At 72.3% G+C, this 54,824-nt stretch carries 54 protein-coding genes, 1 tRNA gene and 1 riboswitch (2 of these 56 running past the window's edge); of the genes, 31 read left to right on the top strand and 24 right to left on the bottom strand.

Annotation, left to right across the window (positions count from 1 at the left end):
* Both ACZ7L0_RS31340 and ACZ7L0_RS31335 read left to right on the top strand, forming a co-directional pair.
* Positions 1-493 carry the end of an LLM class F420-dependent oxidoreductase gene (locus tag ACZ7L0_RS31340; protein WP_471245892.1) on the top strand. 518 nt of this gene lie to the left of the window's left edge, so 493 of the gene's 1,011 nt are visible here — the last part of the coding sequence; its start codon lies beyond the left edge, outside the window; the stop codon is at positions 491-493.
* Between the two features lie 43 nt (positions 494-536).
* Complete coding sequence (locus ACZ7L0_RS31335; protein ID WP_471245891.1) at positions 537-830, top strand: hypothetical protein; 294 nt, start codon at positions 537-539, stop codon at positions 828-830.
* A gap of 94 nt (positions 831-924) precedes the next feature.
* Here ACZ7L0_RS31335 and ACZ7L0_RS31330 read toward each other — a convergent pair whose 3' ends face one another.
* Genes ACZ7L0_RS31330 through ACZ7L0_RS31320 form a run of 3 tightly spaced genes read right to left on the bottom strand, consistent with a single transcriptional unit; the run spans position 925 to position 4,096 of the window.
* Complete coding sequence (locus ACZ7L0_RS31330; protein ID WP_471245890.1) at positions 925-1,995, bottom strand: prenyltransferase/squalene oxidase repeat-containing protein; 1,071 nt, start codon at positions 1,993-1,995, stop codon at positions 925-927.
* Complete coding sequence (locus ACZ7L0_RS31325) at positions 1,992-2,735, bottom strand: class I SAM-dependent methyltransferase (protein ID WP_471245889.1); 744 nt, start codon at positions 2,733-2,735, stop codon at positions 1,992-1,994. The genes ACZ7L0_RS31330 and ACZ7L0_RS31325 overlap by 4 nt, the downstream gene beginning before the upstream one ends.
* Complete coding sequence (locus tag ACZ7L0_RS31320; protein ID WP_471245888.1) at positions 2,729-4,096, bottom strand: glycosyltransferase family 4 protein; 1,368 nt, start codon at positions 4,094-4,096, stop codon at positions 2,729-2,731. The genes ACZ7L0_RS31325 and ACZ7L0_RS31320 overlap by 7 nt, the downstream gene beginning before the upstream one ends.
* A 220-nt stretch (positions 4,097-4,316) precedes the next feature.
* Between ACZ7L0_RS31320 and ACZ7L0_RS31315 the strand changes: the two genes are divergently transcribed.
* Positions 4,317-4,955, top strand: coding sequence for a TetR family transcriptional regulator (locus ACZ7L0_RS31315; protein WP_471245887.1), 639 nt, complete (start codon positions 4,317-4,319; stop codon positions 4,953-4,955).
* Here the strand turns inward: ACZ7L0_RS31315 and ACZ7L0_RS31310 are convergent.
* Entirely contained in the window at positions 4,952-5,125 is a 174-nt protein-coding gene (locus tag ACZ7L0_RS31310; protein ID WP_471245886.1) for a hypothetical protein, read from the bottom strand. The genes ACZ7L0_RS31315 and ACZ7L0_RS31310 overlap by 4 nt on opposite strands.
* 164 nt (positions 5,126-5,289) lie before the next feature.
* On the opposite strand from ACZ7L0_RS31310, the gene ACZ7L0_RS31305 reads away from it, so the two are divergent.
* Complete coding sequence (locus ACZ7L0_RS31305) at positions 5,290-8,943, top strand: NACHT domain-containing protein (protein WP_471245885.1); 3,654 nt, start codon at positions 5,290-5,292, stop codon at positions 8,941-8,943.
* 278 nt (positions 8,944-9,221) lie between these two features.
* On the opposite strand, the gene ACZ7L0_RS31300 is transcribed toward ACZ7L0_RS31305, so the two are convergent.
* Together ACZ7L0_RS31300 and ACZ7L0_RS31295 are read right to left on the bottom strand one after the other, a co-directional pair.
* Positions 9,222-9,455, bottom strand: a complete 234-nt coding sequence (locus tag ACZ7L0_RS31300) for a ferredoxin (RefSeq protein WP_471245884.1) — start codon at positions 9,453-9,455, stop codon at positions 9,222-9,224.
* 6 nt (positions 9,456-9,461) lie between these two features.
* A complete protein-coding gene (locus tag ACZ7L0_RS31295) occupies positions 9,462-10,919 on the bottom strand; it encodes an aldehyde dehydrogenase (RefSeq protein WP_471245883.1) in 1,458 nt (485 codons plus the stop codon).
* A 107-nt stretch (positions 10,920-11,026) separates the two neighbouring features.
* Between ACZ7L0_RS31295 and ACZ7L0_RS31290 the strand changes: the two genes are divergently transcribed.
* Together ACZ7L0_RS31290 and ACZ7L0_RS31285 are read left to right on the top strand one after the other, a co-directional pair.
* Entirely contained in the window at positions 11,027-12,088 is a 1,062-nt protein-coding gene (locus tag ACZ7L0_RS31290; protein ID WP_471245882.1) for an MBL fold metallo-hydrolase, read from the top strand.
* A 40-nt stretch (positions 12,089-12,128) separates the two neighbouring features.
* On the top strand, positions 12,129-12,581 hold the full coding sequence (locus ACZ7L0_RS31285; RefSeq protein ID WP_471245881.1) for a nuclear transport factor 2 family protein: 453 nt from the start codon (positions 12,129-12,131) through the stop codon (positions 12,579-12,581).
* Here the strand turns inward: ACZ7L0_RS31285 and ACZ7L0_RS31280 are convergent.
* From ACZ7L0_RS31280 to ACZ7L0_RS31265, 4 genes are read right to left on the bottom strand one after another with little or no spacing between them, the layout of a single operon-like run.
* Complete coding sequence (locus ACZ7L0_RS31280) at positions 12,574-13,989, bottom strand: FAD-dependent oxidoreductase (protein WP_471245880.1); 1,416 nt, start codon at positions 13,987-13,989, stop codon at positions 12,574-12,576. The genes ACZ7L0_RS31285 and ACZ7L0_RS31280 overlap by 8 nt on opposite strands.
* The gene (locus ACZ7L0_RS31275) at positions 13,982-15,196 is read right to left on the bottom strand and encodes an MAB_1171c family putative transporter (RefSeq protein ID WP_471245879.1); all 1,215 of its coding nucleotides are present in this window, start codon (positions 15,194-15,196) and stop codon (positions 13,982-13,984) included. The genes ACZ7L0_RS31280 and ACZ7L0_RS31275 overlap by 8 nt, the downstream gene beginning before the upstream one ends.
* The gene (locus ACZ7L0_RS31270) at positions 15,196-15,768 is read right to left on the bottom strand and encodes a hypothetical protein (protein ID WP_471245878.1); all 573 of its coding nucleotides are present in this window, start codon (positions 15,766-15,768) and stop codon (positions 15,196-15,198) included. The genes ACZ7L0_RS31275 and ACZ7L0_RS31270 overlap by 1 nt, the downstream gene beginning before the upstream one ends.
* Positions 15,769-15,803: 35 nt before the next feature.
* A complete protein-coding gene (locus tag ACZ7L0_RS31265; protein WP_471245877.1) occupies positions 15,804-16,415 on the bottom strand; it encodes an XRE family transcriptional regulator in 612 nt (203 codons plus the stop codon).
* A 588-nt stretch (positions 16,416-17,003) separates the two neighbouring features.
* Positions 17,004-17,127: riboswitch (cobalamin riboswitch) on the top strand.
* Positions 17,128-17,266: 139 nt separating this feature from the next.
* Here ACZ7L0_RS31265 and ACZ7L0_RS31260 point away from each other — a divergent pair.
* From ACZ7L0_RS31260 to ACZ7L0_RS31230, 7 genes are all read left to right on the top strand, one after another.
* Positions 17,267-18,490, top strand: a complete 1,224-nt coding sequence (locus ACZ7L0_RS31260) for a prenyltransferase/squalene oxidase repeat-containing protein (protein ID WP_471245876.1) — start codon at positions 17,267-17,269, stop codon at positions 18,488-18,490.
* Positions 18,487-19,143, top strand: a complete 657-nt coding sequence (locus ACZ7L0_RS31255) for an SCO2322 family protein (RefSeq protein ID WP_471245875.1) — start codon at positions 18,487-18,489, stop codon at positions 19,141-19,143. The genes ACZ7L0_RS31260 and ACZ7L0_RS31255 overlap by 4 nt, the downstream gene beginning before the upstream one ends.
* Positions 19,136-20,212 carry a CbiQ family ECF transporter T component gene (locus tag ACZ7L0_RS31250; RefSeq protein ID WP_471245874.1) on the top strand — a complete coding sequence of 359 codons (1,077 nt, stop codon included), beginning with the start codon at positions 19,136-19,138 and terminating at the stop codon, positions 20,210-20,212. The genes ACZ7L0_RS31255 and ACZ7L0_RS31250 overlap by 8 nt, the downstream gene beginning before the upstream one ends.
* Complete coding sequence (locus tag ACZ7L0_RS31245; RefSeq protein WP_471245873.1) at positions 20,209-21,864, top strand: ABC transporter ATP-binding protein; 1,656 nt, start codon at positions 20,209-20,211, stop codon at positions 21,862-21,864. The genes ACZ7L0_RS31250 and ACZ7L0_RS31245 overlap by 4 nt, the downstream gene beginning before the upstream one ends.
* Positions 21,861-22,679: an ECF transporter S component gene (locus ACZ7L0_RS31240; protein ID WP_471245872.1), complete on the top strand. Its 819-nt coding sequence runs from the start codon at positions 21,861-21,863 to the stop codon at positions 22,677-22,679. The genes ACZ7L0_RS31245 and ACZ7L0_RS31240 overlap by 4 nt, the downstream gene beginning before the upstream one ends.
* A gap of 305 nt (positions 22,680-22,984) precedes the next feature.
* Positions 22,985-23,401 carry an aggregation-promoting factor C-terminal-like domain-containing protein gene (locus tag ACZ7L0_RS31235; RefSeq protein WP_471245871.1) on the top strand — a complete coding sequence of 139 codons (417 nt, stop codon included), beginning with the start codon at positions 22,985-22,987 and terminating at the stop codon, positions 23,399-23,401.
* Positions 23,402-23,549: 148 nt separating this feature from the next.
* A complete protein-coding gene (locus ACZ7L0_RS31230) occupies positions 23,550-24,233 on the top strand; it encodes a YoaK family protein (RefSeq protein WP_471245870.1) in 684 nt (227 codons plus the stop codon).
* A 12-nt stretch (positions 24,234-24,245) separates the two neighbouring features.
* On the opposite strand, the gene ACZ7L0_RS31225 is transcribed toward ACZ7L0_RS31230, so the two are convergent.
* Positions 24,246-25,439, bottom strand: a complete 1,194-nt coding sequence (locus ACZ7L0_RS31225) for a helix-turn-helix domain-containing protein (protein WP_471245869.1) — start codon at positions 25,437-25,439, stop codon at positions 24,246-24,248.
* A gap of 182 nt (positions 25,440-25,621) precedes the next feature.
* On the opposite strand from ACZ7L0_RS31225, the gene ACZ7L0_RS31220 reads away from it, so the two are divergent.
* Positions 25,622-26,227: a hypothetical protein gene (locus ACZ7L0_RS31220; protein ID WP_471245868.1), complete on the top strand. Its 606-nt coding sequence runs from the start codon at positions 25,622-25,624 to the stop codon at positions 26,225-26,227.
* Between the two features lie 50 nt (positions 26,228-26,277).
* Positions 26,278-26,742, top strand: a complete 465-nt coding sequence (locus ACZ7L0_RS31215; protein ID WP_471245867.1) for a hypothetical protein — start codon at positions 26,278-26,280, stop codon at positions 26,740-26,742.
* Here the strand turns inward: ACZ7L0_RS31215 and ACZ7L0_RS31210 are convergent.
* Positions 26,737-27,177, bottom strand: a complete 441-nt coding sequence (locus tag ACZ7L0_RS31210) for an ATP-binding protein (RefSeq protein WP_471245866.1) — start codon at positions 27,175-27,177, stop codon at positions 26,737-26,739. The genes ACZ7L0_RS31215 and ACZ7L0_RS31210 overlap by 6 nt on opposite strands.
* A 92-nt stretch (positions 27,178-27,269) precedes the next feature.
* On the opposite strand from ACZ7L0_RS31210, the gene ACZ7L0_RS31205 reads away from it, so the two are divergent.
* Complete coding sequence (locus ACZ7L0_RS31205) at positions 27,270-28,097, top strand: helix-turn-helix domain-containing protein (RefSeq protein WP_471245865.1); 828 nt, start codon at positions 27,270-27,272, stop codon at positions 28,095-28,097.
* Entirely contained in the window at positions 28,078-28,260 is a 183-nt protein-coding gene (locus ACZ7L0_RS31200; protein ID WP_471245864.1) for a DUF397 domain-containing protein, read from the top strand. Before ACZ7L0_RS31205 ends, ACZ7L0_RS31200 begins: the two co-directional genes overlap by 20 nt.
* Here the strand turns inward: ACZ7L0_RS31200 and ACZ7L0_RS31195 are convergent.
* Positions 28,244-29,413: a steroid 3-ketoacyl-CoA thiolase gene (locus ACZ7L0_RS31195; protein ID WP_471245863.1), complete on the bottom strand. Its 1,170-nt coding sequence runs from the start codon at positions 29,411-29,413 to the stop codon at positions 28,244-28,246. The genes ACZ7L0_RS31200 and ACZ7L0_RS31195 overlap by 17 nt on opposite strands.
* Positions 29,414-29,675: 262 nt before the next feature.
* On the opposite strand from ACZ7L0_RS31195, the gene ACZ7L0_RS31190 reads away from it, so the two are divergent.
* Entirely contained in the window at positions 29,676-30,911 is a 1,236-nt protein-coding gene (locus tag ACZ7L0_RS31190; RefSeq protein ID WP_471245862.1) for a cytochrome P450, read from the top strand.
* A gap of 100 nt (positions 30,912-31,011) precedes the next feature.
* Here the strand turns inward: ACZ7L0_RS31190 and ACZ7L0_RS31185 are convergent, their stop codons facing one another.
* Complete coding sequence (locus tag ACZ7L0_RS31185) at positions 31,012-33,063, bottom strand: bifunctional glycosyltransferase 87/phosphatase PAP2 family protein (protein WP_471245861.1); 2,052 nt, start codon at positions 33,061-33,063, stop codon at positions 31,012-31,014.
* A gap of 353 nt (positions 33,064-33,416) precedes the next feature.
* On the opposite strand from ACZ7L0_RS31185, the gene proP reads away from it, so the two are divergent.
* Positions 33,417-34,781 (top strand): glycine betaine/L-proline transporter ProP, encoded by a 1,365-nt coding sequence (gene proP, locus ACZ7L0_RS31180; RefSeq protein ID WP_471245860.1) that lies wholly within the window; start codon positions 33,417-33,419, stop codon positions 34,779-34,781.
* Between the two features lie 527 nt (positions 34,782-35,308).
* Positions 35,309-35,980, top strand: coding sequence for an O-methyltransferase (locus ACZ7L0_RS31175; protein ID WP_471245859.1), 672 nt, complete (start codon positions 35,309-35,311; stop codon positions 35,978-35,980).
* Between the two features lie 60 nt (positions 35,981-36,040).
* On the opposite strand, the gene ACZ7L0_RS31170 is transcribed toward ACZ7L0_RS31175, so the two are convergent.
* Positions 36,041-36,433 carry a hypothetical protein gene (locus ACZ7L0_RS31170; RefSeq protein ID WP_471245858.1) on the bottom strand — a complete coding sequence of 131 codons (393 nt, stop codon included), beginning with the start codon at positions 36,431-36,433 and terminating at the stop codon, positions 36,041-36,043.
* A 99-nt stretch (positions 36,434-36,532) separates the two neighbouring features.
* Here ACZ7L0_RS31170 and ACZ7L0_RS31165 point away from each other — a divergent pair, with 99 nt between their 5' ends.
* Positions 36,533-36,982, top strand: a complete 450-nt coding sequence (locus ACZ7L0_RS31165) for a DnaJ family domain-containing protein (RefSeq protein WP_471245857.1) — start codon at positions 36,533-36,535, stop codon at positions 36,980-36,982.
* On the opposite strand, the gene ACZ7L0_RS31160 is transcribed toward ACZ7L0_RS31165, so the two are convergent.
* Both ACZ7L0_RS31160 and ACZ7L0_RS31155 read right to left on the bottom strand, forming a co-directional pair.
* Complete coding sequence (locus ACZ7L0_RS31160; RefSeq protein WP_471245856.1) at positions 36,971-37,471, bottom strand: hypothetical protein; 501 nt, start codon at positions 37,469-37,471, stop codon at positions 36,971-36,973. The two genes, ACZ7L0_RS31165 and ACZ7L0_RS31160, sit on opposite strands and share 12 nt — an antisense overlap.
* Before the next feature lie 5 nt (positions 37,472-37,476).
* Positions 37,477-38,121 (bottom strand): hypothetical protein, encoded by a 645-nt coding sequence (locus ACZ7L0_RS31155; protein ID WP_471245855.1) that lies wholly within the window; start codon positions 38,119-38,121, stop codon positions 37,477-37,479.
* Between the two features lie 149 nt (positions 38,122-38,270).
* On the opposite strand from ACZ7L0_RS31155, the gene ACZ7L0_RS31150 reads away from it, so the two are divergent.
* The gene (locus tag ACZ7L0_RS31150) at positions 38,271-38,786 is read left to right on the top strand and encodes a GNAT family N-acetyltransferase (protein WP_471245854.1); all 516 of its coding nucleotides are present in this window, start codon (positions 38,271-38,273) and stop codon (positions 38,784-38,786) included.
* Here ACZ7L0_RS31150 and ACZ7L0_RS31145 read toward each other — a convergent pair.
* Complete coding sequence (locus tag ACZ7L0_RS31145; RefSeq protein WP_471245927.1) at positions 38,766-40,814, bottom strand: DHA2 family efflux MFS transporter permease subunit; 2,049 nt, start codon at positions 40,812-40,814, stop codon at positions 38,766-38,768. The two genes, ACZ7L0_RS31150 and ACZ7L0_RS31145, sit on opposite strands and share 21 nt — an antisense overlap.
* 146 nt (positions 40,815-40,960) lie before the next feature.
* Between ACZ7L0_RS31145 and ACZ7L0_RS31140 the strand changes: the two genes are divergently transcribed.
* A complete protein-coding gene (locus ACZ7L0_RS31140) occupies positions 40,961-41,857 on the top strand; it encodes a peptidoglycan-binding domain-containing protein (protein WP_471245853.1) in 897 nt (298 codons plus the stop codon).
* A gap of 204 nt (positions 41,858-42,061) precedes the next feature.
* Here the strand turns inward: ACZ7L0_RS31140 and ACZ7L0_RS31135 are convergent, their stop codons facing one another.
* Complete coding sequence (locus ACZ7L0_RS31135) at positions 42,062-42,739, bottom strand: HAD family hydrolase (RefSeq protein ID WP_471245852.1); 678 nt, start codon at positions 42,737-42,739, stop codon at positions 42,062-42,064.
* Between the two features lie 170 nt (positions 42,740-42,909).
* On the bottom strand, positions 42,910-43,491 hold the full coding sequence (locus tag ACZ7L0_RS31130) for a TMEM165/GDT1 family protein (RefSeq protein ID WP_471245851.1): 582 nt from the start codon (positions 43,489-43,491) through the stop codon (positions 42,910-42,912).
* A 411-nt stretch (positions 43,492-43,902) separates the two neighbouring features.
* Between ACZ7L0_RS31130 and ACZ7L0_RS31125 the strand changes: the two genes are divergently transcribed.
* From ACZ7L0_RS31125 to ACZ7L0_RS31105, 5 genes are all read left to right on the top strand, one after another.
* Positions 43,903-44,556 carry an HNH endonuclease family protein gene (locus ACZ7L0_RS31125; RefSeq protein WP_471245850.1) on the top strand — a complete coding sequence of 218 codons (654 nt, stop codon included), beginning with the start codon at positions 43,903-43,905 and terminating at the stop codon, positions 44,554-44,556.
* Between the two features lie 63 nt (positions 44,557-44,619).
* On the top strand, positions 44,620-46,248 hold the full coding sequence (locus ACZ7L0_RS31120) for an alkaline phosphatase D family protein (protein ID WP_471245849.1): 1,629 nt from the start codon (positions 44,620-44,622) through the stop codon (positions 46,246-46,248).
* 146 nt (positions 46,249-46,394) lie between these two features.
* Positions 46,395-48,326 carry an FAD/NAD(P)-binding protein gene (locus tag ACZ7L0_RS31115; RefSeq protein ID WP_471245848.1) on the top strand — a complete coding sequence of 644 codons (1,932 nt, stop codon included), beginning with the start codon at positions 46,395-46,397 and terminating at the stop codon, positions 48,324-48,326.
* A 94-nt stretch (positions 48,327-48,420) separates the two neighbouring features.
* A complete protein-coding gene (locus ACZ7L0_RS31110; RefSeq protein WP_471245847.1) occupies positions 48,421-48,873 on the top strand; it encodes a DoxX family protein in 453 nt (150 codons plus the stop codon).
* A gap of 245 nt (positions 48,874-49,118) precedes the next feature.
* Entirely contained in the window at positions 49,119-49,697 is a 579-nt protein-coding gene (locus ACZ7L0_RS31105) for a DedA family protein (protein WP_471245926.1), read from the top strand.
* A 37-nt stretch (positions 49,698-49,734) separates the two neighbouring features.
* On the opposite strand, the gene ACZ7L0_RS31100 is transcribed toward ACZ7L0_RS31105, so the two are convergent.
* The gene (locus ACZ7L0_RS31100) at positions 49,735-49,977 is read right to left on the bottom strand and encodes a DUF2277 domain-containing protein (protein WP_471245846.1); all 243 of its coding nucleotides are present in this window, start codon (positions 49,975-49,977) and stop codon (positions 49,735-49,737) included.
* 112 nt (positions 49,978-50,089) lie between these two features.
* Here ACZ7L0_RS31100 and ACZ7L0_RS31095 point away from each other — a divergent pair, with 112 nt between their 5' ends.
* On the top strand, positions 50,090-50,431 hold the full coding sequence (locus tag ACZ7L0_RS31095) for a hypothetical protein (protein WP_471245845.1): 342 nt from the start codon (positions 50,090-50,092) through the stop codon (positions 50,429-50,431).
* 64 nt (positions 50,432-50,495) lie between these two features.
* Here the strand turns inward: ACZ7L0_RS31095 and ACZ7L0_RS31090 are convergent, their stop codons facing one another.
* Together ACZ7L0_RS31090 and ACZ7L0_RS31085 are read right to left on the bottom strand one after the other, a co-directional pair.
* Positions 50,496-51,344 carry a hypothetical protein gene (locus ACZ7L0_RS31090; RefSeq protein WP_471245844.1) on the bottom strand — a complete coding sequence of 283 codons (849 nt, stop codon included), beginning with the start codon at positions 51,342-51,344 and terminating at the stop codon, positions 50,496-50,498.
* A 232-nt stretch (positions 51,345-51,576) separates the two neighbouring features.
* Positions 51,577-51,651: transfer RNA gene (locus tag ACZ7L0_RS31085), tRNA-Val, on the bottom strand.
* A 153-nt stretch (positions 51,652-51,804) separates the two neighbouring features.
* Here ACZ7L0_RS31085 and ACZ7L0_RS31080 point away from each other — a divergent pair.
* Positions 51,805-53,073 carry a hypothetical protein gene (locus tag ACZ7L0_RS31080; RefSeq protein WP_471245843.1) on the top strand — a complete coding sequence of 423 codons (1,269 nt, stop codon included), beginning with the start codon at positions 51,805-51,807 and terminating at the stop codon, positions 53,071-53,073.
* 78 nt (positions 53,074-53,151) lie between these two features.
* Entirely contained in the window at positions 53,152-53,739 is a 588-nt protein-coding gene (locus ACZ7L0_RS31075; RefSeq protein ID WP_471245842.1) for a DUF4383 domain-containing protein, read from the top strand.
* Here the strand turns inward: ACZ7L0_RS31075 and ACZ7L0_RS31070 are convergent.
* Positions 53,727-54,824, bottom strand: the 3' portion of a protein-coding gene (locus tag ACZ7L0_RS31070) for an amidase domain-containing protein (RefSeq protein WP_471245841.1). It continues 78 nt past the right edge of the window; the window shows 1,098 of its 1,176 coding nt (coding positions 79-1,176); its start codon lies off the right edge, out of view — the gene reads right to left on this strand; its stop codon occupies positions 53,727-53,729. The two genes, ACZ7L0_RS31075 and ACZ7L0_RS31070, sit on opposite strands and share 13 nt — an antisense overlap.

The following is a 54,824-nucleotide window of genomic DNA, read 5'->3' as shown; positions in this document are numbered from 1 at the left end:
CGCCGAAGGCCCGAAGAACGTCGCCCAGACGACCCGCATCGCCGACGGCTGGCTCCCCCTGTACTGGGCGCCGACCCGCCCCGAGGCGTACGGCCCCTCCCTCACGGACCTCCCGGAGGGCTTCCTCGTCGCCCCCATGGCCCAGGTGCGCGTCTGCGACGACGTGGCCGAAGGCCTGCTCCCGGTGAAGATCATGCTCGGCTTCTACATCGGCGGTATGGGCCACGCGGCCCGCAACTTCCACGCCGACCTGATGGCGCGCATGGGGTACGAGGAGGAGGCCCGCCGCATCCAGCAGCTCTTCCTCTCCGGCCGCCGCCAGGAGGCCGTACAAGCCGTCCCGGACGCCTTCGCCGACGAGATCTCCCTGGTCGGCCCCCGCGAACGCATCGCCGAACGCCTGGAGTTGTGGCGCAAGGGCCCGGTGACGGACCTGCTGGCACTGTCCCCGGATCCACACACCCTGCGGGTCCTGGCGGAGCTCAACTCCTAGGTCTCGCCGGTTTCAACCGGGATTCCGGGGCCAGACGGAAGGTATGTCCCCTCGATATCGCAGTGGTTCCAACTCCGCTGGAACGGTCATCGCGGTGGTCGCGGACGTCATGGCCGTCATCATCGGACTGTGGATCCTGATGTACCTGTTGGACGCCAACCGGGCCAACGACCTGGTCCAGTTCGTCCATGACGCGGCAGCCTGGCTGGCCGGCTGGTCCCGCGACCTGTTCACCTTCGACGAGGCCTGGGCCCGGGTCGTCGCCGGCTACGGCCTGGCCGCCGTGGTCTACCTCTTCGTCGGCCACGCCATCGCCAACCGGATGCACCGGCACTGACCCCGTCCCGGGGGCGGGCCGGTCACACAGGTGGCCCGCCCCGGGGCCCGGAGGACCCACCCGGGCCCGCGTCCCCCGCCCGACCGCCGGACGGCTAGGCGCAGCAGTCCGGGTCCAGGCCCGGTGGCAGGTGTTCGCCTCCGAAGACCGCGCAGGTGGCCTCGTGGCCGCCGAGGGCGGCTACCGCGAGGAGGAGGGAGCCCGCTGTCCAGGTGGTGAGTTCGCGGGGCCAGACGGCGCCGTCGTCGAAGACGTAGCCGGTCCAGTAGAGGCCGGTCTCGGGGTCGCGCAGGTGCTGGATGGACTGGAGGATCTCCAGGGCGCGGTCGGACTCGCCCACCGCCCAGAGGGCCAGGGCCAGTTCGCAGGACTCGCCGCCCGTCACCCAGGGGTTGGGGACGACGCAGCGGACGCCGAGGCCGGGGACGACGAAGCGGTCCCAGTCGGACTCGATGCGCTCCTTCGCCTCCGCGCCGGTCAGGGCGCCGCCCAGGACCGGGTAGTACCAGTCCATGGAGTAGCGGTCCTTGTTGAGGAAGCGCTCGGGGTGACGGCGTATCGCGTGGCGCAGCGCACCCACCGCCAGCTCCCAGTCCGGCTGCGGCTCCTCGCGCTGCTCGGCGATGGCGAGGGCGCAGCGCAGGGCGTGGTGGATGGAGGAGCTGCCGGTGAGCAGCGCGTCCGGCGTGCCGGTGCCGTCGTCGTCGCGCCGCCAGCCGATCTGGCCGCCGGGCTGCTGGGAGCGCAGCACCCATTCCATCGCGGCGTACACGCAGGGCCACATGCGGTCCAGGAACGTGTCGTCGCCGGTGGAGAGGTAGTGGTGCCAGACGCCGACCGCTATGTACGCGACGAAGTTGGTCTCGCGGGCGCGGTCCGTCACGTCGTCGTGCGCCCCGTCGGCGTACGCGGCGTACCAGGAGCCGTCCTCGTTCTGGTGCCGTGCGAGCCAGGTGTACGCCCGCTCGGCGGCCTCGTGCTGGCCGGCCGCGTCCAGGGCCATGGCCGCCTCGGTGTGGTCCCAGGGGTCCAGGTGGTGGCCCCGGAACCAGGGGATCGCGCCGTCCTCCCGCTGTGCGGCGAGGATGCCGTGTACGGTCTCGGCGGCCTGCTCGGCGGTCAGGACCCCGGGCAGGACGAGGTGTTCTGTCCGGGGAGTGGTCACTTGGCGTCCGCCTCGGAGAGCCGGGGGAGGTGGGGCTTGGTCGCGTACGCCACGAAGCTCTTGCCGATCAGCGGGTTCAGCGCCTGCTCGGCGACCCGCGTGGCCAGCGGCTTCTTCATGATGTCCCAGACCAGCAGCTTGTGGTACGCCCGCACGGGCAGCGCCTTGTCGTTGTCGACGCCGAACGCGCACTTCAGCCACCAGTACGGGGAGTGCAGGGCGTGGGCGTGGTGGGTGCCGTACGGACGCAGGCCCGCCTCGCGGATCTTGGCCAGCAGTTCGTCGGCCTTGTAGATGCGGATGTGGCCGCCCTCGACCTCGTGGTAGGCGTCGGACAGGGCCCAGCAGACCTTCTCGGGGCCGTAGCGCGGGACCGTGATGGCGATCCGGCCGCCGGGCTTCAACACCCGCACCATCTCGGCGAGTACGCCCTTGTCGTCGGGGATGTGCTCCATCACCTCGGAGATGATGACGACGTCGAAGGACTCGTCCGGGAAGGGCAGCGCGAGGGCGTCGCCCTCCATCGCCGTCGCGGTGGCGCCCGCCGGGGCCTCACCGGCCTCCTTCATCGCCGCGAACCACTTGGCGACCTCGCGGATCTCCTCGGCGTTCTGGTCGAGGGCCACGACCTGCGCGCCGCGCCGGTAGCACTCGAAGGCGTGCCGGCCCGCCCCGCAGCCGAGGTCCAGGACGCGGTCGCCCGGGGCGAGCGGGAACCGGGAGAAGTCGACGGTCAGCACGTGGCCCTGCTTTCGGAATAGACGCCTGTTGCGGCCGCGGGGCGGCCTGGATTCCCGACCTTGGAGCGGGCGATGGCTTCGCGGTACCGGGCGACCGTGCCCTCGGCGGCCCGCGCCCAGGTGAACCGCTCCAGCACGCGCTCGCGCCCGGCGGCCCCGAGCCGTGCCCGCAGTTCCGCGTCCCCCAGCAACCGGCTCAGCCCCGCGGCCAGCGCCCCCGCGTCGCCGGGCGGCACCGCCAGGCAGGTCTCCCCGTCGGGCCCGGCGACCTCGGGGATCGCGCCGCCGGTCGTGGCGACCAGCGGGGTGCCCGTGGCCATCGCCTCGGCGGCCGGCAGGGAGAAGCCCTCGTACAGCGACGGCACGCAGGCGACCTCGGCCGAGCGGACCAGGTCGACCAGTTCGGCGTCGGAGATGCCCTTCACGAACTCGACGGCGCCTTCCAGGCCGTACCGCTCGATGGCCTGGGCGACGGGGCCGTCCTCGGCGCGCTTGCCGACGACGACGAGGTGGGCGTCGGGGTGTTCGGTGCGCACCTTGGCCAGCGCCTCGACGAGGAAGACCAGGCCCTTGAGCGGCACGTCGGCGCTGGAGGTGGTGACGATCCGGCCGGGGACCACGGGCACCGCCGCATTCGGCGAGAAGAGGTCGGTGTCGGCGCCGATGTGGACCACGTGGATGCGGTCCTCGCGAACGCCGAGGTGGTCCACGATCTCCTGGCGGGAGGTGCCGGAGACGGTGAGCACGGAGGGCAGGCGGCGGGCGACGCGCTTCTGCATGCGGGTGAAGGCGTACCAGCGGCGTACGGAGTAGCGGCGCTGCCAGCCGTCGGCGGCGTCCAGTTCCAACTGGCGGTCCACCGTGATGGGGTGGTGGATGGTGGTGACCAGCGGTGCCCCGATGTCGCCCAGCAGGCCGTACCCGAGGGTCTGGTTGTCGTGCACGACGTCGAACTCGCCGCGCCGGGCGCGCAACCGGCGGCGGGCGCGGAGCGAGAAGGTCAGCGGTTCCGGGAAGCCGCCGGTCCACATCGTCGCGACCTCGAGCGCGTCGATCCAGTCGCGGTACTCGTCGCGGTGGGGGGTGCGAAAGGGATCCGGCTGGCGGTACAGGTCGAGGCTGGGCAGCTCGGTGAGGCTCAGTCCCTCGTAGCCCTCGTCGAGGACCGGATACGGCTGCGAGCCGATGACCTCGACCCGGTGGCCGAGGCGGGCCAGTTCTCGCGACAGGTGCCGTACGTAGACGCCCTGGCCGCCGCAGAACGGGTTCCCTTTATAGGTGAGAAGCCCGATGCGGAGCGGTCGCTCGCCGTCGGCGGCGGGGCCTTCCTCGGTACCCGCCTCCCTGGCCTCAGCGGTCACTCTGGGCCCCCTTCTCCCTGCGCTGTCCCGCGAGACTACGCCGGGACGCTAATCTAGAACAAGTTTCAGACTTGATCGTTCAAGAGGCTCTGAATCTACCGGCAGGTAGGGGCGCTGTGAGCAGTGGATCAGGTGATTCGCGCCACGGCCGGGCCCCTGACATGCTGGGTGATCACTCGCCCTCACCGGCTGCCTCACCGACTGTCACGGAACGGGACCCATGCCAGCGCACGCCAAGGTGGAATCCAGTACCGCGCAACCCGCCGCCGCTCCCCTGACCGAGCGACAGGAGGCCCGGCGCCGCCGGATCCTGCACGCCAGCGCGCAGCTGGCCAGCCGCGGCGGTTTCGACGCGGTGCAGATGCGGGAGGTCGCCGAGTCCTCGCAGGTGGCGCTCGGCACGCTGTACCGGTACTTCCCGTCCAAGGTGCATCTGCTGGTCGCCACCATGCAGGACCAGCTGGATCACATGCACGGCACCCTGCGGAAGAAGCCCCCCGCGGGGGACACCCCGGCCCAGCGGGTGGCGGAGACCCTCATGCGGGCCTTCCGCGCCCTCCAGCGGGAGCCGCACCTCGCCGACGCCATGGTCCGCGCCCTGACCTTCGCCGACCGCAGCGTCTCCCCCGAGGTCGACCAGGTCTCCCGCCAGACCACCGTGATCATCCTGGACGCGATGGGCCTGGAGGACCCGACCCCGCAGCAGCTCTCCGCCGTCCGCGTCATCGAGCACACCTGGCACTCGGCCCTGATCACCTGGCTGTCGGGCCGCGCCTCCATCGCCCAGGTCAAGATCGACATCGAAACGGTCTGCCGCCTGATCGACCTCACGGACCCGGACAGCGGTCGCCACGACTAGCGCCTAGTCCAGCGGCGCAGGGCGCCGAGGAGTTGGGTGAGCACCTTGAGGGCCGCCCGTCGGCGGGCCCGCTTGCGGGACCAGACGGCGGGGAGGACGACGCCCGCGTAGACGGCGGCGAAGGCGACGGCGGCGAACAGGACGGGCAGGTGGAGCGTCTGGGACGGCATGGCGCTTCCTCGGGGAGAAACGGTCGACTGCTGGCACGCCGACGATCCACCGCCCCGACGAGGCCGCGGCCGATCCCCGACTCCCGCCGAATCCCCGGCGGAACACGCAGGTCAGGCCGTACGCTTCGGAGTCGTCCGCCGAACCGCACCGAAGGGGTTGGGAGTTGGCCGCACCACCGGTGGGTCCAGTCGCCGACTTCTGCGCCGAACTGCGCCGCCTCGTGCGCACGTGCCATGTGTCGCAGCCGGAGATCGCCGAGGCACTCGGCCTGAGGAGCACCAGCTCGGTCTCGGAGCTGCTCGGCGGGCGGCGGCGGACCCCGCCCGACTGGGACACGGTGCGGCGGATCGTCGACCTCTGCACCGAGCGGAACGGAGCCGCACCACCGCCGGCCGGCACGAACCTCGAGGTCCGCTGGTGGAGGTTCCGGCACGCGGAACTGGAGCGGGCGGCCGAGACGTCACGGGCTCACCTCAGGCGGCCGGCCGCGCCGCCGCCCCCCGCGCCCGCGCCCGCGCCAAGACTTGATGCGGCCGACTGCTCCGTCATGGGGGTCGAGGACGCGGTGGGCCTGTTGACCGGGGACCGCGGCGAGTGGTCGGTCGCCATGGACACGCTGATGAGGCCTCCTCTCGGTGAGCGGAGCGAGCAACGCGTCCTGGACTACCTGCTCAAGCGCTTCCCCGAACGGGTGCGCGCCGTGCACGGTGTCGCACGTGCCGCCCTGATCCAGGCGGCGCGCGTAGTGCTGGTAGCGGCGACGGTGGCGCGCCGCACACCGGGTCGTGAGGACGCCGCACGGCTGATCCAGGATCTGGCGGACGGTTCGCACATGTCCTATGTGTCACCGCTGGCGGAGTTCCAGGAGAGCGTCACCGCCGAGGAGGCGTCGCGGCTGGTGCGCGACTATGTGCGTCTGGCCACCCCGCTGGCCGCGTCGTGCCCCGAGTTCGCGCTGGTGGCGGGCGTGCCCGGCGCCGTGTCCGAGGACGGGGCGGCCGGAACCGGGCTGGCCGGACTGGGGGACCTCCTCACGGAATTCGCCGGCCGGGACGGACGAGCGGCGACGGGCGGCACACTGCTGCGCGGCCCGATCGCCTCGCTCGACTCCCCCGGGCCGCGACTCCCGAGCCTCGCGGAGGGTTATGTCACCCCCCGCTTCCGTCTGGCGGGCCGGTCCCGGAGCACACGTGCCGGGATCGCCTCGGACAAGTGGTGGGAGGAGCAGCCGCCGTACGACGGCATCGAGCGGTTCCTGGCCGCCCACCTCCTCGGTCTTCCCGCCCTCCTGGCACCGCTGGTCGTGCTCGGCCACCCGGGTGCCGGGAAGTCACTGCTCACGAAACTGCTGACGGCCCGGCTCCCGGCCGGGGAGTTCCGCGCCCTGCGGGTGGAGTTGCGGCACACGCCGGCCGAGGCGGATGTACAGACCCAGCTGGAGCACGCGCTGAAACGGGCCACGGGACGGGAAGTCGGCTGGCCGGACTGGGCCGAGGAGGAATCCGGTCCCACCCCCGTGGTCATGCTGGACGGATTCGACGAACTGCTCCAGGCGGGCGCCCAACGGCTCGGATCCGCGCAGCAGTGGGGCTATCTGCAGGAGGTCGAGGCCTTCCAGCGGCGGGAGGCGCAGCTCGGACGTCCACTGATCGTGCTCGTGACGAGCCGCACGGTGGTCGCCGACCGCGCGGTCGTCCCCCAGGACAGCCCGGTGTTGCGCCTGGAACCCTTCGGCGAGCCGGAGATCGAGCGCTGGCTCACCGTCTGGAACGCCGCGAACGCGGGCTACTTCGAGCGGCAGGGCCTGCGGCCGCTCACGCCGGAGGTCGTCCTCTCCCACCGGGACCTCGCGGCCCAGCCCCTGCTGCTGCTCATGCTGGCGCTGTACGACGCGGTCGACGGCACCCTGCGGGGCCTGCGGCAGGAGAACATCAGCCGGACGCAGCTCTACGACCGGCTGCTCAAGGAGTTCGTCCGCCGCCAGGTCGACAAGGACGGCCCCCTGCCCCCCGCGGAGGCGGCGGTCGCCGTCGAACGCGAGCTGCACCGCCTGTCGGTGATCGCCCTTTCGATGTTCCACCGAGGTGTCCAGGCCATCAGCGGCGAGGAGGCCGACCGGGACCTGCGGGCGCTCGGCACTTCGGCACCCGGCGACGCGGGCGACGGCTCGGGGCTGCTGTTCGGACGGTTCTTCTTCGTGCACGAGGCTCAGGCCGTCGTCACGGAGGAGAGGCTGCGCAGCTACGAGTTCATGCACGCGACCTTCGGCGAGCATCTGGCCGCCCGGCTGATCGAGGGGGCGCTGCGCCGGCTCGCCGACGCCGTGGCCGCCGACCGCCGTGCCGCCCCGGACGACGGGGAGCTGTACGCGCTGCTGTCCTTCGCCCCGCTCACCGACCGGGCGCAACTGTGGCAGAACCTGCGGGACATGCTCGCGACGTGGCCGGCGGATCGCTCGCGCACCGACCTGGTGCCCGCGCTCGTCGACCTCTTCCGCGCGGCCGCGTGGGACGGCGGGCACCGCACCCGCGTGGAGTACGCCCCGGTCCGGCTGAGGAGGGCGTACCGGGACACGGTGTACGAGGCGAACCTGCTGCTGATCGCGGTGCTGGCGGCGGACGAGGTGTACGCCTCGGAACTCGTCGACGCCGCCGGCGGCGCGGCTGCCGGTTGGCGGCGGCACGCCCTGGGGTGGAAGGGGCAGTTGTCCGTCGAGTCATGGGCCGCGCTGTCCTCGACCCTCAGTCCCGAACGCTGCTGGCGCCCGGATCCCAGGGGCGCCGGCGAGCAGAAGGCCGATCTGCGCATCAGTACGCGCCGGACGCCACTGTCCCACCATGAGCTCAACTGGGCGTTGTGGCCGTCTCCGCCCGAGGCGGGCACGTCCCTGTCGGACCGGCTGGAGGACCGGCTCTCCGCCACGGGCGCGTCAGAGCTGATCAGGCGGCTCTCCTTCGTCGGCGATCAGGACATCGAGGTTCTGCTGCACATCGGCTACCCGCTGCTGCTGCAGGTGCCGAGCGCCGCGTCGACGTTCACCGCCCCGGTCGACAACCGTCTCCAGTCGGCCCTGCAACCACTCGTCGCCCTGCTGACCCGCGACGTGTACGCCCCCACGGTCCGGCCCGACCTGTACGCCGAGTGCCTGGAGCACGCCCAGACGCTGTCGCGGCCCGAGCGCGGCCCCTATCTCGAGGCCGTGCTGCGCCACCTGGTCCATGACGTCCCCGAGCTGTCGGACGACGCACTCGCATCCCTCGTGTCCCGCCTGCACCACGCGTTCGTGAAAGGCGGCGTCCCCCTCACCCGGGCGATGGAGCGACCGCTCCTGGACTGTGTCCGACATGCCCTGGACCGGGGAAATCCCCACCTGACCCGCCCGCTCGACTCCCTGCGCACCGTCCTCGTCCGGGACGACGACTCCCCGGGCGCGCGCAGATCCGCTCTGCGGGACCTGCTGCGGATGACGCACCTGAGCCACTCCACCGGCACCTGGCAGTGGTCGGGGTCCCTGCGCGGCGCCGCCGCGGCCCGCCACTTCGACGAGTTGCTCGCGAACCTCGACCTCCCCGAAGTCGCCGCGGAGCACCCCGGCGCCCTCGTCGGCCTCCTCCGCCTCGCCGCGGAACTGGGTCTCGACGACTGGCTGGCCGCCCACACGGCGCAGCTCCTCGACGCGCTTCCCCCCGGTGCCTTCGGTCTCCTCCGCCCCTCCGACCTGCCCCGTCTGCGCGCAGCCCTGCCGAAGGGCTCGTACGTGGAGGAATTCGAGCGGGTGAAGGGGGCGTGGCGCGGCCCCGAACCGTCGTCGCTCTGACATGAAAAGGACCTACGAGACGGGTTCCCTTCGCCGGCATGGTCCGGATCAGGTGATGGGGGTCGCCGTCGGGCCTGACTGCTGCCCTTCGGCCTCTCAGCCCGACCGTCGATGTCGGCACCGGCGGATGCCTCGGCGTAAGCCTCGGCGTCTCGCCAGAGTCGGCTACTCCGGTCGGACTCCCTCACTCGTCTCGTAGGCTGATATCAGCATAGAACGCCCATAAGGGTATGCAAGCCCCAAATGGAGACTTTTTTTCCGGTCTTCCAGTCCTCTTATTAGTCCTCGGGCGGGAACACCACCTCCCCACCGCCCAACAGCGTGATCACGATGGCCTCCACCGGGCAGTTCTCCGCCGCCGCCAGCACCCGCTCGTTCGCGTCGGTGTCGGCCTCGGCGGGGTGGGACTGGCGGGCCGTGTCGAGGTGGAAGCCGTCGGGGGCGTGGTGGAGGCACTGGGCCGAGCCGATGCAGACGGAGCGGTCGACCTCGATGTGCCAGCGGTCGCCCATGGGCGCTCACCCCTCCCAGCCGGCCGGGAGATGGATCATCTTGTGCTCCAGGTACTCGCCGTATCCCTCGGGGCCGAACTCCCGCCCGAGCCCCGAGTTCTTGTAGCCGCCGAACGGGCCGAGCATGTCGAGGCTGAAGGTGTTGACCGAGTAGGTGCCGGTACGGACCTGCCGGGCGACCTCGATGCCGTGCTCGACGTCGGACGTCCACACGCTGCCGGAGAGGCCGTAGTCGGAGTCGTTCGCGATCTTCAGGGCCTCGGACTCCTCGCCGTACGGCAGGAGGCAGATCACGGGGCCGAAGATCTCCTCGCGGGCGATGCGCATGGAGTTGTCCACGTCGCCGAAGAGGGTGGGCTCCACGTACCAGCCGCGATCCAGGCCCGCCGGACGGCCGCCGCCGGTGAGGATCTTGGCGCCTTCCTCCTGGCCGATGCGGATGTAGTCGAGGTTGCGCTGCTGCTGGCGCCGGGCCACCAGCGGGCCGACCTGGGTGGCCGGGTCGAGCGGGTCGCCGACCACCAGCGCGCTCGCCGCCGCCGCGAAGGCGTCCGCGAACTCGGCGTAGCGGGAGCGCGGTACGAGGATGCGGGTCTGGGCGACACAGGCCTGGCCGTTGTTCATCCAGGCAGCCGAGGCGATCTGGGGCACCGCCGTCCCGATGTCCGCGTCCGGCAGGACCACCGCCGCCGACTTGCCGCCCAGCTCCAGCGTCACCCGGGTGAGGTTGCGCGCGGCGACCTCCATCACGCGCTTGCCGGCCGCGACCGAGCCGGTGAAGGAGACCTTGTCGACGCCGGGGTGGGCGACCAGGTACTCGCTGACCTCGCGGTCGGCCGGGAGGATGGACAGCACGCCGTCCGGCAGCCCGGCCTCCTTCGCGATCTCGCCGAGGAGGTACGCGTCCAGGGGCGACTCGGGCGACGGCTTGAGCACCACCGTGCAGCCGGTGAGCAGCGCGGGGGCGAGCTTGGCGGCGGCGACGAACTGCGGGACGTTCCAGGGCACGACGGCCGCGACGACCCCGACCGGCTCGCGGCGTACGAGGATCTTCCCGAGGACAGCGTCGCGGGTCTCCTCGTACGTGAAGTCCCGCGCGACCCTGATCGCCGCGTCCCACACCATCATCGCGCCGAGGGCCTGGGCGAGGACGCTCCAGGAGTACGGGGAGCCGTTCTCGGAGGAGATCACGCGGGCGATCTCCTCGTGGCGGGCGGCGATCGCGTCCTTGATGCGGGTGACGACCTCGATCCGCTCCTGAAGCGTCGTACGCGGCCAGGGCCCCTCGTCGAAGGCGCGACGCGCCACGGCGACGGCCCGGTCCACGTCCTCCCGCGAGGCGTGCGGCACCCGTCCGATGACCTGCTCGGTGTGCGGGGAGATCACCTCGATGACGTCCTTGCCGAGGGGGTCGGTCAACTCCCCGCCGATGAACAGCTGTCCGTGTTCCACGAGCTCGGTCATGGCCGACTGCCTCCCGCCGCACCGTTTCTGACGCTGTTTCAGAACTGATATCAGTTCTAGTTATAGTGGGCAATGGCCGTGGTGCGACGGCCGCGGGTGGAGGACAGATGACGAAGACGTTCGATCACGGTGGTGGCGTACGGTCCATAGCGGTCCCCATTCCGGACAACCCCCTCGGTCACACGCTGGTGTACGCGGTGGACACCGACCGCGGTCCGGTGCTGATCGACACCGGCTGGGACGACCCGGCCTCCTGGGACACGCTGGTCGCGGGGCTGGTGGCGCTCGGGACCTCGGTCGGGGAGGTGCACGGCGTGGTCGTCACCCACCATCATCCCGACCACCACGGGCTGTCGGGCCGGGTGCGGGAGGCCTCCGGCGGCTGGATCGCGATGCACGAGGCCGACGCGGCGATCGTCCGGCGGACACGGGAGACCCGCCCCGAGCGCTGGTACACCTACATGGCCGCCAAGCTCACGGCCGCCGGGGCGCCGGACGCTCATGTGGCGCCGTTGCGTACGGCCCTCCCCCACTCTCGGCTTCGCTCGAGCGGGAGGGACCCCCATCGCACCCTGCCCGGCCTCTCCCCCGCGCTGCCCGACCGGGAGATCGTCCCCGGTGAGCTCCTCGACCTCCCCGGCCGCCGCCTGCGCGCGCTGTGGACGCCGGGCCACACCCCGGGCCATGTCTGCCTGCACCTGGAGGAGACCCACCCGGCGCACCTGCCCGGCCACGGCCGCCTGTTCTCCGGCGACCATCTGCTCCCCGAGATCACCCCGCACATCGGCCTGTACGAGGACCCCGACGACGCGACCGTCACCGACCCCCTGGGCGACTACCTGGACTCGCTGGAACGGGTCGGCCGCCTCACCCCCGCCGAGATCCTCCCGGCCCACCAGCACGCCTTCACCGACGCGCCCGGCCGGGTACGACAGTTGCTCGAACACCACGAGGAACGCCTCACCGGCCTGCTCTCCCTGCTCGCCGAGCCCCTCACCCCCTGGCAACTGGCCGAACGCATGGAGTGGAACCGCCCCTGGGAGCAGATCCCGTACGGCTCGAGGAACATCGCGGTGTCGGAGGCGGAGGCCCATCTGCGGCGGCTGGTGAAGCTGGGGCGGGCGGAGGCGGTGGCGGGGGGCGAGCCGGTGACCTACGTGGCGGTGTAATCCGGTCGTGGGGCCGCGGCGGGTGCTGGTACACAGGGTCATGGACCCCTTGGAGAACCTCCTCGCCGAGCGCGCCTGCGAACGCGTCATCCACGAGTTCATCCACCGTCTCGACCTCGGTGGACCCGCTTCCGTCGCCGAGCTGTTCACCGAGGACGGCGTCTGGGAGTGGCCCCCGCCGGGGGACGGACGGCGGTCCGAGGGGCGGGACGCGCTGCGGGAGTACTTCGGTTCGCGCCCCGCCGACCGGCTCTCCCGCCGCGTCATGTCGAACATCCTCGTCACCGTGACGTCCCCGGAGACGGCCACCGCCATCTCGTACTTCTCGACGTACCGGGTCGACGGCTACGAGGGCGGCATGGTCCCGCCCGGCCCGCCCGTCCAGGTCGGCGACTACGCGGACACCTTCCGCCGGGTCGGGGACCACTGGCTGCTGGAAAGGCGGGTCCTGCGCCTGCCCTTCGGCGGCCCGACCCCGAGGGCCGTCAGCTGAGACCCGCCGCCTCCCGTTCCGCCTTGCTCAGCGGCGGGCCGTCCAGCCGTCCCTTGCGGGGGCCCAAGAAGATGTGCCAGAGCATGTCGGGGGCGAAGAGGCGGGTGGGCGGGGCGGTGAGGCTCATGACGTCGAGGAGACCGTGGAGGGCGCGGGGGTTCTCGGAACCGGCGGCCACCGCCTTGTCGACGTAGGACTTCAGGAGGCGCTCGACGGCGGTGGGGGGCTGGGGGGCGGCACCGGGGTAGTAGGCGTCCTGGCCGACCGCGAGGTCCCAGGCGTTGCCGACCGGGCCGGCCACGGCGCGCTGGACGCGGCGGGCGGTGCCCGGGGCCGTGGGGCCGTGGCGGTCGAGGACCCGGCGCAGGGCGATCACGCTCTGCGCGGCGACCGAGAGACCGTGACCGTAGACGGGGTTGTACCCGGCGACGGCGTCCCCGAGGACGGCGAAGCCGTCGGGCCAGGCCTCGGCGTTCTCGTAGTAGCGGCGGCGGTTGGCGGTGCTGCGGGTGGTGACCGGGTCCGTCAAGGGTTTGGCCTGGGAGATCAGACGGCCGACGACCGGGTCCCGGAGGCCGGTGAGGGCGAACTCCTCGAACGCGTCGGGGTCGGCGGAGGGCTCGCCGCCCCGGGTGCCGGAGAGGGTGACCAGCCAGCGGTCGTCCTCGATCGGGACGATGATCCCGCCCCTGCCGGGGGTCTGGCGCGGGTCCGCCTGGACGTTGACGACCGGGAAGCGCCGGGACGCGGTGGAGCCGGGGGCTCGGTAGACGCGGCTGGCGTAGGCGACACCCGCGTCGACCACGCGCTCCGCCACCGGGGCGAGGCCCAGCGCCTCCAGCCACCTGTGCGCCTGCGAGGCACGTCCGCTCGCGTCGATCACCAGGTCCGCGTGCAGGGTGATCGCCCCGCCCGCGGGCCCGTTCGGTATGCGCACGCCCGTCACCCGGTCCCGGTCGCCGACCAGGCCGCCCACCCTCGTCCCGTCGAGCAGGGTGATCCGGCGCCGCCCCAGCACGTTCGCCCGGATCACCGCGTCCAGCAGGTCGCGGCTGCACACGATCATGTGGTGGCGGGAGTCGGTGAACCGCCGGAACCACTCCCCGGAGGGCGCCTTGCTGACCAGGTCGGTCATCGCGTCGATCAGTCCGGCACCCCTGCCGGCCAGCTCCCCGGTGACGCCCGGCAGCAGCTCCTCCAGCGCGGCCACTCCCCCCGACCACAGCAGATGGGCGTGGCGTGCCTGGGGCAGGCCCTTGCGGTGCTCGGGCCCCTCGGGCAGCCGGTCGCTCTCGATCACCGTGACCTCGTTGAACCGGCTGGAGAGCACGGCGGCGGCCAGCATCCCGGCCGTACTGCCCCCGATGACGATCGCGGTACGGCGATGGATGGTCCGTCTGTCAGGCATGTGGGGTGAGACCTTCTGTGGTGGCCGCCTGCCGGCGGAACGTTTCTATGGCCGACGAGTGAAGGCGCAGGGCCTGCGCGATCGACTCCAGCTCGCTGTCCGGGACATCGGGGGAATGCCCGTCACCGTCGTACTCCGGGCCCGGATCTCCGCCCTCACCGGCGGAGCGCAGCGCGTCCACGGCGACCAGGATGTCCACCGCGCCCGCGATGCCGCGCGCGACGGGGTCGGGGTGACCGGCGGCCAGGGCCTGCAGACGGGCCCGCTCGCGCCGGGTTCCGCTCAGGTGCGGGGCGACTTTGAGCAGGGCGTCGTTGATGGCGGCCCGGCGCAGTTCGAGCTGGAGTTCGGCGCCGCTGACCCGGCCGGTCGCCGGGGCGGACGGCGCGGTGACCGTCAGCACCGCCTGCCACAGCGGCTCCAGGCGCCGGTGGGTGCGCCACAGCCGCCGGCGCTCCTCCGCGAGCGGGCCGGCCTGCCCGGCGATGAACCCGACCCCGACCAGGATCGCCTCCGCGATGGCGAACGGCGGCGCGACGTACGTCGACAGCCAGTCCCAGTTCCGCCCGCTCCAGCGGGCGCCGATCGCGGCGACCTTGGCGACGTCGAAGATGAACCCGAGCGCGTAGGCGACCTGTAGGAACACCACCGCGCGGCGCAGCCAGGCGTCCTGGACCTCCTGGAACCAGGCCCACAGGATGCTCGCGGCGACCACCGCGGACACCATGTGGGCGACCAGGTAGAGCATGGCGAACTCGCGCATCCACGGGGTGTTCGCGTAGTAGGTGTCCAGGTCGCGCAGCCGCTCCACATGGTGGTCGCCGAGCAGGAAGGTCACCCACAGGCCGACGATGATCACGCCGTACGCGATCCAGACCATGCGGGTGCGCCGGCGCCGGACGGCCGACGGCGGCTCGCGCCAGGTGATGATCAGCCACAGGCAGGCGCCGCAGTAGGCGGTGAGCAGCGAGTAGACCCAGAGACCGGCGAAGTTGGGCACTCCGGCGAGCTCGTTGATGCGGTGCAGGTTGCCGGGCGGCAGGGAGGCGAAGACGACGGCTCCGATGCCGAGCAGCAGCGCCGTCGCCCGCAGGATGGGGTCCTGCCACGCCCGTCTGAGCAGCGGCAGTTTGATCACGAAGGCGACGGCCAGCAGCACGGCCGGAACGGCGTAGGCGAGGAACGAGCCCGCTATGTCCCAGCCCATCACGGCCCGCCGACGTTGCCGAGCGAGGACGACAGACGGTCCGTCAGGGTGTCCTGGGTCATCCGGCCGGCCGCCGCCCGGGGGCCGACGACCTTGGAGAACTTGGCCGCCAGCCGCAGCCCGCACTGCTCGGCCTCCCACTCGGCCTCGGCGGTCGCGGCGGCCGGGGACCGCGTGGCCATGGCGACCACCCGCTCCCAGGGGATGTCCTCGTCGGCCTGGGTGAGCAGCCGACGGGCGGCGGCGGGCATGCCGGCCGGGTAGTGCACGTCCAGGGTCTGGTAGTAGATGTGGCCGATCTCGTGTCCGGCGATCACGAACTTGTGCGCGCCGGGTGCCCGGGCCTCCACCACGACGATGTACTCGTCGTCCTTGGCGAAGGTGACCCCGGAGACGTCGAGCCCCGGCGGGAAGCCGACGAACTTCAGCCGGACGGGCCGGTCCAGCCGCGGGCTGAGCGTGTCGCACACGGCGTGCAGGAACGCCTCGGGCTCGGTCGGCGGTGTCAGTGTGCCGGCGGTGTCACGGACGAGCTGGGCGAGGAACCGCTTCGGCGATCTTTTCCGGCTCATTAATCGTCCTTCGTGTGCGGTGTGCGGCACGCGGCTCACCCGCGAACCTTCGGGCCGCCCGCGCCCGCGTCAGCGTCCTCGGTCTTGATGATCATCTCAGCCAGGTCGACGAGCGTGGCCAGCTGACGGGCGTTCATCCGCGGGGCGCGCATCGCCAGCCGCACCAGCCCGCTCTCCCGCAGCACCAGCAGCGGATCGGCCTCCGCCTCCAGGCTCTGGAGCACCGGTTGCAGGGCCTCGTACAGTGCCTCGGGCTCGTCCGCGGTGAAGTATCCGGCGGGCAGCCCGAAGAACCGGCGCAGCCGGTCGGCGTGTTCGAGGCTCGGCATACCGCTCTTGCGCCACACGCTCAGCCACTGCCGGCTCGTTCCCGCGATCCTGGCCAGCTCGTCCAGCGAGTAGCGCTTGCCGTCGGGCCGGCGCCGGGTCTCGCGGATGAAGTCGAGCCGCTGCCGGACCCGTTCGTCCAGCCCGATCTCGGGTGCGGCGCCGCCCGCGAGCAGTCGGGCGACCACGTCGGCGGGTATCCCCGTCCGGTACGACAGGTCGGCCACGTCCAGGACCTCCGGCAGCCGGCCCCCCGGCCGCCCGGTGAGCTCGCCGAGGCGCTCCAGCACGCCGGCAAGCGGGGCGTAGGCGTCACTCACCGAAGTCCCCCCTGGGCGTGTCGTCGGTTCCGTGGCTGAGCTGACGCGAGGCTACCGGGTCGCCCGCCGGTCGAGAAGGCATGACAACATCAGCTGCGGAATTAGGCAGCAATCGTTGACAGTTGAGGCCTGAACACGACAGGATCATGACGCAAGGTCACACTCCGAGGCCGCTCAGCGAAGCCGGAGGGTGCGCCTTGTCCCGCCCCGGGTGCTGCCTATGGGGGAGCAGCATCCGGGGCGTTACCTCTGCGCACGCCGGTCCGGGCGGGGCCTGGAACGCCACATCGGCCGGGCGGGCCGTTCTCGGCGTTGGCCGGACGCGGGCGCAGGGGTGGGCGGGGTCCCGGGCGGGCAGGACGTGCAGACGCCGCAGCGGGCGGGCGAGTTCCGCGCCCGCCTCCGCCGGGCTCAGCGAGGGGCACCGGGTAGCCGTGCTCGCGCGCGTACATCATCACCGCTCACCGCGCCCTCGGCGGAGGCGTCGATCTCGTACACCTCGGCCGACCGCCCCGGGCCGAGCGGTCTCCCCGTCGGTGTCATGCCGCGACCTTAGGGGCCGATGCTGTGATCCTCGGCTCACAGCCGTCCCTCAGTCTCAGGGTTACGGGCGGGTAGAGTGACCGCGTCGTCATCACACCCGTACGGGGGGAAGCCGGTGCAATTCCGGCGCTGGCCCGCAACCGTGAACCGCCCTGGGCGGTGAGCCGGACTGCCCTGTACGGGACGTTGACCGGCTCACGTGCGTCGGCGGCCCGCCGCGCACGGCACCGTCGAGGTCTACGGAGCCGAGCCGCCCGGGGTGTCCCGTGCTGCCCGCGCTCCGCTTCAGGGAGAGGCAGTCGCCGACCATGAACGTCCGCCGCAGCGCAGCGGCTCTGGCCGCCATCGGTGTGATGGCCGCCGCAGCGCCCGCCACCGCCGCGTCCCCGTCCCCCTCCCCGTCGACGGCACTTCCGTCGGGGCTGTACGGCAGCTCGGACCCGAAGTACGACGGTGTGTGGCGGCAGTCCCTCGCGCTGCTCGCCCAGCGCACCGTGGGCGTCCGGCCGGCCGCGAAGGCCGTCGACTGGCTGGTGGGGCAGCAGTGCGCGGACGGCGGGTTCGCCGCCTACCGGCCGGACCCCGCCAAGACCTGTGCGGCGACCAACGCCCAGACCGACACCAACAGCACGGCCGTCGCCGTGCAGGCGCTGAAGGCGCTCGGCGAGCACGACGGCGAGGTCCGCAAGGCGGTGACCTGGCTGAAGATGATGCAGAACAAGGACGGCGGCTGGAGTTACACGCCGGGCTCGCCCAGCGACACGAACTCCACCTCCCTGGTCATCGGCGCGCTCGCGGTGGCCGGCGAGGATCCCTTGCGGCTGCGCACCGAGGGCAGGACCCCGGCCGAACTGCTGGCCAAGTGGTCCATCTCCTGCGAGGGGGACGACGGGGGCGCCCTCGCCTACCAGCCGGACAAGAAGGGCAGGCTGGTGGGCAACGCGGACGCGACGGCCGCCGGGGTGCTGGGCGCGCTCGGCAAGGGCTTCGTGACGAAGGCCGGGAAGGCGCCGGAGGAGGGCTACGTCTGCGCCGACTCCGGCAAGCAGCTCACCCCGCAGGACATCTCCCGCAACGGCGCCGCGTACCTGTCGGACGCGACGCACGACACCGGCTACCTCAAGTCCGCCCTCGCGGGTGCCAAGGACCAGCCGGACTACGGCAACACCGCCGACGCGGTCGTCGCCCTCGCCGCGCGGGGCTGGACGAAGCAGGCGAAGAAGCCGTACGCCTGGCTGGAGAAGAACGGCGTGCCGTGGGCGAAGCAGAGCGGGCCCGCCGCCTACGCCGAGCTGATCTTCGCCGCGCACGCGATGGGCGCCGACCCGCGCGACTTCGGCGGTACGGACCTGGTGCGGGCCCTGGGCGCGACGGGACCGGCGCCGCAGACGGCCAAGGCGAAGGCCGCGCAGGACGAGAAGGACGAGGACGGCTCCGGGGTGAGCATCTGGTGGATCATCGGCACCGGCCTCGTCGGCGGGATCGGGATCGGCTTCCTGCTCAGCGGACGCAAGAGGACGCGGCAGCCGTGACCGCCGTCCGCCGTGCCGGGGCGCTGCTCCTGGCGGCCCTCCTCTGCGTGGGGCTCGCGGGTCAGGCGCGGGCCACCGGCTACCGGTACTGGTCCTTCTGGGAGCGCACCGGCGGCCACTGGACCTACGCCACGCAGGGCCCCTCGACCGCCCGGCCCTCCGACGGCGACGTCCAGGGCTTCCGCTTCGCGGTGAGTGCGGACTCCGCCGACGCGACGCGCCCGCGCGGTACGGCGGACTTCGACTCGATCTGCGCCGATTCGCCCGCGCGGGCGGGCCGGAAGCGGGTGGCGCTCGTGCTCGACTTCGGTACGTCCGCGGACGCGCCGTCGGGCGAGACCCCGCCCGCCCGCCGGACGGCCTGTGCGGTCATCTCCTCCGACGGGACCGCCGCCGACGCGCTGGCCTCGGTGGCGGGGCCGCTGCGGTACGACGCCGACGCACTGCTGTGTGCGATCGCGGGGTATCCGGAGAAGGGGTGCGGGGAGCAGGTGGCGGAGGGGAGGTCCCGCCCGGCGCCGGACCAGGCGCCGGCCCAGGCGAAGGACGACCCGGAGCACGGTCCGTCGGTGGGCCTGCTGGCAGGCGCGGGTGCCGTCGTGCTGCTGGGCGGAGCCGCGCTGTGGCAGGCACGGCGGCGCCGGGATGCGTAGGGCGCCGCGCGCCGCGGGTGTCCACCCCGGCGCCTGGTGGCTGTGGTCCATGGGCCTCGGCACCGCGGCCACCCGCACCACCAACCCCCTCCTGCTCGCCCTCCTCATAGCGACGGCGGGCTACGTGGTCGCCACCCACCGCACGGCCGCCCCCTGGTCCCGCTCCTACACCGCCTTCGCCCGACTCGCCCTGGCCGTCCTCCTCGTCCGCCTGGTCTTCGCGGTGGCGCTCGGCTCCCCCGTCCCCGGCACGCACGTGATCGTCACCCTCCCCGAAGTCCCGCTCCCGCACTGGGCGCAGGGCATCCGCCTGGGCGGCAGGGTGACGGCGGAGGCGCTGGTCTTCGCGCTGTACGACGGTCTGAAGCTGGCCACCCTGCTCATCTGCGTGGGCGCGGCGAACGCCCTGGCCAACCCGGCCCGGCTGCTGAAGTGCCTGCCCGGCGCGCTGTACGAGACGGGCGTGGCCGTGGTGGTCGCCCTCACCTTCGCGCCGAACCTGGTCGCCGACGTGCAGCGGCTGCGCGCCGCCCGCCGCCTGCGCGGCCGACCGGACCGGGGTGTCAGGGGTCTGCTGCAGGTCGGACTGCCAGTGCTGGAGGGCGCGTTGGAGCGGTCGGTCGCCCTCGCCGCCGCGATGGACGCGCGCGGGTACGGCCGCAGCGCCGACGTACCGGCCCGGGTCCGCCGTACCACCGCCGTCCTCACCCTCGGCGGGCTGCTCGGGGTGTGCGCGGGAACGTACGGGCTGCTCACCGCCGAGGGCGGCACATACGGCCTGCCGGTGCTGCTCACCGGGGTGGCCGCCGCGCTGGCGGGGCTGCGCCTGGGCGGGCGCCGCACACTGCGCACCCGGTACCGCCCGGACGCCTGGGACACGCGCGCCTGGCTGGTCGCGGCGTCCGGCGCGGCCGTCGCCGCGCTGCTGGCCCTGGCCTCGGCACAGGACCCCGCCGCCCTGCACCCCGGCGTGGTCCCGCTGATCGCGCCCACGCTTCCGCTCTGGCCGGCGGCGGCCGTACTCCTCGCCCTGTTGCCCGCCTTCGTCGTACCCAAGGAGCCGTCGTGATCCGCTTCGAGGATGTCTCCGTGACGTACGAGGGAGCGGCCGAACCAACCGTGCGGGGTGTGGACTTCGAGGTGCCGGAGGGTGAACTCGTCCTGCTCGTCGGACCGTCGGGCGTGGGCAAGTCCACGGTGCTGGGCGCGGTGAGCGGGCTGGTGCCGCACTTCACCGGCGGCACCCTGCGCGGCCGGGTCACCGTCGCCGGGCGGGACACCCGTACCCACAAGCCGCGCGAACTGGCCGACGTGGTGGGCACGGTGGGCCAGGATCCGCTGGCGCACTTCGTGACGGACACGGTGGAGGACGAACTCGCCTACGGGATGGAGTCGTTGGGCCTCGCCCCGGAGGTGATGCGGCGCCGCGTCGAGGAGACCCTCGACCTGCTCGGTCTGGCCGACCTGCGCGAGAGGCCCATCGCCACGCTCTCCGGCGGCCAGCGGCAGCGGGTGGCGATCGGCTCGGTCCTCACCCCGCACCCCAGGGTCCTCGTCCTGGACGAGCCGACGTCGGCGCTCGACCCGGCCGCCGCCGAGGAGGTCCTCGCGGTCCTCCAGCGCCTGGTCCACGACCTCGGTACGACGGTCCTGATGGCCGAGCACCGCCTGGAACGCGTCGTCCAGTACGCCGACCGGATCGTCCTGCTGCCCGCCCCCGGCGCCGCCCCGGTGCTGGGCACCCCGGCCGAGGTGATGGCGGTGTCCCCGGTGTACCCGCCGGTGGTGGACCTGGGCCGCCTGGCGGACTGGTCCCCGCTGCCGCTGACGGTGCGGGACGCGCGCCGCCGGGCGGGGGACCTCCGGGACCGGCTCGCCGGCCTCGCGGCCCCCGAGAGTCCGCCGCCGGTGAGCTCCGAGGCTCCCCGCCGTCGGCTCTTCAAGCGCGCCGCCCCCGCCCCGGCCCCCGCCCGGGTCGCCGAGGCCGACTCCCTCGCCGTCCGCCGGGCCCGTGTCCAGGCCCTCCGGCACGTCGACCTCACCCTCGCCCCCGGCGAGACGGTCGCCCTGATGGGCCGCAACGGCGCCGGGAAGTCGACGCTCCTCTCCGCGCTGGTGGGACTCGTCGCACCGTCCGCCGGATCGGTGCGCGTCGGCGGGGCCGTCCCGCACCGCACCCGGCCCCGCGACCTGGTGCGCCGGGTCGGTCTCGTCCCGCAGGAGCCGCGCGACCTGCTGTACGCCGACACCGTGGCCGCCGAGTGCACGGCCGCCGACCGGGACGCGGGGGCGGAGCCGGGTACGTGCCGTGCGCTGGTCTCCGAGCTGCTGCCGGGCATCACGGACCACACGCACCCCCGTGACCTGTCCGAGGGCCAGCGGCTGGCGCTCGCCCTGGCGGTCGTCCTGACCGCCCGGCCTCCCCTGCTCCTGCTGGACGAGCCGACGCGCGGCCTGGACTACGCGGCGAAGGCCCGCCTCGTCGCCGTACTGCGCGGGCTCGCCGCCGAGGGGCACGCGATCGTGCTGGCCACGCACGACGTGGAGCTGGCCGCCGAGCTCGCCCACCGGGTGGTGCTGCTCGCCGACGGCGAGGTGATCGCCGACGGCCCGACGGCCGACATCGTGGTCTCCTCCCCGTCCTTCGCGCCCCAGGTGACCAAGATCCTCGCCCCGCAGCGGTGGCTCACGGTGGCCCAGATACGGCAGGCCCTGTCATGACCGGCTCCCCGCGCCCCGTCCGCCTGGGCCCCCGCTCCGTCACCGCCCTCGCCCTGGTCGGCGCCGTCGGCGTGGTCGCCTTCGGCTGGCCCTTCCTCGCGCCACCGAGCTCGCGGATCGCCGCGCACGCCCAGGACGCGCCGTGGCTGTTCGCGGGGCTGCTGGTGCTGCTGATCGCGGTCGTCGCGGCGGCGATCTCCGAGTCGGGGCTCGGTCCGAAGGCCGTCGCGATGCTGGGCGTGCTGGCGGCCACCGGGGCGGCGCTGCGCCCGATCGGGGCGGGCACCGCCGGGATCGAGCCGATGTTCTTCCTGATGGTGCTCAGCGGCCGGGTCCTCGGCCCGGGCTTCGGCTTCGTCCTCGGCTCGGTCACCATGTTCGCGTCCGCCCTGCTCACGGGCGGGGTGGGGCCCTGGATGCCGTTCCAGATGCTGGCGATGGGCTGGTTCACGATGGGCGCGGGCCTGCTGCCGGGCCCGGACCGGCTGCGCGGCCGGGGCGAGCTCGCCCTCCTCGCGGTCTACGGCTGTCTGGCCGCGTTCGCCTACGGCACGGTCATGAATCTCGCGGGCTGGCCCTTCATGGGCGCCCTGGCCTCGAACATCGCCTTCGACCCGCACGCCGCCGTCCCCGCGAACCTGGCCCGCTTCCTCGCGTACTGCCTGGCCACCTCGCTCGGCTGGGACCTCGGCCGGGCCCTGTGCACGGTGGTCCTGACCCTGACGCTCGGCCCGACGCTCCTGCGGGCGCTGCGCCGGGCCACCCGGCGGGCCGCGTTCGAGACCGCGGTCACATTCGACGCGCCCACTCGGTGAAGCACCCCACATGACGCACGTCACCTACGATACGACCTCGTAGTGCGCCTTGTCCGATATGTCCGCCAGCGCACCCCCTCCGACCTGCGCTTTGAGAGCCAGTTCACACGAAGGGCTATTCCCCCCGATCCGGCCACAACTAGTAAAAGGGGTCATTGCGGACACGTTTCCGGCCTGCTTCTGTGGAGCACGTCGCCAAGCGCCACGAGCCCTCAGGGGCCGCGGCGCCGACGTAGGCCCCACCGCCCACCACGCGGTGCAGGCATACAAGGCGGCCGTCCTGCCCCCGACCGAAGAGGTTTTCTGTGTCCGTCTCCGTCATCCGCCGCATCGCTTCCCCGAAGAAGATCCTCACCTCCGCCGCCGTGGCCGCCGCCACCGCCGGCATGGTGGCCGCTTCGGCCCCGGCTCACGCGGCGACCGGCAACACCGTCGCCCAGGCCCAGACGATCGCGCACCGGATGATCCCGGACGCCGCGCAGTACAACGCCTTCGACAACATCGTGAAGCGCGAGAGCGGCTGGAACGTCAGCGCCACCAACTCCTCCTCCGGCGCCTACGGCCTGGTCCAGGCCCTGCCCGGCTCGAAGATGGCCTCGGCCGGTTCCGACTGGAAGACCAACGCCGCCACCCAGATCAAGTGGGGTCTGGACTACATGAACTCCCGCTACGGCAGCCCCCTCGCCGCGTGGAAGTTCTGGCAGGCCAACGGCTGGTACTGAGCCGATCCCGCCACCCCGGCCACACCCCCGGCCGACACCCGCGCGCGCACCCTCGCCCCACACCGGCGAGGGTGCGCGCGCATGTCCGCACGTCTCCCGTGATGGACTGGGAACCGCCCCGCCCGTCCGGCTGACCGGAGGACGACGCATGACGGACCGGACCCGGACCCGGACGAAGGATCCCGAGGCGCGCGGAGTGCGCCTGGTGGTCGTGTTGCTGGCGCTGACCGCGGTGAGCGGGCTGATCGACGCGGTGAGCTATCTGGGCCTCGGCCGGGTCTTCACGGCCAACATGACCGGCAACGTGGTGGTGCTGGGCTTCGCCGCCGCCGGGGCGCCGGGTTTCTCCGTGCCGCACACGGCGACCTCGCTGGGCTGCTTTCTGCTGGGCGCGGCGGGTGGCGGGCGGCTCGCGGCACGCTACGGCGGCGGGTCGCGCCGGACCTGGACCCGGATGATGCTCGCCTCCGAGGCGGCGCTGGTGGGCGGGTCGGCGGCGGTCGCCTTCGTCGCCCCGACCGGCACCGCGTACGCGCTGATCGCCCTCACCTCCCTCGCGATGGGTCTGCGCAGCGCCACCGTCCGCAAGCTGGGCGTATCCGACCTGACGACCACGGTCCTGACCATGACCCTGACCGGCCTGGCCTCCGACTCCCCCGCCGGCGACGGCTCCAGCCACCGCCACCCGCGCCGCACCGCCGCCGTCGTCGCCATGGCGGCGGGCGCCGCGCTCGGCGCCTGGCTGGTCCTCCACCACGGCCTGGCGCTGCCCCTGCTGGTTGCCGCGCTGACGGCGGGGGTGCTGGCGGTGGTGACGTCGGGGCGGGAGTAGGCGGGGGGCCGCTCAGCCGAAGGGCTTCCAGCGCCGGGCCGAGGTGTCGTACGTGTACCGGGGCAGCCCCTTGATACCGCGGGTGCGGAACGGGCGCCCGTGGTCGTCGATCCGGACCGTGCCGGTGCGGCCCTGCGAGGACCAGTCGAGCTCCAGGTACCAGCTGCAGTCGCAGTCCTCGGTCCGGGCGGTGACCAGCAGCACCTCCCGATCCGTGGCGGAGACGCGGTAGGGCAGGTGCACCGCCGGGATCGTCGTGCCCATGTCGCTGCCGGGGACCGAGCGGGCGATCGGCCGGTCCACGTCCAGGTTCACGGAGAAGTGGCGCGGGCCGATCTCATCGCCGCAGCCCCGGTCCATGGCGTAGGAGTTCGCCGGGGCGGGGTCGCCGCGGCCCACCACACGTACCCGGAGCGCCTCCAGGACGACGGCCGTGGAGGACTTCCCCCGCACGGATATCCGTACGTTCGTCCGCCGCCCGTGCACCGCGCCCTGCGTCGCCGCCCAGGTCCCGGCGTCCTGCTGGGCCGGGGGCGGGGGCACCTGCCCCGGCTCCTTGGCGATGACGTAGTCGTGACTGCAACCGAGCTGCCAGACCTGCGAGTCCGCGCTCCAGGCGAGGGGGACGCCGCCGGGTGCCTTCTCCGTGGGCGGGGTGGTGGTACGGCCGGGGCTCGCGTCCGGGGTCGCGGGGGCCGTCGTCCGGGTGGGGCCGGTGGTGTCGGGCCGGTCGGCGGGCAGGGCCAGCAGCGTGCCCAGCGTGGCGAGGAGCGCGCAGGCGACGGCGGCGGAGAGGGCGGTGCGCCGACGGCGGTACCAGGGCCGGGCGGACGGGGCGGGCGGGGCGGATTCCGGGGTGCCGTCGGCGGTGTCCGGCGCGGGCTCCCCCTCCGCCTCCACCTCCCCCTCCGCCGCCGCGCCCCCGCGAGGCCGCTGCCGTGCTTCCAGGGCCCGCAGCCAGCAACGGTGCAGTTCGAGCCGTTCCTCCGGCGACGCGCCGCAGAACACCGCCAGCCGTTCCACCGGGGCGAAGTCCTGCGGTACGGCCTCGCCCGCGCAGTAGCGGTGCAGCGTCGAGGTGTTCATGCCCAGGCGCCGCGCGAGGGACCCGTAACTGCGGTCCGTACGCCCCTTCAGTTCCGTGAGCAGCGCCGCGAACTCCGCGACCTGTTCACCCGACGCCGACACCCGATCCCCCGCGCTCACCCTGTCCCCTCCCGTGCCAGGGCATCCCAGGCACCCCTGTACCTGCACGTCAGAAGGGGTGGGATGGTTCCATCCCCGCGCAACCGGCCCTGGCCGTTGCGCCGGGTCGGCGGCACCGCCGAAGCTCTTGGTGTCGCACCGGCCGACACGACACCCAAGCACTCGTCCACGGGGGACCACCCATGCCCGAACGCACCCGAGCCGTCGTGCTCACCGCACTCACCGGCGCCTGCCTGGCAGCTCTCGCCGCACCGGCGGGCGCCGCCGGCAACGTGCCCGGCTTCCTCGCCGCGAAGGACCTCCCGCCGCACCCGTCCTCGTCCTGGACGGCCGGCAAGGTCACCAAGGGCGTACCGGAGGACCTGAACAGCTGCCTGGACCGGGCACTGCCGGGCCACGCCTCATCCTGGCACCGCGACTTCCGCACCGACCTCGACACCGGCGCCCGCCAGATCACCGTCGTCCTGCCGGACACCGCCTCGGCGAAGGGCCTGGCCGCGCGGGTGAACAAGGACATCCGGTCCTGCCCGGCGCGGATCGAGCGGACGTACCCGGAGGTCGACGCCACCCTCAAGGACTACGGCACCCTGCCCGTCGAGGAAGGCGCCCACGTCTACGGCCTGCACACAGCCGCCTCCTGGGGCGCGACCGACATCCACCTCCTGTCCGTCGGCCGGGACGGCCGCGCCGTGACGGTCGTCGACTGGGGGCAGATGGGCGACTTCGGCGACGCGCCGGTGAAGGCGTTCAAGAAGACCACGACCACGGCCGTCAACAAGCTCCACTGACCGACCGGACCACAACCGACCATCCAGAGCAGAAACGGGGAATCACCCACATGACCAGCAAGAACACCACCCGCCGCACCGCCCTCGCCGTCGGCCTCGCCCTCGCCCTGGGCCTCGGCGTCACCGCCCAGGCCTCCGCGGGCGCCCCGCGCACGATCAGCGGCAAGCCCTCGGACCCGGTCACCCGCATAGCCGACTTCTACGGCGCCTACATCGACGCCAAGAGCGACCCGGACCGTGGCGGCAAGCTGGCGGACGCCCTCCGCGCGTACTACATCAGCCCCGCCGGCCTGAAGGAGCTGAAGGCCTGGGAGGCGAAGAACCACGCGGACGGCGTCCTGCACGCGCAGAACGTGCCCCTGAGCTGGAAGGTCACGGACAACGGCACCGCGAACCACACGGAGGCCGGGGTGACGCTGACCTGGGGCGACGGTGCGACCACCAAGCTCGTCGTCGACATGAACCGCAACCACCAGATCATCCACATCGGCACCAAGGGCATCGAAGGGTCATAACCCGCCCTCTCGGGGGCACGGCCCGCACTCGAACCACACCGTCTTCCCACCCCCGGCGGGATCCACCCCCCACTTCCCCACCAAGGCGTCGAGCAGCAGCAGCCCACGGCCGCCCTCCGCGTCCGGCGCCAAGTCCTCCGTGACGCGGGGAAGTCGGGGGCACCCGTCCGTCACCTCCACCCGGACCCCCGCGCCCTGCCGCAGCAGTACCAGCGTGCAGCGGCGGTCCGGGACGTGCCGTACGACGTTGGCCACCAGCTCGGTCACCGCGAGCTCCACGGTGTCCGTCAGCTCGGCCAACTCCCATTCGTCCAGGCACGATCGCACGATCCGGCGGATGTGCCGCGCCGAGTGCTCACCGACGGTGAGGCGCATGCGGTACTGGGCCGGGCGGGGGCTCAGGCCCACCAGGGTGGGGGGAAAGTAGTCGTTCACGGGACGAGGATGACGCGGCGCGACTACTCTCGGCCACGGGATGGATACAACGGGTTCCGGTGTGGACCCGGGTGCGCGAGAGGGGACCGTGCGTGGCCCACATCAATGTTCTCGATCCGGGTGCGTCGCCGCTCGATTACTACGGCTATGAGCTGCGGCGACTTCGCGAGGCGGCGGGGCTGACGCAGCGGCAGCTCGGGGACATCCTCAACTACACGGGCTCACTGGTCGGCCAGATCGAGACGGCGAGGAAGGTCCCCACGCTGGAGTTCAGCGAGCGGGCGGACGCGGCGCTGGGGTCGGACGGGTTGCTGACCCGGCTGGTCGAGCTGGTGATGCGCAGTCAACTCCCCGCGTGGTTCAGGCATACGGCGGAACTGGAAGCACGGGCCACGGACATCTGCACCTTCCAGATGGGCATGGTGCACGGTCTCCTCCAGACCGGTGCGTACGCGCGGGCCACACTCGGCGCGCTCGACCAGACCAATCTGGACGACCGCACCGCCGTACGACTCGCCCGCCAGCGCATCTTCGAGAAGGAGGAGCCACCGATCTTCTGGATGGTCCTCAGCGAGGCCGCGCTGTACCAGGAGATCGGCGGCCCGGAGACCATGCGCGGCCAACTGGCCCATCTCTTGTCCTTCGAGGAGAACCCTCGGATCAACATCCAGGTGCTGCCGTATTCGTCCGGAGCGCACGCGGGACTGACCGGTACATTCACCATCTTCCGCTTCGCCACCGACCCTGACATTGTCTACACAGAGGGCTACGGCAGCGGGCACCCAACCGCAAACCCGGACACCGTCAAGAACTGCTCGCTCCGTTACGATCATCTCCAAGCCGCCGCGCGGTCCCTCCGGGACTCGGCGGAGTTGATCAGGCGCGTGACGGAGGAACGCTATGGAGACCAACTGGCGTAAGTCCAGCTACAGCAGCGACCAGGGCGGCGAGTGTGTCGAGTGCGCGCCCCTCGGCACCGCCGTAGCCATCCGCGACTCCAAGAACCCGGCGGGACCGATCCTCACCTTCGACCCCGCCGCGTTCACCACGTTCGTCTCCTGGACGTCTACAACCGCTGAATGATCGTGCCGGTGGCCAGCCCACCCCCCGCACACATGGTCACCAGCGCGAACTCCTTGTCGGCCCGCTCCAGTTCATGAAGGGCCGTCGTGATGAGCCGGGCCCCGGTCGCCCCGACCGGGTGCCCGAGCGCGATCGCACCGCCGTTCACGTTGACCTTGTCGAGGTCCTGCTCGAAGACCCGGGCCCAGCTCAACACCACTGAGGCGAAGGCCTCGTTGATCTCGACGAGGTCGATGTCCTTCAGGGACATCCCGGCCTTCCCCAGCACCGCGCGCGTCGCGTCGACGGGCCCGTCCAGATGGAAGTGCGGGTCGGCACCGACGAGGGCCTGGGCCACGATCCGCGCCCGGGGCTTCAGCTTCAGGGCGCGAGCCATCCGCTTCGAGGCCCACATGATGGCGGCGGCGCCGTCGGAGATCTGGGACGAGTTGCCCGCCGTGTGCACGGCCGTCGGCATCACCGGCTTCAGCCGGGCCAGCGCTTCCAGGGACGTGTCCCGCAGCCCCTCGTCCTTGTCGACGAGCCGCCACATACCCTGCCCGGCGTGCTGCTCCTCCTCGGTGGTGGGGACCTGGACGGCGAACGTCTCCCTCTTGAAGCGCTCCTCGGACCAGGCGACGGCGGCCCGTTCCTGGGAACGCAGACCGAGGGAGTCGACGTCGGCGCGGGTGAGCCCACGGTGGCGGGCGATGCGTTCGGCGGCCTCGAACTGGTTGGGGAGGTCGACGTTCCACTCGTCGGGGAAGGGCTTGCCGGGGCCGTGCTTGGACCCGGAGCCGAGCGGCACACGGGACATGGCCTCGACGCCGCAGCTGATCCCCACGTCGATGACGCCGGCGGCGACCATGTTGGCGACCATGTGGGAGGCCTGCTGGGAAGAGCCGCACTGGCAGTCGACGGTGGTCGCGGCGGTCTCGTACGGCAGACCCATGGCCAGCCAGGCGGTGCGCGCGGGGTTCATGGACTGCTCGCCGGCGTGGGTGACCGTACCGCCGACGATCTGCTCGACGCAGTCGGCGGGGATGCCGGTGCGGCCGAGGAGTTCGCGGTAGGTCTCGCCCAGAAGATAGGCGGGGTGCAGGTTGGCGAGCGCGCCGCCGCGCTTGCCGATGGGAGTGCGTACGGCTTCGACGATCACGGGTTCCGCGGCCATGGGGGTGCGTCCTCTCCCTAGGGCCTGTCCGGCGGAGCAGGCCCGGTCAACCCGCGCGGCGCGGGCGTCCCGGCCACCCGCCACGCAGAACTAGTACGCGTTCTAGTTCCTTGTGCAGTCTGCGGACCGTCCCTCCACAACCGCAAGAGGGGTGCACGTAATTGGGGTGGCGTTGCCCCTTGCGACTTGTAGAACCCGTTACTACCTTCACCGAAACCCTGAGTTACTGATGGACCGTCAGAATGGTGGGAGTGAGCCGCCCATGCCCTGTCCCGCGCTGCCCGACGGGTTCGACTTCACCGACCCCGACCTGCTGCACCACCGCGTCCCGCTCCCGGAGTTCGCCGAACTGCGGCGGGCCGAACCGGTCCGCTGGATCCCGCAGCCGCACGGGCTGGCCGGGTTCGCGGACGACGGATACTGGGCCGTGACCCGGCACGCGGACGTCAAGTACGTCTCCACGCACCCCGAGATCTTCTCCTCCTACCTCAACACGGCGATCATCCGCTTCACCGAGCACATGGAGCGGGACACGATCGACGCGCAGCGGCTGATCCTGCTGAACATGGACCCGCCGGAGCACACCCGGGTCCGCCAGATCATCCAGCGCGGCTTCACTCCGCGTTCGATCCGCGCCCTGGAGGACCGGCTGCGCGCCCGCGCCCTGGCGATCGTCGAATCGGCGCGCGCCCACTCCGGGCCCTTCGACTTCGTCACCCAGGTCGCGTGCGAGCTGCCTCTCCAGGCCATCGCCGAGCTGATCGGCATCCCGCAGGACGACCGGGCGAAGATATTCGACTGGTCCAACAAGATGATCTCGTACGACGACCCGGAGTACGCGATCACGGAGGAGGTCGGCCGGCAATCGGCGGCCGAGCTGATCGCCTACGCGATGAACATGGCCGCCGACCGCAAGCGGTGCCCGGCGCAGGACATCGTGACGACGCTGGTGGCGGCGGAGGACGAGGGCAACCTCAACTCGGACGAGTTCGGCTTCTTCGTGCTGATGCTGGCGGTGGCGGGCAACGAGACCACCCGCAACGCCATCACCCACGGCATGCACGCCTTCCTCACCCACCCCGGCCAGTGGGACCTCTACAAGCGCGAGCGCCCCTCGACCACCGCCGAGGAGATCGTCCGCTGGGCCACCCCGGTCAACTCCTTCCAGCGCACGGCGACCGAGGACACGGAACTGGGCGGCAAGCAGATCAGGAAGGGCGACCGGGTCGGCCTCTTCTACGCCTCCGCCAACCACGACCCCGAGGTCTTCACCGACCCCGACACCTTCGACATCACCCGCGACCCCAACCCGCACCTCGGCTTCGGCGGCGGCGGCCCCCACTACTGCCTCGGCAAGTCCCTGGCGGTCCTGGAGATCGACCTGATCTTCAACGCCATCGCCGACGCGATGCCCGGCCTGAAGCTCGCCGACGCCCCCCGCCGCCTCCGCTCCGCCTGGATCAACGGCGTGAAGGAACTCCGGGTCAGCACCGGCTGAAGACCCGGGCCGACGGCTCCCGGCGCCGCCGGCCCGACCCGGGGAGGCAGGAACAACCCCTACGCCCGGTTCCTGCCTCCCCCGGGGGCCATGTGCCTCATCATCCGGACGCCGCCTCCTTCACCGGCACGGGCCGTTCACCACCGGCCCTGGCCGACGCCTCCGCCGCGACCAGCCGGGCCCGGGGACCCTGGAACAGATAGGCCAGGCCGAAGCCCGCGCCCACCACCACCGCGCCGCCCGCCGCGTCGAGGACCCAGTGGTTGCCGGTGGCGACGATCGCGGAGACCGTGAAGAGCGGGTGCAGCAGCCCCAGGGCCTTCATCCACCACCTGGGGGCGATGACCGCTATGACGACGCCGCACCACAGGGACCAGCCGAAGTGGAGCGAGGGCATCGCGGCGTACTGGTTGGTGAGGGCGGTGAGGGTGCCGTAGTCCGGCTTGGAGAAGTCCTGGACGCCGTGGACCGTGTCGACGATGCCGAGGCCGGGCAGGAGGCGCGGCGGGGCGAGGGGGAAGAGCCAGAAGCCGACCAGGGCGAGGAGGGTGGCGAAGCCGAGGGCGGAGCGGGCCCAGCGGTAGTCGACCGGACGGCGCCAGTAGAGGACGCCCATGATCGTCAGGGGCACCACGAAGTGGAACGACTCGTAGTAGAAGTTGAAGAACTCCCGCAGCCAGTCGACCTTGATCACCGCGTGGTTGACGGCGTGCTCGATGTCCACGTGCAGGAAGCGCTCCAGGTCGAGGATCTGGTGACCGTGCCGCTCCGCGCGCGCCCGGCCGGCCGAGTTGCTGCCGCCGGTCGCCGCCAGGCGGACCTTCTGGTACGCGGCGTAGGTGACCCGGATGAGCAGCAGTTCCAGCAGGAGGTTCGGGCGGGTGAGGACCCGGCGCAGGAAGGGCAGGAGCGGGACGCGTGCGAAGCGGGCGGGGACGGCGTCCGCGTGCTCCGTCGGGACCGGTGACCGGTAGTAGGGGGAGGTGCGCGGCAGGAACGGTACGGCGGTAGCGGCGGCCAGGGCCGCGAGCAGCACGATGTTGTCGCGCAGGGGGTACATCGCCGCCATGTTCGGCAGCATCATCTTGGCGGGGAGCGTGGTGACCAGGACCACCGCCACCGGCCACACATAGCGGTCGGACGCCCGCCTGCCCACCCGGCCGACCACCGCCGGCAGCACCCACAGCAGCTGGTGCTGCCAGGTCGTCGGTGACACGGCGATCGCGGCGCAGCCGGTGATCGCGACGGCGAGCAGCAGTTGCCCGTCGCGGGCGTAGCGGACGGCGCGGGCGAGGCCCAGGGTCGCGACGGCCGCGCCCAGCAGCAGGAAGAGGCCTATCTCCAGCGGGCCGGTGAGGTCCAGCCGCAGCAGGGCGCCGTGCAGGGACTGGTTGGCGAGGGCGTCGGCCTTGCCGCCGAGCCCGACGCCGGCCATGTGGTGCACCCAGTAGGTGTAGGAGTCGTGCGGCATGGCGGCCCAGGCCAGCGCGGTGCTCATGGCGAAGGTGGCGCCGGTGGTCAGGGCGGCGCGCCGGCGGTCGGTGAACCACAGCAGCGGTGCGAAGAGCAGCACGGTCGGCTGGAGCGCGGCGGCGAGGCCGACGCAGACGCCGCCGGCCCGTTCCCCGCGGACGGTGAAGCAGCCGAGCAGCACGAGCAGGACCGGGATGATGCTGGTCTGGCCCAGCCAGAGCGTGTTGCGCACCGGCAGCGACAGCATCAGCAGGCTGACCGCGACCGGCGCGGCGAGCAGCGCGGTGCGGCGGCCGGTCGGCTGGGGCAGCGCGCGGGCGGCGACCAGGCCGAGGGCGACGACCAGCAGCAGTGTGCCGAAGGTCCAGCCCCAGCCGAGCGCCTGTTCGGCCGCGCGGGTCAGGGGCTTGAGGACCAGCCCGCCGAAGGGGGTGCCGGTGAAGCGGGTCGAGTCGTACAGCGAACCCTTCACATGCAGGACGCCGTTCGTGCCGACCCAGGTCTCCAGGTCGGTCAGCCGCTCACCGCTCGGGGTGCTGAGGACGACCGCGACCTGCCGTACGGCCAGGACCACCGCCACCAGCCACAGGCCGAGCCGGGCCGCCCGCAGACGCTCTCCGGCCCCGTCGGCAGTCGCCCCGAAGGTGTCCACCGGTCCGCTGTGCTCCACGTTCGCCACGCCTCGTCGGCCTCCCGCCCCGTCCTGCGAACCCGATGAGGGCTCGCACCGCCCCCGGAGAGAGACGCAGGCAACCCCCGCTTCACCTGTCGTCCCCTCGCCTTTTGTCCGGATGACGATAGTGCGAGGGGGGTGGGGTTGCCTTTGCGAGGAGCGAGAAGGATCACAGCGGGGTGGCCGAAAAAAGGCTCGCAGGCGGACAGACGTACCTGTACAAGCGACGTTTAGCTGCAGCATGCATCGAAGTGCATACGACCCGTAAGCGTCACAAGTCCTCCTATGGTCGTTTTCGGGCCGCCCATCGTCGTGCGGACCACGTCCGTGTCCCCGTCGAAAGGCAGGCGAGCGAAGTCTTGGCGACCGCCACAGCCGTCCCCGTCTCCACGCCCGTGCAGCGTCCCCCCGCCCCCACCGAAACCGACCCCGCCCTGGTCAAACGCGCCGTGAAGGCCGCCGCGCTGGGCAACGCCATGGAGTGGTTCGACTTCGGCGTCTACAGCTACATCGCGGTGACCCTGGGCAAGGTCTTCTTCCCCTCCGGGAACCCGACCGCCCAGCTCCTGTCCACCTTCGGCGCATTCGCCGCGGCCTTCCTGGTCCGCCCCCTCGGCGGCCTGGTCTTCGGCCCGCTGGGCGACCGCGTGGGCCGGCAGAAGGTCCTCGCCGTCACCATGATCATGATGGCGGTCGGCACCTTCGCGATCGGCCTGATCCCGTCGTACGCCACCATCGGCGTCGGCGCGCCGCTGCTGCTGCTGGCCGCGCGTCTGGTGCAGGGCTTCTCGACCGGCGGTGAGTACGCGGGTGCGTCCACCTTCATCGCGGAGTACGCCCCCGACAAGCGGCGCGGCTTCTTCGGCAGCTGGCTGGAGTTCGGCACGCTGGCCGGCTACATCGGCGGCGCGGGCCTGGTCACGGTGATGACGGCGATGCTGTCCTCCCACGACCTCCTCACCTGGGGCTGGCGGATCCCGTTCCTGATCGCGGGCCCGATGGGCATCATCGGCCTCTATCTGCGGATGCGCCTGGAGGAGACCCCGGCGTTCGCCGCCGAGGTCGAGAAGGCCGAGGCCAACCGCCCGAAGGTGCCGCTGCGCGAGATGCTGGCGGGCCAGTGGAAGGCCCTGCTCCTCTGCATGGGCCTGGTCCTGGTCTTCAACGTCACCGACTACATGCTGCTGTCGTACATGCCGAGCTACCTCACCAGTGAGCTGAAGTACGACGAGACGCACGGCCTGCTCGTCGTCCTCGGCGTGATGGCGCTGATGATGGTCGTCCAGCCCTTCGCGGGCGCCCTGTCCGACCGGATCGGCCGCCGCCCGGTGATCGCCGCGGGCTGCGCGGGCTTCCTGCTGCTGTCCGTCCCGGCCCTGCTGCTGATCCGCCAGGGCAGCCTGCTCGCCGTCGCCCTCGGCATGGGCGCGCTGGGTCTGCTCCTGGTCTGCTTCACCGCGGCCATGCCCGCGGCGCTCCCCGCCCTCTTCCCCACCCGGGTCCGCTACGGCTCCCTGTCCATCGGCTTCAACGTCTCCGTCTCCCTCTTCGGCGGCACGACCCCCCTGGTCGTCACCGCCCTCATCGGCGCCACCGGCAACATGATGATGCCCGCCTACTACATGATGGCCGCAGCCGTCATCGGCGGCTTCGCCGTCTGGCGCATGACAGAGTCAGCCGACCGCCCCCTGCCGGGCTCCGCCCCGGCGGTGGAACGCCGGTAGCCCACCGCGTTCCGCCCCGGCGATGGACCGCCGCCAGCCCACCGCAGGCGTGAACGTCCTCACCACGCACCGCATGGCGGCCTCGCCCGCCCACCCACTGCCGGGTGCCGCCCGGCGGTGGGGCCCGGCAGCCCGCCGTAGCCGCGGGCAGTCGTGTCGCTGGGGCGGCACGGGTGGGCGCGGCGGCACCTCATAGCGAGCAGCGCCCCACCTCCGGTACCCCAACCCCGGGCAACCGGCGACCCCGGCTCCCGGAAACGCCCGCCCGCTCGGCTTGCCCTCGCCCGGACGTTCCCGTCCCTCCCGTGACCAGCCGCCGCGGCGGACCGGCACGGACACGCCGTACGAGCGGGTGATCTACGTGGACCGGCTGCGTATGGTGGCCGGGATCCCGGCGTGGCTGCTGACGATCGGCGGCACACTGGCGGTGGCCGCCGGTTCGCCGTACGGCGGTCACGGCGGTCACGGCTGCCGGAGGTGCCGCCGGGGTACCAGACAAGTACCGGACACGGAAAGGCAGAGGGCGCATGAGCGGGTCGCAGCTCTGGGACGACGTCGACTTCTACTTCAGCAGCCACCTCTCGCCGGACGACGAGGCGCTTCAGGCGGCCCTGCGCGACAGCGAGGCAGCCCAGCTCCCGCATGTCAACGTCACGGCGAGCCAGGGCAAGCTGCTCCAGCTCCTGGCCCAGATCCAGGACACCCGCACCATCCTGGAGATCGGCACGCTCGGCGGCTACAGCACCATCTGGCTGGCCCGCGCCCTGCCGTCCGACGGCCGCCTGGTCTCGCTGGAGTGCAGCGCCAAGCACGCCGAGGTCGCCACCCGCAACATCGCCCGCGCGGGCCTGGACAAGATCGTCGAGGTGCGGGTGGGCCCGGCCCTGGAGTCGCTGCCCAAGCTGGCCGACGAGAACCCGGCCCCCTTCGACCTGGTCTTCATCGACGCCGACAAGGCCAACAACGTGCACTACGTCGAGTGGGCGCTGCGCCTCACCCGCGCGGGCAGCCTGATCATCGTCGACAACGTGGTGCGCGGCGGCCGGGTCCTGGACGCCGAGAGCATCGAGCCGGACGTACGCGGCACCCGCGCCGCCGTCGAGCTGATCGCCGCGCACCCGAGGCTGAGCGGCACGGCGATCCAGACGGTCGGCAGCAAGGGCTACGACGGCTTCGCGCTGGCCCGGGTGCTGGCGTAGCCCCGCTCCGGGCCCTGGTCCGTCGGCCCGGCGGTCCGGTGGCCCGGCGGCCCGGTTGTCCTAAACCTCGTGGTAGAAGCCCACGTTGACACTGCGCGGCCCGGTGCGGTCCTGGATGATGATCTCCCCGGTGCCGCCCTGGGGCAGCCGTACGCTGCCGCCGTAGGCGATGGTCTGCGCGTACTCCCCGACGGTCAGCCGCACCTCGGACGACGGGTCGGCCTGCGAGCCGCGCAGCCAGGACACCTGCCAGCCTCCGTCGGGCCCGCACAGGAACTCCAGGTGCACCCGCGAGACGAACAGCCAGTCGTCGGGCGTCACCAGACGGCACACGGCCGCGTCCCGGCCCACCCGAAGCACGGCACCGGGTTCGCTGGGCGCGTCGGCCATGGTCATACCGGCCGTGGCGCCCGCGTCCGCCTCTGAGACGGAGGCCATGGTGAGTTCGAGCACGTGCGTTCCCCCTGGAATGAACTGGTACGGCGGCCGGATTGGCGCTCCGCCGCCGCATGATAAAACGCCCGGCCGGGCCGCGTCCGGCACAATGGCCTCATGACCGAGCGAAAGCCACCGGGTGTGCCGTTCGAGTCCTGGGTCGACAAACAGATCCGTGACGCCGAGGGGCGCGGCGAGTTCGACCAGCTGCCCGGCGCGGGCAAACCGCTGCCGAGGGACCTCGAAACCGCGTACGACGAACTGTGGTGGGTGAAGCGCAAGATGGCCCGCGAGGGCCTGGCGATCCTGCCGCCCGCCCTGGCTCTGCGCAAGGAGGCCGAGGACGCCCTCGCGGCGGCGTACGCGGCGCCCTCGGAGCGGATCGCGCGGAAGATCCTCGAAGACGTCAACGTCAAGATCCGCGACATGATGTACAAGCCGCCGCCCGGCCCCCCGCTGGGTCGGAAGCCGTACGACGTCGAGGCGGTCGTACGGGAGTGGCGGGAGCGCCGGGCGGCGGCGGAAACGCGAGGTGGTGCGGGTACTGCCGGGAAGTCAGAGGCGTAGCAGGCGCTCCGCCATCTCCCGGTAGTCCCTGAGGGCGAGCCGGAGTTGCTCGGTGTCGGCCGTGGAGGCGGGCTTGTCCCCGTCGGTGGCCTGCCAGGACATGCGCAGCGTGCGCCGCCGCTGGGTGACCGCCTCCGTGAAGCGGGCGGCGATCTCCTCCAGCACCCGGTCGGCCTCCTCCACGGCGTCCCGGGGCCCGTCGACGAACCCGGCGACCGCGTGGTGCAGCCGCGCTCCGAACCTGTCGCCGTCCTCGTGCGGGACCAGCGAGGAAGCGGACGTCTCCGAGCCGGGCACCGCCGTGCCGGACCCCGCCGCGTCATGCGTCGCCGTGCCGGGCTTCGCCGTACCGGGCGTCGCCGCATCGTGCGTGTCCGTCGGGCGTGCCGGGGTGCCGGGCGTTCCGGTGCCGGGCGGCACTGCTGCGGATGTCTGGGTGTCCGTTCCGATGCCGGACGCCGTCGTGTGCTTGTGGGTCACGTCGGTCATGCCGTTCACCTCCCCGCTACCGGGTGCCGCTGGAACCAGTTCGACCGGTGGGAGTGCTGCGCCTTGTGGGAGACGGGCGCGCGCTGCTCCGAGCGCGTCAGGGCCTCGAACAGGGCCCGCGCCTCCACCATCGACTCGCGCAGCTCCTCGGTGTCGGTGCCGGAGCCGCTCTCGGCGGTGGTGCCGGTGCCGGTCTGGGTGACGCGGTGGACGCGCCGGTAGCCGTGGACGTGGCCGGAGTGGTGCACGGACAGCGCCGCGAGCTGCTCCTCGTACTGTCCGCCGTCCGGGTAGCCGCGGGCGCCGGCCACTTCGGCGATCAGCCGGTCCACCTCGGCCACCGCTTCGCGCGGCGAGTCGACGAAGTGTTCCTGGGCCGCCGCCCAGCGGGCCTCGAAGCGTTCGCGTTCAGCGGGCTCCAACGGCCGCTGACGCAGTCCGCCGTGCCGCTCCAGCCGTTCGGTCAGCTCGCGCTCGGCAGCCTGGGTGTCGCCGTCGTGCCGGGCCACGGTGTGCTCGTACTCGGGCCCGAAGCGCCGCTTCAGGTTGTGCCCGCTGTGGCCGCCGCGGGCGCGCGAGGTCAGGACGGCCGCGACAACGACCACGGCCGCCACGATCACGATCAGAGCAATGATCAAGCCTGTGGACATGGGTGCCTTCCGGTTGTCGGCCCAACGGGCCGGTTCCTCGATCGGGTTGCCCGGAAGGCGGTCGGCAAACGGTTCGTCAACCCGCGAACCGGTGCGGACCGCGCTTATTCGGTTGCGCCGGGTGCCCGCCGCGTCCCGACAATGCGGGCATGACCTGGACCATCGCCCCGGAACCCTTCGACTCCCCGGTAGCGGCAGCGCTTTGGCGGGCCTACTACACGGAGGTGAGCGACCGCTGGTACCTGCGGTACGAGGGGCGGCGGACCGAACCCGAGGAGCTGGAGCGGGAGATCGCGGCCCGTACGGGTGCGGAACTCTCGCCGCCGCGAGGACAGTTGCTGGTGGCCCGGTACGACGGTGAGCCGGCCGGCAGCGCGGGCGTACGGCTCCTGGACCCCGCCACCGCCGAGCTCACCCGGGTCTTCCTGCTGGAGGGGCTGCGCGGCAAGGGCGGCGCCCCTCTCCTCGTGGCCGCCGCCGAGGACGCGGCCCGCTCGCTCGGCGCCGTGCGGATGATCCTCGACACCCGCACCGACCTGGTGGAGGCCCGCGCCCTGTACGCCCGGCTGGGCTACTCGGAGACCGTGCGGCACAACGACGACCCGTACGCCGAGCACTGGTTCCGCAAGGACCTCGGCCGGACTTCAACCGGCCTTGACGACTGACCCGTTGTGCGGTCGCTCCCGCTCCGAGCCGCACAGTTCGCCGGTCAGCTCCTTCACCAGCCGGTCCAGGTCGGTGGGCCGGTCGGGGCCCCACCAGTCGCCCAGCAGCTCGGCCAGCGACTCCTCACGGGCATGGGCCAGCCGTTCGGCGATCACACGCCCCTCGTCGGTCAGGACGAGGTCCAGGCCCTGCCGCACGGCGAGACGGCGCTCCTCGACCTGCCGGGCGGCGGCGAGGATCACGTTCAGCGGGACGGAGCTGCGTTCGGCGAGGACGCCCGGCTCCACCGAGCCGTACCGCCTGATCCGCAGCAGCAGCCAGCTCGCCCCGGGCAGCAGGTCGTACCCGGCCCGCTCGGTGATCGTCCGGTAGATCTCGCGCCGCCCCTCCCGGGTGCCGAGCAGGGACAGCGCGCGGCACACCTCGTCGTACGAGGACCGCTCGACCGGGTTGGGGGCGATGGTCTCCGACACGTCGGGGGCCGTGACCGAGCCGCGCAGCCGGTCCTCCTTCAGGAACCACGCCAGGACGAAGCCGAGGAGGGCGACCGGAGCCGCGTACTGGAACACATCGGTGATCGAGGACGCGTACGCGTGCAGGGCCGCCGGGCGCAGCGCGGGCGGCAGGGCGGCGATGCCGCGCGGGTCGGACTCCAGCGCGTCCGCCGTGATGCCGCCCGGCAGCCGCACGCCCCGGAAGGCGTCGGTGAGCTTCTCGGCGAGCCGGCTCGCGAACACGGTGCCGAAGATGGCGACGCCGAAGGAGGCCCCGATGGACCGGAAGAAGGTCGCCCCGGAGGTGGCGACGCCGAGATCCTCGTACGCCACGGCGTTCTGCACGATCAGCACGAGGACCTGCATGACCAGGCCGAGTCCCAGGCCGAAGACGAAGAAGTAGAAGCTCATCTCGGCCGTCGAGCTGTGTTCGTCGAGCTGGTGCAGGAGCAGCAGACCGAGGGTGGTGACCGCCGTGCCCACGATCGGGAACACCTTCCAGCGGCCGGTGCGGCTGACGATCTGCCCGGAGACGGTGGAGGACAGCAGCAGGCCGAACACCATCGGCAGCATGTGCACGCCGGACAGGGTCGGCGAGATGCCGTGCACGACCTGGAGGAAGGTCGGCAGGTAGGTCATCGCGCCGAACATGGCGAAGCCGACGATGAAGCTGATCACGGAGGCGAGCGTGAAGGTGCGGATACCGAAGAGCTTCAGCGGCAGGACGGGTTCGGCGGCCCGGCGCTCCACCGCGACGAACGCGACCGCGAGGGCCACGCCCAGGACCGCGAGCCCGATGATCCGCGCCGAGCCCCACGCCCAGGTGGTGCCGCCGAGCGAGGCGACCAGGACCAGGCAGGTGGCGACCGCCGCGATCAGGAAGGTGCCCAGGTAGTCGATGACGTGGCGGGCGGCCCGGCGCGGGATGTGCAGGGCGGTGGCGATCACGGCGAGGGCGACGACGCCGACGGGCAGGTTGACGTAGAACACCCAGCGCCAGCTCAGATGCTCGGTGAACAGCCCGCCGAGCAGCGGCCCCAGCACACTGGTCGCGCCGAAGACGGCGCCGAACAGCCCCTGGTAGCGCCCGCGCTCACGCGGCGGCACGATGTCGCCGACGATCGCCATCGACAGCACGATCAGCCCGCCGCCGCCCAGGCCCTGGAGCGCCCGGAAGCCGATCAGCTGCGGCATGTTCTGCGCCGCCCCGCACAGCGCGGATCCGATGAGGAAGATCACGATCGCGATCTGGAACAGCTTCTTCCGGCCGTACTGGTCGCCGAGCTTGCCCCACAGCGGGGTCGCGGCGGTCGAGGCCAGCAGATACGCGGTGACCACCCACGACAGATGCTCCAGTCCGCCGAGGTCACTGACGATCGTGGGCAGCGCGGTCGACACGATCGTCTGGTCGAGGGCCGCGAGCAGCAGGCCGAGGAGCAGGGCTCCGATCGAGACGAGTACGTTCCCGCGGACGTGCTCGGCGTCCTCGGGACTCTGCGGCTTCCTCCTCGTGCCGTGCGCGTCCAGGGCCATGGAGACCTCCCGGGGCTGGTGTGACACCTCCATCGTGATCGGTGTCACCCGTTATGGCCTGTTGAGTCCTCTCGGTGATGTGAGGGAGATCTGCATAGTCTGTGGAGCCCTGGGGTGGGTGACTCGTTTAGGGGAGGAACGAACGCGTGACAGGACCGAAGGGCCACTCATGCCCGGAATGCGGCGCGCCGAAGGGTCCGGGCAACGATCCGTCGTGCGGCTGCGCCCGGCGGGCGGCCGACGCCCTGCGCGACGCGCGCACCGCCGAGGCCGCGGCGGCGGAGGACTTCGACCCGATTCGGATACGTCCCTACGTCGACCTGGGCGCCCCGTCCGACTCCACGATGCCGCTGCGTGCGGCGGGGCCGGAGTTGTTCGAGCCGGAGCGGGACGTGCCGCTGGGCGAGCCGGACGGGGACCTCGAACCCGCCGACGGCCCCGGGCGGCCACACCGCCGCCGCAGCCTGCTCCTCTCCGCCGCCGCAGCGGTGGCCGTACTGCTGGCGGCCGCCGGATTCGCGAGCGGCCTGTTCTCCTACGACACGCCGTCGCGGGACGGCGCGGCGCCCCAGGAGGTACGCGAGAGCGTCCCGGACGCGACGACGACGAGCGCCCCGGCTCCGTCGCCCTCCACGCCGTCCCCCTCGGCCCCGCCGACATCCACGTCCCCGACCCCGTCCCTCACACCGAGCCCCTCCGCGAGCCCGTCGGCCTCGCCCTCGACCACACCCCCGCGGTCCCCCACTCCCACCCGCTCCCCCACGCCCACCCAGACCGCCACGCGCGCCAGCACGCCGGTCCCGGCCGACCCGACCTCCGGCCCCGTCCTGCGCCCCGGCGACCGAGGCTCGGAGGTCACCGAACTCCAGCTCCGCCTGCGCCAGCTCAACCTCTTCCCCGGCAAGACCGACGGCACCTACGGCCGGCAGGTCGAGGACGCCGTCCGCACCTACCAGTTGGCCCGCGGAGTCCAGACCGACGAACTCGGGGTGTACGACGCGGCGACACGAACGAGGCTGGAGTCGGAGACGACGGAACCCTGACGACCAGCGGCACTGCCCTGGCTGCCGTGGCTGCCGTGGCTGCCCCAGCCGCCGTAGCCGCCGCAGCCGCCCAGCTGCCGTAGCCGCCGTAGCCGCGCCCCAGCTGCGGGCAGTCGTGCCGCTGGGGCGGCAACGGGTGGGCGCGGCGGCACCCCGTCAGCGCCGGGCCGCGCGACCCACCCCCCGGCACCAGCTCACCGGCACCTACTGGCCGACGTACAACCGAATCGTCCCGTCCCCGAGCGACTCCACCCGCACCTGCCGCAAGTCCCTCACCACCACATCCGGCCCATGCGAACCGGCCCGGGGTCCCACCCCGACCACCCGCATCCCGGCGGAACGCCCGGCCGCGATCCCCGCCCCGGAGTCCTCGAACACCACACATTCCCCAGGAGACACGCCGAGCTCGGCGGCCCCCTTCAAGAACCCCTCGGGATCGGGCTTGCTCGCCCCCACCGACTCCGCGGTGATCCGCACATCCGGCATCGGCAGCCCGGCGGCGGCCATCCGCGCCGTGGACAGCGGCACATCGGCGGAGGTCACCAGCGCATGCGGCACCGGCACCTCGCGCAGCGACGCCAGAAACGCCCCCGCCCCCGGCACGGCCACGACGCCCTCCATGTCCGCCGTCTCCTCGGCGAGCATGCGCGCGTTGTCGGCGAGGTTCTGCTCGACCGGCCGGTCCGGGAGCAGTACGGCCATCGACGCGTGCCCCTGCCGCCCGTGCACGACCTGCATCACCTCGTCCCCGTCCAGCCCGTGCCGCTCGGCCCAGCGCCGCCAGATCCGCTCCACGACGGCGTCGGAGTTGACGAGCGTGCCGTCCATGTCGAGCAGGAGGGCGCGGGTGGTGAGGACGGTGGGCGTGGACGTGGCCGTCATCGGCAGCTCCAAGCGAGGGGCGGAGGAAGAGACACGGCGAACCCGCGGAGGGACAAGGCGGCCCCGCCCGCCGGTCAGGGGGAGCGGGCGGGAGCCACTTTGTTCCCCCACGGTACAAAACAGTCCGGCATCCCGCCACCACCCCGGGAAGCGTTCACCCGGCGTTCAGGTCAGGCGGCGACCGCCTCCCACAGGCTCCACACCCCGAGCGCCAGCATCAGCACCGCCGCGATCTGCGTGATCAGCCGCAGCGGCACCCGCCGCATCAGCGCCTTCCCGCCGACGATGCCCAGCCCGGCCACCGCCCACAGCCCGAGCACCGCGCCGAGGCCGACGGACAGCGGGGCGTCGTAGCGGGCGGCGAGGTTCGCGGTCATGATCTGGGTGAGGTCGCCGAACTCGGCGACCAGGATGAGCATGAAGCCCGTACCCGCGACCTTCCAGAAGGACTGGTCGGCGGGCCTGCGGATCTCCTCGTCGCCCTCGTCCTTCTTCAGCAGCAGCATCGCGGCGCCGCCCAGGAACAGCAGACCGGTCACCGCGTGCACGAGCCGCTGCGGCAGCAGGGTCAGTACGCTTCCCGCCGCGACGGCGAGCACCACGTGCAGCAGGAACGCGGCGGCGACGCCCGCGAAGACGTACGAGGCGCGGTAGCGGGTGCCCAGGACGAGCCCGGCGAGCGCGGTCTTGTCCGGCAGTTCGGCGAGGAAGACGACGCCGAAGACGAGCGCCGTCACAGTGATGCTGATCAAAATGTCTCAATCGGTCGGGGCCGCCCCGCCGAGAGTGCTGTACGTCACACGAAAGACACCTCGGCATGGCAGCACACACGGCGCCCGTGCCGTACGGCACAGGCGTGCACTGCTTGCCGAAGGTCTCGCTGGCCGACCCCGCGATCACGAGGATCCGAGGTCCGCCTCCGGGCGCCGGCTCAGACGGGCTGAGCAGTATGTCGACGGTCCGGCGAAGAGCTACTCCCCTTCAACGCCCTCCATGGTACGTGACGCTTCAACCGACTCCGGGGCGTGAAAGTTCGCCCACAAACCTTGTCGTGTCATGTACGCGTCATTAACTTCTTACCGGGCGCACACCTCCCCGCAACGCCGCGCCGCGAGCATTCCCTCGCTCGCACCCCAACGCCCCCACCCCGCAAGGGAGTTCACATGACTCGCCGCCCAAGGTTCTACGCGCGTCGACGGCTGAGCATACTCGCGGCCCTCACGGGCCTGCTAGCCTCCGCCGCCCTCTTCAACTCCCCGAGCGCCTCCGCCGCCCTCCCCACCCCGGTCAGCGCCGCCACCGCCCGCAGCTACCTCTCCCAGCTCACCGTGGCCACCGAGAACCGCACCGGCTACAGCCGCGACCTGTTCCCGACCTGGATCACCATCAGCGGCACCTGCAACACCCGCGAGTACATCCTCAAGCGGGACGGTACGAACGTCGTCACCGACTCCGCCTGCACCGCCACCAGCGGCAGCTGGTACTCCCCGTACGACGGCGCCACCTGGACCGCCGCCTCCGACGTCGACATCGACCACCTGGTCCCGCTCGCCGAAGCCTGGGACTCCGGCGCCGGCGCGTGGACCACCGCCCAGCGCCAGGCCTTCGCCAACGACGTCACCCGGCCCCAGCTGCTCGCCGTCACCGACAACGTCAACCAGTCGAAGGGCGACCAGGACCCGGCCACCTGGATGCCGTCACTGACCTCCTACCGCTGCACCTACGTGCGCGCCTGGGTCCAGGTGAAGTACTACTACGACCTCTCGGTCGACTCCGCCGAGAAGAGCGCGCTCACGAACTACCTCGCCGGCTGCTGACGAAACCTCGCACCCTCCTCCGCCGTTCCGTACCGTACGGGGCGACGGAGGAGGGCGATCACCGTGACCGAACTGCGCCTGGGACCAGTGCTGCGCTACACCGACGGCGCCAGCGCGACCGTCTGGGTCGAGGCAAGCCGGCCGTGCACCGCCGAGGTGCGCTGCCCGGACGGCGCGAGCGGCACGGCCCGCACCTTCCAGGTGGCCGGCCACCACTACGCCCTGGTGGAGGTGACCGGCCTCACACGGGGCACCTCGGTGCCGTACGAGGTGCTCCTCGACGGCACCCGCGTGTGGCCGCTCCCCGACTCCCGCTTCCCGCCCTCCGTCATCAGCACGTCCACCGAGGAACAGGGCATCCGCGTCGCCTTCGGCTCCTGCCGCTGGGCCGCGCCCCCGGCCGACGGCAAGGACCCGGTCGGCCCCGACGCCCTCGACTCCCTCGCCGCACGCCTGGCCGCCGACCCCGACGGCGAACGACCCCACGTACTGCTCCTGTTGGGCGACCAGGTGTACGCCGACGAGACCTCGGCCGAGACCCGCCGCTGGCTGGCCGGCCGCCGCGACCTCGGCGAACCGCCGGGCGGCGAGGTGGCGGACTACGAGGAGTACACCCGCCTCTACTACGAGTCCTGGCTCGACCCCGAGGTGCGCTGGCTGCTGTCCACCGTCCCCAGCTGCATGATCTTCGACGACCACGACGTGATCGACGACTGGAACACCTCCGCCGCCTGGCTCACCGACATGCGCGCCACCGACTGGTGGCAGGAACGGCTGCTGAGCGGCCTGATGTCGTACTGGGTCCACCAGCACATCGGCAACCTCTCCCCCGCCGAACTGGCGGCCGACCCCGTCTACGAAGCCGTACGGAACGCCCCCGACGGCACCGACGCGCTGCGCGCCTTCACCGCCCGCGCCGACACCGATCCGGCCTCCGTCCGCTGGAGTTACCGGCGCGACTTCGGCCGGGTACGGCTGCTGATGGTGGACTCGCGGGCCGGGCGGGTGCTGGAGGAGGGGCGCCGCGCGATGCTCGACCCCGGTGAGGCGGCGTGGCTGCGGACCCAGGCGCTGGACGACCCGGGCTCGTACGACCACCTGCTCGTCGGCACCTCGCTGCCCTGGCTGCTGCCGCACCTGGTGCACGACGCGGAGGCGTGGGACTCGGTGCTGTGCCGGGGCGGAAGGGGCGCGCGCTGGGCGCGGTTCGGGGAGTGGCTGCGCCGCCGGGCCGACCTGGAGCACTGGGCGGCCTTCCCGGAGTCCTTCGCCGACCTGGCGGGGCTGCTCGCCGAGGCCGGGTCCGGGCCGGGGGCACCGGCGACCATCTGCGTACTGTCCGGGGACGTCCACCACGCCTACACCGCCGAACCGACCTGGCGGTCCGGCCCGCCCGACGCCCGGGTCCTGCAACTGACCTGCTCCCCCGTCCACAACTCCGTCCCGCTCTCCATCCGGCTGGGCTTCCGCTTCGGCTGGAGCGCCCCGGCCCGCCTCCTCGGCCGGCTCTTCGCCCGGCACGGGGGCTGCCCCCGGCCGCCGGTCAAGTGGCGCAGGACGGGCGGACCGTGGTTCGGCAACCAGTTCATGACGCTGACGCTGCGCGGGCGTTCGGCCCGGCTGCGGCTGGAGCAGGCACGGGCGAACGGGACCCTGGAGACCACGGAGGAGTCCGTCATCGCCCCGCAATGAGGGCACATGGCGGGACAACCGGGACGTGAGGGGTGCGCGTTGGCTTCTGGGAGGGCCGACGGCATGATGAGGCGGACCGTCCGCTTCCCGTGGGCGGTTCGCTCTGTTTACTCCACCGCGCCCCCACACGCCCGGGAGTCACACCCTTGTCTGCACCGACCGAGGAACCCACCGCCGAATCCGCGGGATCCATACCGGTCTCCGTCGCCCTGGTCGGCGCCGGACCACGCGGCACCAGCGTCCTGGAACGCCTCTGCGCCTCCGCGCCCGAACTCCTCCCGCCCGGCGTACGACTGACCGTGCACGTCGTCGACCCGGCACCGCCCGGCCCCGGACGCGTCTGGCGCACCGCGCAGTCGGCCGAACTGCTGATGAACACCGTGGCCTGCCAGGTCACCCTGTTCACCGACGACAGCGTCGACTGCTCCGGACCGACCCGGCCCGGCCCGAGCCTGTACGAATGGGCGGGCGGCACGCTGGGCCCCGACGACTACCCGACCCGCGCCCACTACGGCCGCTACCTGGAGTGGGTGTACGCCCGGACCGTGCGCGAGGCACCGCCCGGGGTGCGCGTGGCCACGCACGCGGCCCGCGCGCTGCGGCTGGAGGACGCCGCCGACGGCCGCCAGGTGCTCACCCTGGACGACGGCCGCGTACTGCCGGACCTGTCCGCCGTGGTCCTCGCCCAGGGCCACCTCCCCGTCGTCGCGGACGCGGCCCTGCTGCACCTCGCCGCGCACGCCGAACGCCACGGCCTGCGCCACATCCCGCCCGCCAACCCGGCCGACGTCGACCTCTCCCCGCTCGCACCCGGCGAGCCGGTGCTGCTGCGGGGCCTGGGCCTGAACTTCTTCGACCACCTCGCCCTGCTGACCACCGGCCGCGGCGGCCGTTTCACCCACGGCACCGACGGCACCCTGCGCTACACGCCGTCCGGCGACGAGCCGCGTCTGTACGCCGGTTCGCGGCGCGGCGTCCCGTACCAGGCGCGGGGCGACAACGCGAAGGGCCCGTACGGCCGGCACCTCCCACAGGTCCTCACCCCGGAGGTCATAGCGGGCCTGCGCAAGCGCGCCGACTCCGGGGAGGCGCCGGACTTCCTCGCGGAGGTGTGGCCGCTGGTGGCGAAGGAGGTGGAGACGGTCTACTACGAGACCCTGGTCGGGAGTGGGGCCGGGGACGGGGAACGGGAGTTCAGGGAGCGCTTCCTGGCGGTGGCCCACGGCAGTCCTCAAGAGGCGCTGATACTCGACGAGTACGGGATAGCGCCCGCCGACCGCTGGTCGTGGGAGCGCCTTTCACGGCCGTACGCGGGCCGGGTCTTCACGGGTCCGGACGACTGGCGGGAGTGGCTTCTCGGCCATCTGCGCGAGGACGCGGCACAGGCCGCGCTCGGCAACGTCGCCGGTCCGCTGAAGGCGGCCCTGGACGTGCTGCGCGACCTGCGCAACGAGATACGGCAGGTGGTCGACCACAGCGGGCTGACCGGCGCCTCCCGCCGCGACCACCTGGACCGCTGGTACACCCCGCTCAACGCCTTCCTGTCCATCGGCCCGCCCCGGCGGCGCGTCGAGGAGCTGGCCGCACTGGTGAGGGCGGGCGTGGTGGAGGTGCTCGGGCCGCGCCTGGAGGTACGGGCGGCGGACGGGGCCTGGGTGGCGCGCTCCCCCGACGTGCCCGGCTCCGAGATCCGCGTCACGACCCTCGTGGAGGCCCGGCTTCCGGAACCCGATCTGCGCCGCACCGCCGACGAGCTCCTCGCCCGGCTGCTGCGGACCGGTCAGTGCCGCCCCCACGCCGTGGACGGGTACGTGACCGGAGGGCTGGACGTGACCCAGCGCCCATACCACTTGATAGATCGTCAAGGATGCCCACACTCACGGCGGTTCGCCGTTGGAGTACCGACGGAGGGGGTGCACTGGGTGACCGCCGCGGGGGCCAGGCCAGGCGTGGATTCGGTCACGCTTTCGGACGCCGACGCGGTCGCGAGAGCCGCCCTACGTGCGGCGGCGACCGAAACGGAACCGCGAACGGAACCGGAACCGTGGCCTGATGTTGAACTTGCAAGCATTGATTAGGCGCCCCTAGCCTGGGTTGCTCGTTCGGTACCGCCGCCCCCACCGACCGGTCCGTCCCCGACCGGTCCGACCGAAACCGAAGGAGCAACCCCCCATGACCGCACGCCTGAACGCCGCTCAGCCCTATGCCCTCGGCCTGTTCCGGATCGTCGTAGGCCTCCTCTTCGCCGTGCACGGCGCCGCCTCGCTCTTCGGCGTCCTCGGCGGCGCCGTGGGCACCAACGGCGGCACCATCGACGCCGGCACCTGGCCCGGCTGGTACGCCGCCGTCATCCAGCTCGTCTGCGGCGGCCTGGTCCTGCTCGGCCTCGGCACCCGCGGCGCCGCGCTGCTCGCCTCCGGCTCCATGGCGTACGCCTACTTCGACGTCCACCAGAAGGCGGCCCTGTGGCCGATCCAGAACGGCGGCGAGCTCTCGGCCCTGTTCTGCTGGTCCTTCTTCCTGCTCGTCTTCACCGGCTCGGGCGCCTTCGGCCTGGACCGGGTACTGGCCCGGCGCACGACCAGCACGGAGAAGGGCGCCGAGCGGACCCCCGTGGCGGCCTGACCACCCTGCACGACGACTGTGCCCTCCTCCCGGCTGCGCGGGGAGGGCACAGTCCTATGCCCGTACGGCCGGCCATGTGCCCGGATGGCCTGAACAGACCACCACATCAACCCCCTGCGCACCTTCTGTCACACCTGCGGCGTACGCTGTATGGCTGACATCGGGGGAACAACGGGGGAGTCGTCGTGTTCGAGAACGTGGGGTCACTGGCAGCAGTGACCGCCGCCGGTCCATGGATCTACGCCATGGTGGCCGTGTCCGTCCTGCTCGACGTCTTCCTGCCGGTACTGCCCAGCGGCGTACTGGTGATCACGGCGGCGACCGCGGCGGCGGCCGGCTCCAACGCGGCGACGGGCGGCGTCCCGCAGGACGTGCCGGACATCCTGGTCCTGATCCTCTCCGCGGCCACCGCCTCGCTCCTCGGCGACCTGGTGGCGTACCGGCTGGCCTGGCGCGGCGGAGAACGGCTGGACCGTGCGATCGCCCGCTCCCGGCGCCTCACCACGGCGCAGGAACGTCTCGGCGCGGCCCTCTCCCGGGGCGGCGGCGCCCTGGTGATCCTCGCCCGCTTCGCCCCCGCCGGCCGCTCGGTCGTCTCCCTCTGCGCCGGCGCCGCCCACCGCCGCGCCCGCGACTTCCTCCCCTGGTCCGCCCTGGCCGGCCTCTCCTGGGCCGCCTACAGCGTCGCCCTCGGCTACTTCGGCGCCCAGTGGCTGGGCGCGACCTGGCTGGCGACGGGGGTGTCCCTGGTCGCCCTGTTCCTCGCGGGCGCGGGGGCGGCGTACGTGATGCGCCGACAGCCGGCCCAAGGCCCCGCGGCATGAACACCGGCCTCGCGGCGTAAGCGCATCGGCGTCTACGTCACATCCGGGGCGTACGTTCCGGGGCGCGCGCCGCTCCTCGTACCTCCAGCCCTCCGAGCAGTTCGGCCGTCGCCGAGGCGACCGCCTCGACGGCTCGGTCGAAGGCCTCACGGTTGTGGGCGGCGGGCGCCCGGAAGCCGGAGACCTTCCGCACGTACTGCAGCGCGGCGGCCCGGATCTCCTCCTGCGTGGCCTCCTCGGCCAGCGCGGGCGGACGAAGTGTCTTGATGCTCCGGCACATGGGTCCAGTGTGCGGGTCCAGGGTGCGGCACCTCAATCGGCCCGAGCACTCGTTCGCATGAACCTCACGAACGAACTCGCCACCCAAAATCGAACAGGCGTAGCATTGAGCTGTGGCTGCGACCTATGACTTTCCGAGTGACCTCCTCGCCGGTCAGGAGGAGCTGCATCAGGTCAGAGCCGAGCTCTCGGCCCTGCTCAAGCGGCTGCCCTGGTCGGTCGAACCGCTGGACGGCTTCAGCGACGAGGGCGGCTGGCGCAAGGTGGAGCGCCCGGCCTCCCCGGGCTGGACGGCCGACGAACAGGCCGAGGTGGAGAAGCTGCGGCAGCGGGAGCACGAGCTGGCGGTGTTCGTCAGCGGTCACCGCTTCTGGGCGGAGGTGGCCGCGGGCGACCGCGTGGACGCCCGTATGAAGCTGAAACACGCCAACGAGACACCGGAAGACGGCGAGTAGCGAGACCGCGGCGAGGACGAAGACCCCGGCGGGAGGACCGCCGGGGTCTTCTCAGCTCGCGTGCTTACCAGAACACGACGAGGTAGCCGTTGCCGCCGGCGGTGCCGGGGGAGCCCGGACCACCGGGCGTGGTGTTGCCGGTGCCGCCGGCGCCACCGTCCCCGCCCTCGCTGCTGTTCGTCGGGGGCAGCTGGACGATGCCGTCGATCGCCCCTCCGCCCGCGCCGCCCTGCGTGCCGCTCTCACCGTTCTCACCACTGCGGTTCACCGCGGTGACGCTGTTGCAGCTGCCGATGCCGCCGACACCGCCGGCACCGTTGCTGCCGGCACCGGACGTGCCACCGCCACCCGCGCCACCGCCCGTGCCGCCCGTCGCGGTGAGCTGGACCGTGTTGCTCGGGGAGGACAGCGTCGTCGCGGTCCCGCCCGTACCGGCGCCACCGGCCGATCCGTTGTTGCCGCCGGCCGGGCCGCCGGGACCGCCGGTACCGCCGCCTCCGCCGATGCCCAGCGTCACCGGGTAGCTGTGCCCGGGCTGCACCGGGATGACACACCAGGTGAAGCCGCCACCGCCGCCTCCACCACCGACACCGCCGGTACCCGTCAGCGGGGCACTGGCACCGCCGCCACCACCGCCGCCACCGCCGCCCGCGCCCCAGGCCTGGACATGCACCGAGGTGACACCCACCGGGGGCGTGAAGAACCCGTTCGTCGTGAACTCCCGCACCCCGTGGATCACCAGGGGCACGGAAGGCGGACGGGGATGCCCGCTCGCCGTGGACCTGTCGTCCGCCTGGGCGGCGGGCGCCAGGGTCAGCAACTGGCTGGAGAGTGCCGCCGCCGCCGCGACGGAGGTGAAGAGGACCCGACGACGCGTCCGGGGCCGCCGAGGAGTGATGCTCTGATTGTCCACGTCCTGGTTTCCTTCCCCGCGGCGGGCCCACAGCTGTCGCGGAGTGCGAGGGGGTACGAACTACGGAGAGGGCCCGCGAGTTCATCGGACCGTCGGTCGCCGGACCCCGCACTCCGGGAAGCCCGAACTTGGCCCGCGGGGGTGATCCACCCGCTCAGCGGAGGGAAAAAGACCAAGGCCCGGGCCAACCGGGCAACCCCGACGGCCTGGGCCTCGATCACGTCCTGAGAACTGGTGGGCGCGGACGGTTTCGAACCGCCGACATCCTGCTTGTAAGGCAGGCGCTCTACCCCTGAGCTACGCACCCGGGACGAGTCGACAGCCTACATTGCCCGGGGCCATGCCCTGCAAACCCATACGGGCAACCTCCGGAAACCGCGAACTGATCGACCCGTGTATTCGTCTACAACGGGTGGGAGAATGTCTCCTCGCAGGGCCAACCACGGCACAGGAGAGGGATGTGGCGGCGACACCCCGAAGGACTTCCGGTCCGGTCCGTGGCTGGTTCGGCGGGCGGGCGGAGAGTCAGCGGGCGGAGGCGCAGGCGGCCAAGGACGATGCCGCGGCGGCGTTCTACGAACTGGACACCGCCCAGCGCGACCTGCGGATCTCCATAGAGACGATCACCGCTGTGGACGACTCCCCGGCGGCCCGTCGCGCGGTCGCCGACTTCGAGGCGCTCGGGGGGCGGATCGACGAGGCCAGCCGCCGCTATATCGAGGCGGTGGACGCGCACGATCTCGACCGGGACGACCTGGAGGCCTCCGTCGCCGTCCGGGCCCGTACCGAGCTGACCGGCGCCAAGGACGAGCTGGTCGGCGTCAAGCAGGAGCTGGACCGTTTCGGCGGCTCTCTCGGGCCGCTGCTCGGCAAGGCCGAGACCCAGCTGGCCCGGCTGGCCCCGGCCGTCGAACGGGCCCGGCAGGCGCTGCTGGCCGCCTCCAACGCCCTCGACGCCGTACGGGAGTCCGGGCTCAGGGCCGACGACCTCGCGGCCCGGCTCGCGGCCCTCTCCCCCGAGCTGACCAAGCTGAACCAGGGCGCCGGGCAGCACGGCGTGCCGCAGACGCTGGAGCGGGCCGAGCGGGTCGCGCGGGAGGCGGAGGCTATCCGCGCCGAGGCCGCGCGGCTGCCGGAGAAGGCCGCCGAGATCGATCACCGGCTGGTCAGCCTGCGGACCCGCGCGCAGGCGCTGACCACCCGGGCCGGGCAGGTCGAGCCGGTGCTGAGCGAGCTGCGGCGCCGGTTCGCCGCCGCCTGCTGGCAGGACCTCCAGCAGGTGCCCGAGCAGGCCGGTGAGAACGTACGGCAGGCCGAGCGGAAGCTGTCCGAGGCGCAGGCCGCCCGGGACGCCCAGCGCTGGCCGGACGCCACCTCGCTGCTGTCGACCGTGCGGGCGCTGCTGAACGCCACCGACGAGGCCGTGTCGGCCGCCGGGGACCGGCTCCAGCGGTTGAACGCCGTGCAGAAGGATCCGCAGCGGGAGATCGACCGGACGCGGTTCGCGATCCGGGACGCGCAGCGGCTGGCCATGACGGGCCGGACGACGCCCGACCCGCGGCACGCCCGGCCGCTGGACGACTCCGTGGCCCGTCTGGAGCGCGCGATCGCCTCGCTGGAGGGCCGCCACCCCGACTACTGGCACTTCCTGACCGAGACCGAGGCGGTACGGGAGACGGTGGCGCGGGTGGTGGCGCAGATCCGCGAGGAGCGCGGCAGCGCCCACTGAGCCGTTGCCGCCGGGGCGCGGCGGGCGGATATTGGGAGATACGTACGTTCTGCGCCCCGCACGGACAGGGAGGCGGAGATGGCCTCACACGCAGTGCACTCGGAAGGCCGCCGGCGGATCAGGTTCGACGAGCACCTGCCCGTCGACCACCGGCTGAACACCGTCTACCGGATCGGCGCCGGTCTGATGGGCCTGTTCCTGCTGGTCTTCGGGATCTTCGGCGTCATCGACCACATCGGGTTCTTCGACACCGGCGGGAACACCGTCATCGGGCTGAACACCAACGGCACGCTCAGTGTGCTGTCCATCGTCGTGGGGCTGGTGCTGTTCGTCGGCATGGTGATCGGCGGGAACTTCGCCTCGTGGATGAACATGGTCCTCGGCGTGCTGTTCATCCTGAACGGCTTCCTGAACCTCGGCCTGCTCGACACCGAGTACAACTTCCTGGCCTTCAAGATCCAGAACGTGCTGTTCAGCTTTGTGGTCGGCCTGCTGCTGATGGTCTTCGGGATGTACGGCAGGGTCGGTACGTCCCTGCCGCACGACAACCCGTACTGGCGGGCCCGCCACCCCGAACCCTCCCCGCAGGAAGAGCGGGAGGAGCCGGGGCGGCGGGAGGAGCCGGGGCCGCTGTTCCGGCAGCCCCCGCGAGGTCAGGTGCGGTAGGCGTAGAACGCCGCGTTCGGGTACGACGCGACGAGGCTCGCCACCGACCTGTTGTAGGTGTTGGTGGAGTGGTACGTCACGTACGGCACGCCCTGCGGGCTGCGGTAGGTGACGATCATGGTGTGGTCCTTGGACCCGTCCTTGTTGAAGTCCATCTGCAGGACATCGCCGATGTCCTCCTGGTAGACGTTGGCGAGGCTGGTGACCCGCTTCGAGGACAGGGCGAACCAGGAGAACTCGTTGACGCCGACGAACGAGTCCGACTGGATCTCGGAGTTGCCGAACCACTTGTGGAAGTCCGTCCCGTCGCCGGGGACGTGCTTCCAGCCGCCGGCCTTCAGGGCCTGGCTGACGAAGTTGGTGCAGTCGCCGCCGGCGCCCGCTCCGTTGAAGTCCGGGTAGTCCTTGTTGTAGTTGTTCCAGTACTTCGTCGCGTAGGTCACCATCGCCTTGTAGTCGTAGGCGGCGCCCGTGAGCTTCTTGGCGTTGGCCGGTGCGGGCCAGGTGGTGGCCGAGCGGGGCGCGTCGGGCGGGCCGTCGTCGGGGGCGGGGGCCTTCACGGCGACGGTCGGCTGCTTGGCCACCTGGTTCACCGCGATGTAGCCGTTGTCGGTGTCCCGGACGTCGGTCAGCTGCCAGTTGCCCTGCCGGTCGGCCTTGAACGTCAGCTCATGGTGGGCCTGGAAGCCGGTGGTCTTCGGCTCGGTGCCCTTGACCTTCGCGTAGGTGAGCGAGGTCGTCTCGGTGACGTCGGCCTTGGCGGTGCGGCCGGTCACCCGCGTCGCGTCCAGCGTGACCCGGGTGCTGCCGGCACTGTACTTCTCGCCCAGCTTCGCGAGGCGGGACTTGCGGCCGCGCAGCTCGGTCAGCGCGGAGCTCTCCTCGCGGGACTGGGCGGCGGACAGCTTGACGCCGCCGGAGAAACCGGACGTGGCCTGCTTCTTGGCGCCCCCGTTCACCAGGGCTTCCGTGCGGTCGGTGAAGACCGCGTCGGCCAGCCGCTGGAAGGTCGCCTTGGTCGCCGTGTCCACGGTCGGATCGTCGACGACGGCCGCGCCGGCGCTCCAGTTGGGCACCAGGGCCAC

The sequence above is a fragment of the Streptomyces sp. NPDC039424 genome (genome assembly GCF_055639495.1).
Note: the sequence above shows the minus strand (reverse complement) of the source record. Positions and strands in the feature narration are given on the sequence as shown.

What these genes read in the sequence shown, in the direction of transcription:
- ACZ7L0_RS31175 (WP_471245859.1), top strand. Translation starts at nt 35,309, where the DNA reads ATGAGCGGGTCGCAGCTCTGGGACGACGTCGACTTCTACTTCAGCAGC.
- ACZ7L0_RS31215 (WP_471245867.1), top strand. Translation starts at nt 26,278, where the DNA reads ATGACCAGCAAGAACACCACCCGCCGCACCGCCCTCGCCGTCGGCCTC.
- ACZ7L0_RS31295 (WP_471245883.1), bottom strand. Translation starts at nt 10,919, where the DNA reads ATGACCGAGCTCGTGGAACACGGACAGCTGTTCATCGGCGGGGAGTTG.
- ACZ7L0_RS31280 (WP_471245880.1), bottom strand. Translation starts at nt 13,989, where the DNA reads ATGCCTGACAGACGGACCATCCATCGCCGTACCGCGATCGTCATCGGG.
- ACZ7L0_RS31160 (WP_471245856.1), bottom strand. Translation starts at nt 37,471, where the DNA reads ATGACCGACGTGACCCACAAGCACACGACGGCGTCCGGCATCGGAACG.
- ACZ7L0_RS31125 (WP_471245850.1), top strand. Translation starts at nt 43,903, where the DNA reads ATGACTCGCCGCCCAAGGTTCTACGCGCGTCGACGGCTGAGCATACTC.
- ACZ7L0_RS31135 (WP_471245852.1), bottom strand. Translation starts at nt 42,739, where the DNA reads ATGACGGCCACGTCCACGCCCACCGTCCTCACCACCCGCGCCCTCCTG.
- ACZ7L0_RS31250 (WP_471245874.1), top strand. Translation starts at nt 19,136, where the DNA reads ATGCGTAGGGCGCCGCGCGCCGCGGGTGTCCACCCCGGCGCCTGGTGG.
- ACZ7L0_RS31315 (WP_471245887.1), top strand. Translation starts at nt 4,317, where the DNA reads ATGCCAGCGCACGCCAAGGTGGAATCCAGTACCGCGCAACCCGCCGCC.
- ACZ7L0_RS31190 (WP_471245862.1), top strand. Translation starts at nt 29,676, where the DNA reads ATGCCCTGTCCCGCGCTGCCCGACGGGTTCGACTTCACCGACCCCGAC.
- ACZ7L0_RS31310 (WP_471245886.1), bottom strand. Translation starts at nt 5,125, where the DNA reads ATGCCGTCCCAGACGCTCCACCTGCCCGTCCTGTTCGCCGCCGTCGCC.
- ACZ7L0_RS31290 (WP_471245882.1), top strand. Translation starts at nt 11,027, where the DNA reads ATGACGAAGACGTTCGATCACGGTGGTGGCGTACGGTCCATAGCGGTC.
- ACZ7L0_RS31230 (WP_471245870.1), top strand. Translation starts at nt 23,550, where the DNA reads ATGACGGACCGGACCCGGACCCGGACGAAGGATCCCGAGGCGCGCGGA.
- ACZ7L0_RS31105 (WP_471245926.1), top strand. Translation starts at nt 49,119, where the DNA reads ATGGTGGCCGTGTCCGTCCTGCTCGACGTCTTCCTGCCGGTACTGCCC.
- ACZ7L0_RS31300 (WP_471245884.1), bottom strand. Translation starts at nt 9,455, where the DNA reads ATGGGCGACCGCTGGCACATCGAGGTCGACCGCTCCGTCTGCATCGGC.
- ACZ7L0_RS31145 (WP_471245927.1), bottom strand. Translation starts at nt 40,814, where the DNA reads ATGGCCCTGGACGCGCACGGCACGAGGAGGAAGCCGCAGAGTCCCGAG.
- ACZ7L0_RS31075 (WP_471245842.1), top strand. Translation starts at nt 53,152, where the DNA reads ATGGCCTCACACGCAGTGCACTCGGAAGGCCGCCGGCGGATCAGGTTC.
- ACZ7L0_RS31335 (WP_471245891.1), top strand. Translation starts at nt 537, where the DNA reads ATGTCCCCTCGATATCGCAGTGGTTCCAACTCCGCTGGAACGGTCATC.
- ACZ7L0_RS31275 (WP_471245879.1), bottom strand. Translation starts at nt 15,196, where the DNA reads ATGGGCTGGGACATAGCGGGCTCGTTCCTCGCCTACGCCGTTCCGGCC.
- ACZ7L0_RS31165 (WP_471245857.1), top strand. Translation starts at nt 36,533, where the DNA reads ATGACCGAGCGAAAGCCACCGGGTGTGCCGTTCGAGTCCTGGGTCGAC.
- ACZ7L0_RS31220 (WP_471245868.1), top strand. Translation starts at nt 25,622, where the DNA reads ATGCCCGAACGCACCCGAGCCGTCGTGCTCACCGCACTCACCGGCGCC.
- ACZ7L0_RS31100 (WP_471245846.1), bottom strand. Translation starts at nt 49,977, where the DNA reads ATGTGCCGGAGCATCAAGACACTTCGTCCGCCCGCGCTGGCCGAGGAG.
- ACZ7L0_RS31195 (WP_471245863.1), bottom strand. Translation starts at nt 29,413, where the DNA reads ATGGCCGCGGAACCCGTGATCGTCGAAGCCGTACGCACTCCCATCGGC.
- ACZ7L0_RS31240 (WP_471245872.1), top strand. Translation starts at nt 21,861, where the DNA reads ATGACCGGCTCCCCGCGCCCCGTCCGCCTGGGCCCCCGCTCCGTCACC.
- ACZ7L0_RS31110 (WP_471245847.1), top strand. Translation starts at nt 48,421, where the DNA reads ATGACCGCACGCCTGAACGCCGCTCAGCCCTATGCCCTCGGCCTGTTC.
- ACZ7L0_RS31260 (WP_471245876.1), top strand. Translation starts at nt 17,267, where the DNA reads ATGAACGTCCGCCGCAGCGCAGCGGCTCTGGCCGCCATCGGTGTGATG.
- ACZ7L0_RS31150 (WP_471245854.1), top strand. Translation starts at nt 38,271, where the DNA reads ATGACCTGGACCATCGCCCCGGAACCCTTCGACTCCCCGGTAGCGGCA.
- ACZ7L0_RS31155 (WP_471245855.1), bottom strand. Translation starts at nt 38,121, where the DNA reads ATGTCCACAGGCTTGATCATTGCTCTGATCGTGATCGTGGCGGCCGTG.
- ACZ7L0_RS31270 (WP_471245878.1), bottom strand. Translation starts at nt 15,768, where the DNA reads ATGAGCCGGAAAAGATCGCCGAAGCGGTTCCTCGCCCAGCTCGTCCGT.
- ACZ7L0_RS31285 (WP_471245881.1), top strand. Translation starts at nt 12,129, where the DNA reads ATGGACCCCTTGGAGAACCTCCTCGCCGAGCGCGCCTGCGAACGCGTC.
- ACZ7L0_RS31200 (WP_471245864.1), top strand. Translation starts at nt 28,078, where the DNA reads ATGGAGACCAACTGGCGTAAGTCCAGCTACAGCAGCGACCAGGGCGGC.